The organism is Fibrobacter sp. UBA7003 (genome assembly GCA_002449765.1).
Taxonomy (GTDB): Bacteria; Fibrobacterota; Fibrobacteria; order Fibrobacterales; family Fibrobacteraceae; genus Fibrobacter.
Genome location: DJXN01000007.1, coordinates 97101 through 154771 on the forward strand (window position 1 = coordinate 97101; position 57671 = coordinate 154771).

Below are 57671 nucleotides of genomic sequence, written 5' to 3' on the forward strand. Positions count from 1 at the left end.
CAGCTGCGCGGCCGTTCCGGCCGTCAGGGCGACCCGGGTTCGAGCCAGTACTTCCTCAGCCTCGACGACAACCTGATGCGCATTTTCGGCGGCGACAGCGTGAAGAACCTGATGAGCCGCTTTGGCGTGGGCGAGGACGAGGTGATTACGCACCCCATCGTGAGCCGCTCCATCCGCAGCGCACAGCGCCGCGTCGAGAGCCAGAGCTTCGATATCCGTAAGCACTTGCTCGACTACGATAACGTGATGAACGAGCAGCGCAAGGTGATTTACGGGCTCCGCCGCCGCATCCTGAACGGCGAGGACATCCGCGACGAAATCATGAACCGCATCGAGGATGCCTGCGACATCAAGGTTTCGGGCTACATCCCGGCGAAGAGCTACCCCGAGAACTGGAACCTGGAAGGCCTGCATACCGATCTCCAGCGCACGCTCGGCATGGAATACAGCCTTACGTTCGAGGAAGCGACGAAGCGCACGCCCGAACAGGTGCTCGACGAAATCATCGCGCTCTGCAAGGCCCGCTACGACAAGCTCACGAAGATTATTCCGGATGCGGACTTCCGCAACATCGAACGCCGCTTCCTGCTCATGACCATCGACCAGGTGTGGAAGGAACACCTCTACGCCATGGACCAGCTGAAGGACGCCATCCGCTTCCACGGATACGCCCAGAAGGACCCGCTGATGGTCTACAAGAACGAGGGCTACAAGATGTTCGAGGGCTGCCTCGAGAAGATCGCGACGCTCACGGCGCTCCGTATCTTGAACATCCGCATTACGCTCCCGAACGGCATGACTGTTTCTCCGGACCAGCTGCAGCTCAAGAGCCAGGAACAGATCGACGCCGAGAAGAAGGCCGCCGAGGAAGCTGGGAACGCCGCCGGCGAGTCTACCCAGGAAAACGGCGCCGAACAGCTGAGTGCCGATGGCGCCCAGGCCGCAGGCCTCGCGGGTGCCGCCGCACATTCCGAGAGCAACGCGATTTCGGAAGAGCAGCAGGGTAGCCAGCCGATGCCGCAGTCCGCTTTGCCGGGCACGCGCCCGACGGTGCGCCGTACCTATACGAACCCCGCCGTGCTCGCCGCCGCAAGGAAGCGCGCGCAGCAGCAGGGACCGAAGCTCGGACGCAACGATCCGTGCTGGTGCGGTTCCGGCCTCAAGTACAAGAAGTGCCACGGCAAGGACCTCGAGTAATACGGCTGCCTATGCAGACGGCGAAGCGCTTCTTTAGCCTGGAAGGTATCGACGGGTCCGGAAAGTCGACCCAGATCGACATGCTTATCGCGAGGCTCACGGCGGAAGGCTATTCCGTCGTGAAGTTGCGCGAACCCGGCGGCGCGAAGATATCGGAACGCGTGCGCGAGATTCTCCTGGATGCGTCGTTCAAGGGCGTCATGGGCGACAAGACCGAGCTGCTGCTTTACAATGCGGCGCGTGCCCAGGTAATTCACGAGATTATACAGCCTGCGCTCGATGCGGGGAAGATCGTGATTGCCGACCGTTTCGCGTGGAGCACGTTCGCCTACCAGGGCTATGCCCGCGGGCTCGGCGCCGGCATGGTGCAGAAGCTTACGGAACTGACCTGCGGAAGCTGCTTCCCGGAACTCACCGTGGTGCTCGATTTGACTGTCGAACGGAGCCGCGCGCGCACCGTGAAGCGGGGCGAGGCACCCGACAGGCTCGAACAGGAGAAGGCCGACTTTTTCGAACGGGTGCGCCAGGGGTACCTGGCCGCGGCGCGCGAGTATCCGGAATGTGTCGCCGCCATCGACGCCGACCGCAGCCCCGAAGAAGTATTCGGCGATTTGTACAAACTAATAAAGTCGAGACTCTAGTTTCGGGGCGGAGGGTCGTGCCTTAGATGTCCTTGCCGCTGCGGGCGCAGAATGCGAGCACGATGAACGCGGCTGCGATAATGCCGATCAGGGGAAGGTCCGCCTGGCCGTACAGGAACATTTTAAGGAGCCGCACCAGCTGCGACGACATGAATGCGTAGCCTGCGCTGCATAGCAGTACGAACAACGCAAAACGCCCGAGGAAGGGGAGGCTCTTCGTAATCTTCTTGAAGTAGCCGTTTATGTGGCCGCCGTAAATGATGAGCAGTGTCGCGACGAGGCCGATGGCAATCGAGTTGAGATGGAGTCTCAAGAAATCGGCGAACTGGTGGATGTAGGGTTGCATGCGGAAAATATAGATAGTTTATCTGAGCAGTTCTTCGGGGACGCATTCGGCCATGGCCTCGTACGCCTTGGCGCTCGGGTGCAAGTGATCGCCCGAGTCAAAACCGCTGCTGAAAGCTTTCGGGTTGTCGTGGCCACGAACGGCCGCGTCGAAGTCCACGCAGCCGTCGAAATCGGGTGCGGTGCGGAGCCACTGATTGAACGCCACGCGGATGATATCGCGGTTTTCGTTGTAGGTGCGCCAGCCGTAAATGGGCAGGAGCGTGCCGCTGTAGATTTTGAGCCCAAGCTTGCGTGCGTGCATAATATAGAGCGTGCGCACGCCGTTGATGAGGTCGTCGGCCGTGGGCATGTCGCTCCAAGGGCGGAACTTGTTGACTTCGACACCGACCGGGTGGATGATATCGTTGATGCCGTGCTGCACGATGACAGCGCGTGCGCCTGCCACGTTCATTTCGATGGGGAAACGCGTGGCACCCTTGAGTCCGTATGCCGCGTAGGTGATGCAGCTGTATTCGCGCAAGATGCGCGTGCCGCTTACTGCGCGACGGATAATCGAAACGTTGTTGAAGCCCTCGCGTGCGCAACGCAGCGTGAGGTAGTCGGGCCAGTCCTGCGCCGTGATGGAATCGCCAAAACACACCAGCGCAAAGTTCTTTTCTTCGGTGAAAATGTCGATGGTGTTGAGGAAATAAATCCAGTTCGTTTTGCGCGTTAAGTCGTCTGGCAGCGTTGCAGACTTTGCGAAGTTGCCGTAGCTGTACTTGCCGCCCGAAAGCGGGCCCGTGATTGCCGTGCCGGCGTTCATCTGCGTAAAGTCGGCGAAGTAGAGGCTTACATCAAATGTTTCGCCTGCGGTCACGTCGAATGCGATTTCGTCGCTCAGGATTTCTTCGCCCGCGGGGATTGCGGTGGATGCGCGGCCGCCGAAGGTGATGGGGGTCGGGGAGTATTGCACGTTATCAAGATGCGCGTCGCTTGTAAACTGCGCGGCCTTTGCGACGTACGCCTCGCTAATCGTCACGGGCTCGGTGCCGGTGAGATTCGAAAAATGGAACCGCAGCTTGTTGCCCGAAAAGCACGCGCGTATCGGGTAGCGGAGCGTCAAGTCTTTCGCGTAGGTCGCTTCCTTGCGGTCGGTAATGGAGGTCGCGTTGCCCCAGCAGGCAACCCATTTCGTGAATTTCTCGGGCATGTGCCAAAGATAGATAATTTGCGGTGGCAGCCGCCCCCGCAACGCCCCGGCAGTTGTCAAGTATTCCTTGACAACTACTCATGTGCGGAATACGAACTACACGAAACAAATTCTATTCCCCCTCTCGCAACAGCCTCTCGAACAGTGCACGATACCCCGCGATATCTTCCAGCTGCATGATGGTCGTGATCTTGTTGCCGGCATCCTTACTCGAAGCTCCGCAGTGGAAAAGTTTCTCACTATCGGTCCCGAAATCTAAATAGATGTACCTGTCGTGGAACATGTTCCCCGTGGTGCGAACATCGTCAAGTTCAACGTCCGGGCGGGCGGCCCTGAAGTCCGCCAGCATGCTCTCGGTCAAGCGGGTTCGCCCGTGCTGCTCGCTGAAAATCTTGACAGAAACGTTCTTCGCCACGCACCGCAGCAAGTCGAGCGTCTTTACATCCAGGTAGTCATCTACAATCAGCACCGACTTTTTCGCCATGCCGTAAATCTGCGTGTAGGCGACATCGGCCTCCAGCCGCTGCCCGTTCAGAATCAAAAAGTGCTTGAAAGTGCTCGGATCGACGAAATTTTTCATGACTTTTTGCAGGTCCAGGTTCACCTTTCCGAGGTTTTCACGCATATCATGGACTTCACCAGAAAGTTCCCTAATACCGGCAGAGTGTTTCGCGATATCCCTCGTATTTTGTGCAGTCTGCAATGCGATTTGAGCAAATCCGTCATTTCCTAGCAATTGCTTGTTTTCCGCCGCAATGTAGTCCTTCATCTGCTTGAAAAGACGGATGAGGGCCTTGCTCTGTGCGGTCGCCTGTTCGCCCTTGAGAACCGTCATGAGCATGTAGATGCCTTGCTCGGTAAAGGCGTAAGGCATTTTTCTTGTTCCGCCTCGGTTTGATATCAAAAATTTTGATATCAAACCGGAAAATTCCGTTTGTGTTATCTGAAACCGGAAATCATCGTCAAATTTTTCAATGTTGTTTTTCACCTGCTGATTAAAGGCTCCGGTGCTATACCCGTAAATTTCTGCCAAATCGGCATCGAGCATCACCTTTACCCCGCGGATGGTATATATCCGCGACTTGAGCAAATCCTCGTCTATCAGGGAAAATTCGGGCTTTTTCGGCGCAACGGCCATGTTTTTCGGCATTTTGGGCTCCTTTTGCATAAAAAAAGGACCGCTCCGCCTTTTAAGCGGGAGCGATCCATAATACCACCTTTTCTGGTGCTGGGAGTAATATACAAAAATTTAGGGCAACTTGATATCCGAATTTTGGACATCAAGATTTCTTGCGGTCAAACGCAAAATCGATATAAAAAATATCGAAAATCGGTTTGATTGAACAAAAAAAGGGCGGAGTAAATATTACACGAACTCGACCACGAGCTGCTTGCCGAGGGCGTGTGCCAGCTTGTAGAGCGTTTCGACGGAAGGCGAGCCCTTTGGAGTTTCAAAACGTTGGTACGCTTGCGGGGTGATGTTTGCGCGACGCGCCACCTCGCTTTTCTTTTGACCCCTGCGCGCTTCGAATAGTTTGTATGCAATCTCGATTCGCGGGGAAAGCTCGACCGGGTAGAGCCCCTTGTCGGAATCGGGCATTGTCTTGGGGAGAATCATCGTGTTGCCGAGATCCAGGTCGCATTCCATCGCGCCGTCGAGGGCATCCTTCGCCTGCTTGAGTGCTTCCTCCTGCGTGTCGCCGAACGCGTTCACGTTGGGCAGGTCAGGGAACGAAACCACGAAGCCCATGTCCTTGTCTTTCTCTATTTTCGCTGCGTAATTCATAGGTTTGGAGCCCAGCCTCTTTTCTTTGCGTAATCGCAGATTTCTTTAAACTTCATAGATTAAAATACAATATATTTGTTTATTTATCAATGGATGTGTTTATAAATTCTGGCTTATTTCGGCATTTTGGGCTCCTTTTACATAAAAAAAGGACCGCTCCGCCTTTATGCGGAAACGATCCATAATACCACCTTTTCTGGTGTTGGTGGAACATTTGGATTATTTGTGTATATATTAAAAGCATAAACCTAAGGGAAAAGAATATGTTAGTGTTTGATGAAATTGAAAAAGATGGAACAATCAAGTCTAATGTAGGCAATAAATTCAGAGAATGGCTTAGAGATGCTGTTAGTGTAAAAATAGCTTGTCCATTTATTTCGGAATCATTGAAATTTAAAATTATTGAGGCTTTAGAAGATAAGGACGTTCGACTTGTTTGTGACTTAGAGAATGCTGGCTGTAATCCAATAACAATACAAAAGATTTTGGAAGAAGTTGCTGACGAAAATAATGTACGTTATTTTAGTGGCTTGCATGCCAAAGTCTATATTTTTGATGACAAACGGCTCATTATTACGTCTGCAAACTATTCCAAGAATGGAATGGGTTGCGGAACTCTTGAGGCTGCGAATTTCATTGATACTGTAAATGGAAAGGGTTCTAAGGCTGCAGTAGATAAAGCCGTAGATTGGTTTGATGGCCTATTTGATAAATCACTTCTCGTATCTGAAAAAAGTGATGTTGAATGGGATCGCTTAAAGAGTCGGTTTGAATGGAATAAAAAACGAATTCGGCAAATTGAGAAAGAAGAAATAATCAAGGATAGTGTTGTTGACCTGTTGAAATTAGGAAAGGATGTAAATGATGTTATTTTTGTTTTATGGAGTGAAGATGATGATGGCTATCCAGAGATGCAAGAGTCTATAGAAAAAAATTATGGAATGAAATTCGACTTTTTAACAGAAGTATTGCCTGGTAAAAAGGGTGAACGAAAAAAAGAATTGCATTTTCTTGATACATTATATAAAACGCGAATCCGAGATAAAGATGCAATTATTTGTCAATTAACGCATAATGATGATGCCATAAGGAGTGGATGTATTAAAGTCGGCAAGATGATTGACATGGTTTATCGAAAAGGGAACACTTGTAGTAGGCAAAGTGATGCCGATAGTGTTTGCATGGTGTACAAAAAAATAAGGAAAGGAAAATGGATTTATGAACTCGATTCGTCAAATTGTACTTTACGAGAACTTATTAATTCTCGAATAAGGGATAATCTAGGGAAATGGGAGAAATTGGTTGATGCTAAAAAGGATGGCTATGTCACTTTCGCTGAAATGCAGAAATTTCTTGGCTATAGAAATTAGCTAACATCCAGAGAATGTTTGTCAATTGACCAAATACTTGCAACTCTATCCAATAAACTCCGATTTCTTGCCATAGCTGGTAATGTAGGCGCCTTTTTGTGCGCGGGTCATTGCCACATACAGAAGGCACTTTTCGGATGTAAGCGATTCCTGCTTGCTAATCTCGTCAGTATTCTTTATTGCGGATTTAAGGGGCATTACGCCGTTATTAATTGCCGCCACAAATACATACTTGAATTCCAGACCTTTCACGCGGTGCATTGTTGCGACACGAATGCCGTCGTTTGAACGGTCATCTGATTTGTTCCGCTTGATTGCATACACCTTCATTCCCGCAGCATTCAGCGCATCGCTATACATATCCACATATTTCTGTGTTCTTGCAACAATGCAAATGCTGCTTAGCGTTTCGCCTTCATTATTCAACCGCTTAATTTCATTGATTATGAAATCAAATTCATTGTCAAAGTCTTTGAAATTCTGAATTACAGGGGCGGTTCCGTGAGTTAATGAACGACATTTGTCTCCAACATCAAACGAGTCGTCTAAATCATCAAAGGAAATTCCGTTCAACAAGGCGAATGCGTATTTGCGAATTTCTTCTGTGGTGCGATAGTTTACTTTCAGATAGCTACTGCGTCCACGAATATTGATTCCGCATCTAGAAAGCATGGGCTTGTTCTTGTATATTCGTTGGTGAGAATCACCGACAATAAAAATGTCGTTCTCGCGTTCTTCTCCAGCGAATGAGCGAATCAGTCTGAATGCGTTGTCGCTGAAATCCTGGGCTTCATCGACTATAATATGGGCGTATTTTGCTTTCTTGTTCTTTTGCAAAAGCAAGGAGCATTCGTACATTGCCATGTTGGCATCTCGTACATGGTTTTCTCGCATCAAATTAATGTAGCATTCAAAGACCTTCCAAATGGCTAAACGCTTTTTTCTGTCTAGGCGAGTGCCACGTCCGACTCGGGGCGCCTTTACATATTTTTCTACGGTCAACGCCTCATTGGCAATTGCCACACGGTTCCATTCTTCTTCAAAGAAATCTACATCGAAATCCAGATTTTCGGATGCTTCCGCAACGGCTTCGCTCCAAAGTTTTTGAATGTCTTCACCGTATTTTACAACAGCAGAAAATCCTTGTTCCCTGAGATATTGGCTTACTAGAGCGTCAAAATTGATGACCTCGATGCGTCGCATTTCTTCGACAGAACAAATCTTTCTCAGGTTTTCCTTGATATCATTAGCCAAATTTGCGGTAAAAGTGGTGAACAGGATTCTATCTTTGTCGCCCAGTTTGCTTGCAAGGTATTTTGCCCTATGCATGGCGACAACGGTTTTTCCTGTGCCCGCGCCGCCTAGGACTCTTGCCGGCCCAGAGAAGTTTTTCTGGACCACTTTTCGTTGGGACGGGTGCAAGAATACACGCCATTTTTCAAGCGGCTCGGCCATAATTCTACGAAGTTCATCTTCGCCATCAACAATAACAAAACTCTTCTGGCTTTCGGGTGTTTCCAAGGCTGTTGCAAGGCTATCGGATTTTACGGTGCTTGCAGTGTTTTCTGCCACCATTTCCAGTACTTCGTTGACAGGGAAGCCTTCTACAATCCATGTCAAGTTTTCAAATGCGTCGTGAGGGAAAACCTTCTCGGCATCAAAGAATTGTTCCTTGGTTTCGAGGCTCCTTGCAAAGGGCAACTGGATTTCGGGTAGGCTTAACTTTATTAAATCGGAGTCGCTGACATCTGCAAATAAAAGTTTGACACTTTTTTTGACTTTTTCTTCGACTTGCTGGACGTCGAAAACCTGGACTGCGCCAGTTTGCGGGTTTACTTCGCAACGTTTTCTTTTGGCCCAGGCATAAGCTTCGTCATGATGATCTACCCACAGGAGCAAATAGACGCCCGTTTCCTCTTGGCGGACAACGATTCCGCGATAGGCGTCGTCAATACGGACGGAGTGGATCTTGTCGTCGATACCTCCGAGTTTTTCGTAATTGATTCCTGGAGCCTTTGGGTTATTGCGGAACTTGTTTACAAATTCGGTAACCTTGCCCTGAATTTTCTTGGGCAGCACTGCAAATGCAGAGAGAAAATCCGTAGATATTGCGACTTTTGCGGTATTAGCCATTAGTCATTCCTCCGAATAGGTCCTTGTTGTCCAAAGATTCTATTGAAATTATAATCCAGCCGTCTTTTTCAACGGCGTCTTTATCGGCAAGCTGCTCTTGCGTCATGAAGCATATTTTTTTGCTTGTCCAAGCCAGTTCCAGTGTGGCAATAACGGCTCCATTTTCGTTAACCAAATCGTAGCCGACTTCATCTGCGACGGGGATGTTTTGCGTTTTTGCTTTTTCTGCAAATTGTCTAGCTTCGTCATCAAACAATTCTTCAAGAACAACGTCCCAAGGCGTTTTTTCAATTGTGGTTTCTACTTCTGCCTCTTGTGACGGAATGGGCATGTGCAGATAAACATCCTGGTTAATTCCTGTTGACGATACGGCAATAAACTTTTCTGCAAACTGCATGACATTCATAAAGTGCCATAGTTCGTTCCAGTTTGATTCGTAATCAACTGTAGAACGCAGGATTTCATCATCTCTTAGTACGCAAACGACAGGAACGGATGCGTTCTTATTTGCATCTGCTGTTGAAATCCCTGCATATATATCTAGATCTCGGAAATGTTCTCCGGGATTCCATTTCCCAAACATCGTGTTGCCAAAAGCGAATTCGGCATCGCAGTAGTGGGTCTGCTGGTCAATCCATTCTACCGTAGATTTCCAATCGTCAAACGCCTTGTCATTTTTGAATTTTGACATGTCGAGCAGAGACAAGGAATATGCTCTTGCTTGAGTCGCAAAGAGCTTTTCGGCTTCAGGTAATTCCATGTACTGAATCAAAAGTTCAAATGGAGTCATTGATTCCGGTTTTAGACAGCTTGCGTTTCCTGCATTAATTGTCGGGTTATACATTTTTGTGCCCATCGGCATGTTGTTTGCGACAAGCGATGCCGAAGCGTAGTTGCTTTGTTTGAGTTGTTCTTGCTGAACATCCTTATAGCTTAGCGACCACACTCGATATTTACCGGAACGGCGTATTGCCTCACGTTTTAACGTATCAGCGGCGGCGATATCCTTATGGAATTGAAATCCATCTGTAAAAATGGCAATTTTCTTTTGTGAACCTGCATGCAAAGGAGTCAAGATGAAATCAGGCTTGCATTTAACATAAACGCCTTCGGTTTCGTCAAGTTCCACTTGGGGTTCTACAGACCATGTGGCCGTATGCTCGGCGGTTCGTATTGTTACGATATAGCCTTTCTTTCCGTTAATCATGTCGTCCGTGACATCGATTTTGCGGGAATCATTGCCCATAGAACGGAATGTTTCGACAAACATTTGTTCCAATTCGCTATCAAACAGTGAATTGACGGAGATGCTGCGGAGTTTGTCGATTTTCTTGATGTTTTCCTTGCCACTCAAAATGGATTTGATTAGGCGGATTGCTGTGCTCCGAGATAGGTTTCCAATCTTTTTGCTGTCGCGGTATGCAAAAAGGCAATGGTAGCAGCCGTCCTTTTGTGGGTCGTTTTTGCAGTTGCATTTTTCAAGAACATCTAGGGCTTTTTCGAAAATGCTTATCAATGCATTTTCATCGTGCATCAATTGCTTAAGGTAACCTGTTCCACCAGGAACCGAATCGTAGATTACCAGATATTGCTTTCGGAAATCCGCATTTTCTACGGGAACATCGCTCACAGTTGCACGTAGGTGGTCCACGTTTCCGAAATATTCCTTCATCCCTAGCATAAAGGCTGCTTTAAAGGAATCTGTACGAGTCTGTGTGGGTTCTGTGGTTGTTGCGGGAATCAACAGTCGCAAAATTTCTGTATCGAATTGGCGATACAGAAATAAGCAATCTTCATAAACGGATTCAGTTTTTGGAATGTCCGATTTTTTGTATTTGCAGGCATAGCTATGCTGGGCAGGGCCTTTTTCGGGCTGGATTTTTCCACAGCATTTGCAAACCTTGAAACCCTTGCGAATGTCTTCTACTCCCGAAATCCTTAATTTATCGCCGAAGTTGTCGCTTTCGCCAAAATTGATTTCGCGGAGGGTCGCTTTTTTCACGAACTCATAACCAAATGGGAACTCGTCATTGTCCATTTGGTATGCACTTTGAATATCGTGGTCTTCGTCGACATCTACAAGCAGCTGCTTACAATAGAATACGTTGGCCCGATCTTCACTTTCGTCGCCAATCATGCTCTTATTGTAATCGGAATTTGAGTAAACCAGTTGAACCTTGAGCATTGAGCGGACTTGATTGTAGTCTGCCCAGCCTACGCAACCGCAGTTTGGACATGCGGCCTTATTTGTCACTTCGGATTCTAACTGGGCGTGCGAACAGTTAGGGCAAAGTCTCCACTTGGCAGATTTTGTTGTCGATAGATCTATCTGGTCTATCGTCAGTTTGCGTCCGCCTGCATAGAAACTGTTCAGCGGAGCGAATTCGCTAATCGCCGATGCAGCGGGTCGGTTGTATTCGTAAACTCGCTTTTCATAACGGCGTTGGGTTCCGTCGCTATCGGTAGATTCTGTTTGCTGGATTTTTCGGCTTAATACGGCCTTTAGGTAAACTCCTGCTTCCGGGAAGGCGTAATTGGGCAGTAGGCCTTCGTCAGAGAAGAAATTGAAAATATCTTTTCGTCCCAATTCACGAAGGACATCGAGCAAAGCGCCGCGTTCTGCTTTCAGTTCGCGGATTTGCTCGTCATATGAACTGTCTTGCGGTTTCGCCTTAAGTTCATCAATCTGTTTTTTCAGGTTCCTGCAATTTGCCTGTAACGATGCTTTCTGTTTCTTTTGAGATTCAAAGGATTCCAAAATTTTCAGATACATCGGGCTTTCAGTGTCGCTGTTTCCCCGTGCGAATAATTCCAATTCACGTACTGTTGCATCGTCCAGCTCATTGGAGAACATTTCCTGGAACGAACGCAACTGCTTGTTGAGCGTATTCTTGACAAAGGCAAGGAAGTTGAACGGGAATGTCGCCGGGTCGCGCTTATCGAGTTTTGTAAGGACCATGCCGATATTGCGGGGGATCGCATCTTCGGGAATGCCCTTGCGAATCCAGGAATCAAGGCAGAACGCCAGGAACTGACGGCTCAGAACTGCGGAGGCTTTCAAGAATACCTTGGGCGGTGCGACAGTTCCCTGGATCATGTCCATCGGATCTGCATAGAAATACAGGTCATGCGGTTTTGCGTTTGCAACAGACAATGTCAAGGCATTCCCGTCGGTACGACCTGCGCGCCCTGTACGTTGCACATATTGTGCTTGTGCGGGTGGAATGCTGCAAAGAACTACTGTTGAAAGGTCGCCGATATCTATACCCATTTCCAGGGTCGGCGTGCAAGAAAGTAGGTTCGGATCCCAAATTTTGTGGGAGTCCTTTTTACGCTTAAAATCGATTTCGACTTTTTCGCGAGTATTACGTTCTAGCAAACCCGTATGCTCGGCTGCGTTTACTCTGGCTAAGTCGCCTCGGCTATAAAGATTTCCGTAGTAATCTTGGGATGCTTTGCCTGTTGTATTTACAATCTTTAGTTTGAACTTGTTTAGGCCATAGGCGATATATCCATCAGGATTTCCCATGGTTTGTAGAATATTCGCCTTGATGAGTTCGTCTGCGATTATATTTGCAATTTGAACTGCACTATCTGAATTTTTCAACAATTCAGTATTTGCTTCTTCGATAAGCCTGGTGTATTTGTTATCGGCAAAGGAATCAAAGTAAGATGATTTAGGCTTTTTAGATTCGACTTTTATAGGAATGTGAGGAACATTCAAATTGCCCTGTTTGCCGGGCATCCAGAGGTGTTTCTCGTTTGTTAACAGGTATTCTGTTCCGGAGACGACAAATCCATAAAGCGATTCGTCGTTAAAAGCGCCGTTTGTGCGCAGCGTATTCGCGAACTTTTTAACAATTTCAAAAACTTTTTCAGGAGAATCAAAACCATGTGAGCCGAGTTCGTTGACAATTCGCTCGCGAACAATTTCTGCGACATGCTGCAGTTCAGAATCATCAAATTCAATGGAAATGCAATGGGATTTTTCGAGTGTGCGACCAATATTAGACTTGATGCCGATTTCTAACATCAACTCGTAACGTAAACGCTTTTCGATCAAGTTGATTAAGTTTTGTGTCTCTGCATTATTGGCGAGGGTGCGCTTTGCAAGCATCTCTTCGTATGCGGGCATCCATACCATATTGGGCGGAATGAAGAAACTTACGAAATCTTCATTGCTCATTTTACCGTGCCAATATTCTACAAAGTCATCTTGGAACGCTGCAAAGTTTTTCCCAGAGCCGCCATCTTGCACATAATGCTGTATTGCCGTTCGCAATCCAAAATTCCATGTACGGGCATTGAAGAATCCTGCCCTGTGGGCGGCGTCTTGTACACTGTCCGAGAAGGCGAGCGTCTTTTTATCGTCGTTGAACCTGGAGGCGAACATTTGCGAAAGAGTCGCACTGATTTCCGTGGTGCTGCGCAAGCCCATCAACGAAAGGCCTCTACGGCTACCACAGAACGGGCAGGCGTACATTTTGCGTTCACGACCGGTAGAAGACGGCTTTAATGGAATTACAACTTGTATAGTATTGGTGCCGCATTTTTCGCATTGTTTGACATTTTCGTTCAATGCAACCTGTAAACAGTGCGGACAAATTGTCGATTTTTGGAATGTCCCCGTTCCCTGAACTTGTTTACCCGGGAATAGCATCGCGATGCGGTCGTCGGCTTTAAAGTAGCGGTTATAGAAAGCGTCTAGGTTTCCGACAGTAGCATTGTTCCGTTCGTTTAAAAGGGATACCCATCCCGTTGCGCCACAATCTCTGCAGTTTACCACAGGCAGATAATGCTTTGCCTGTTCCTTGTTCAGGTCGTTGGCGATAGAATACTGGATATCGTTTTCAGAAACGAGAGCGACTAGACGGCGCAACTCTCGCATCCACAATTGCACCTGAACGTTCAGGAAAGGCCTTGGCTTTTTTTCGGGAGTCCCTGTTCTTGCATGTGATATTAGGGCGAACAGAGCGTTGAGTAAGGCGTCGGGATCGTTGACGGAAGTAAGTTCAGGATGTGTATTTTTTAGCGGCTCGATAATCTGTGCAATTTGAAAAAATGATCCTCCCATGAACTTGATTACATCTTGTAACAAGGCGTGGTGCATCAGCATTGAACCGAGACTGATTCGCCCTTCAGGAGTTGCAAGGTTGTCATTAAATTCAGGGAAAAAACATTTGACGGCAAAATTCAAATAGCTAGCTTCGTCGCCCTCGGTTACAAGCCGGTTCAGTTCATCAAGCTGTTCGGAACTTGGTAGCGCGTTGAATGTTCTTTCGCTATGTTCAAAGAATTCTGATGGTGTCAGGCGGTCTTCGGTAATGACACAGTCACTGTCAAATGTTTCTCCGAAAACCTCTTGTGCATATTCGCGAATCTTTTGCGAATTGTCTTTCGACCCCATCGTTGCGGACGTCCCAATGCAGCATAGGAACCCTTTTTGAATAAAGAGACGGGCCTTGAGTCTGCGCAAAAGGCAGGCGAGGTCTGTGCCCTGAGCTCCGTCAAAGGTGTGGAGTTCGTCAACGGCGATATACTTGAGCGTTTCGGGCTTGTTGTCTTCCCAGAGGGGAGCGTCCTTCGGGCGAACCAACAGGTAGTCCAACATCTTGTAGTTAGTCATCAAGATGTCGGGCGGGTTGTTCAATATTGTATCGTGGTCCGTAATGACATCTGTTTCGGTCATTACTAGCGAAGGTTTTTCTTCTTGCCCACCGACGAACATGCCTGCGGTCACGTTGCCCTTGAGTTCCGGGCTATTGAAAATGAGCGAAGCAATGCGCTTTGCCTGGTCGGTCGCCAAGGCATTCATCGGGTAAATCAGCAGAGCCTTGATTCCTTTCTCGCCACGGTGCTTGTAGCAGTATTCCAGAATCGGGTAAAGGAAACATTCCGTTTTTCCGGAACCTGTGCCAGTCGCGATCAGGGAGGAACGTCCGTCATCGCCGCAAAGTCTTTCGAAGGCCTTGGTCTGATGGATGTAAGGGATGTCCTTGGAATGGATCGACTCAAAGGGGTATTCCGCTTTCTCTGTTGTGCGAAATGGCAGCTTTACTGCGATAAAGGGCTCGTGATTTACCGCATTTTGGCCGGCTAGCATTCGTTCCACGGAACCCTTGAACGGTTCGTTTGCCATCGGGAACGTTGTTTTGATGTAGTCGCCCAGACCTTTCTCAATCTGCTTGGCCAGAATACTCGGAATCATAAAAAAATTGCCCTTATGGTTATAAGGACAATATAGTATAGAAAAATGTCATTTATAATGGAGTTTGCGTGTCAATTATGTGGAATTTCTCCGGTCTCATTGCTAGATTCGTTTTCTCTTACAATTTCTTCAAAATATATATGAAAATTTGACCATCGTTCAAGCGAATGTATCCCTTGCGTTATAAAATTCCAAGTTTCATTGTAATCTCCATCTACAGCAAATCCGCTAGAACGGATAAAGTTTAAGAAATCCTGCGGTTTATCGGCATAGGCGTCATCGAAATTTTCCGCCATTTCCATTTTTTGTTCACTTGACAGTTCGCGAATTTCATCGTGAAAAACGTGTTCCATGTTTCTTGAAAAATAAAAGACCTTGTATGGCTTTTTATTGATTTCGCTTTTTCCACGCAGAATACCTACAAGACCTGTTTTCTTCTTATTTCGTTCTTGTATCGCATTAACGTTAGCTGTCTGGATTGTATCTAAAGTATATTCAATATGTGTTGCTTCAGGATTTTTTTGAATTGCAGAATCGGGGATAAACGCGCCATCCGTATCAATAAGATGAACGATGTATTGCAAGTCCGTAGAGCGAAATGCATATTTTTTCATCGCTTCTTTTACTACGGAATTTATGCGCGCAACGACATTGCCTGCATTCACATCATCTTTTGTAGTGATATCTCCTCTTGTTATCTCCAAGTGAACAACATCGCTGTCCAATAAATTCGTAAGAACGCCGCCTAATGCGGTTCTGTCAGTAATGCCTTCAACAATAAAAAGAATGACTTTTTTAGCTTTGGGCATTGTTAATTTTCCCCGCATGTCTGAAAGCACTATCAATCTTAAAACGATTGGTCTTTTGGTAGATTTCCTCTTTCTGTCCACCTAAACTAATACTACGTAAATATACACTACGGGGATTATTGTTTGCTTGAATTCCCGAAAGGCGAATATATCTGTTTGCCGCATTAGTTGTCGTGTACATCAATGATTCCTTCTTGATCATTTCAAGAGGGCGCAAGTTATGGGAGGTGAATAACAAACGACCTTTAGCTTTTTCATCAATAATGTCTAAAATCTCACCCAACAAAAATTCAAAGACGCCAGCATCCAATTCGTCAACAGCAAGGAAAGTCGTAGGGTCGTTATAGACAGAAATAAGAATGCTTAGAATAGAGATAATTTTCTTTACACCTTCGGATTCGTAACGCAAGGGAATTTCTGCTGCATTGCTCTTTTTAGAAAGAAGTTCAAAACGGACTCCTTCTTTTCCATCTTGAGTCTGTTGGGGACCTTCATTTTTGACAATAACATTGAGTCCAGGAATGATTTCTTTAAGGACAATGTTCATTTCTTCAAAAGATTTTTCTATAAGCGCGAAGAGATCTTTGGGAAAGATTGATGGGTTTTGAAGATTAATAGGAAGTGATCCGAAAGAAACGTTTTTATCTTCTTCATGCCTAAAGTTGAAAGGCAGTGCAAAATTGATATTGAAAGGACTTCTTCCGCAACTTTTGATTACAAATAAGAAAACCTGGGCAAATAAACGAATTTTATCAATAGCACTAAGTTTTGCAACAGGACTGTTTTCGGCTTTTTTTACGAATTCTCTAAAATCCTTTGAAAATAGTAAGGAACGATGCTCTCTAGAGGCCATTTCTTTGAGCACTTCAAACTTAATTGTCGATTCTTTGGAAGCGAAAGCAAATTTCCAATCTTCAGAAGGGGTTATCCATGAATTCTCCTGAGATTTGTCGAAGCAGATAATTTGAGAAAACTTTCGTTTGCCGACTTTCTTTTCAAGAATCTGTTCATAAACAATTTCAACGCCTTGCGGGCAACGCTGAAATCTGAAAACATATTCCACAATACTTTCTGCCAATCCATCTTCATTAAAAAAGTCAAAAGACAAGGCACATTCAGCAAAGTCAGAATCACTTTTTATAAAATTTTCGGTAGATGCAGGAAGAGCTTCGCCGTTTGCAACCATCTGGAATATTTCTAGAGCATCCACAAGTGCAGTTTTTCCAGAACCGTTTTGGCCGTAAATACCAAGAATATTGTTCTTGAAATCGACAGAACCAAAACTCACATTCTTAAAATTCGTGAGAGAAAGAGACTTGATTTGGATAAACGGATTCATAATTTTTTAGAAATAGAATAAAAGTATACAAAATGTATAAAAATTTTCTAAAAAAATCAAAAAGTTGCATAAAAATTATCGAAAATTATACAAAATGTATCAAAATTTGACCTATTTTGCGCCATCGACAATGGCGAATCGCCCTAGTTCAGCCACCAATTCCATGGTGTCCTTTTTATAAATGTTCAAACAGACGTTTGACGGTCCTTTGAGTAACAGTCCCACATTTAGAGGTAGCGGGAAGTGTGTGGCGCCGTCTTTCTTTATCTCAAGAGTCATCTCTGGAACAAGGGATTTGCCATTGTCAACTTCATCTTTGACAATGTATAAACCGGCGTCTGTTTCGCGATCGACCTCAAGGGTAGAAAAAATGCTGAGGAAAACGGGGTTAATCCAGCGGGTTTCTGCAGGCAAGTTATTGACAATGGCGTCTGTGCCGAACACGCCAATCAGCATGAACTTTCCCGTGTTTTCTTGACGAACCTGTTCGCAGAGAACAAAAGATTTAACCTTCATTTTATACCTCCAACAAAGCCGGTTGGGCGAAATTGGCCAATCCAGAATTTTCAGTATTTTCAACATTATTCATTGCAACAACTCCGAATGCGGAGAAAGAATCCGTATTCACATAGAAAGACTTTGCTGCAGAACTCATTGCAGCAATCTTATCCAACGTCTTTTTGACAATGGCCTTGCGGGCATATGCTTCATTAAAGCCTGCCTCCGCAGCAAGGGTCAGTTCTGGCAAAATGGACATAAAGCGGGACAGCGCGATAGCAGCTGCTGACAGCTGGACTCCTTGCTTCCAGCGGTTGATGGTATGCGGTGCCAAGTTCAAGGCACGTTCTAGGCGGCTGTCGGAATAGCCACTTTCATTCACCTTTTTCAGCAGGGCGGGGACGCTTTCCTTTGCTCGCTCAAGCATCCTGCTTTGTACGATTTTCTTCGGTTCGGAATCCAGCAGAATGTCCGACAGGCAGTCCTTGCAATGGCATACGGAGATTTCTTGCAGAACAGATTCCGCGAAAGGGACTGACAGTTTTCTGTAGTCCTTTTTAATCTCGATATTTTCAGAATCGCAAACAGGGCATTTTGTAGTCATAAGAACCTCTATAGTGTCGGGAAACGGTTATCCATCTTTAATGATTTAATGAACATTATCGTGATAATCTTTTCATCCTTTTGGTTGATCTTTTCGCATAAAGCTAGGTAGTAGTGTTGATCATCGTAGGGAATGCTGTAGGCGTATACCGGAGTTCCGACAACGCCGACTTCAGGTCTGCGTAGGGGTTTGGGTTTGAGACATTCGGGAATTTCCTTGATCTGTAAAAGCCATCGACAAATATCCTCGCGGGGATTGATAATATTCAGTCGGTAGCTCACCTCTTCGGTTGGGGCCTTGGCGTATAACTGAATCCGTGCACGCTTCCTTTTGCAGTAATCCAGCAGTTGCAACCATATTTCGACAGGGTCCTTCGGAGGTGTGGAAAAGGCTACGATTTCGTCGTTTTGCGCTTCCATACGCCTCCTATTTACACATTATGTGTAATAATATACAATTTTGACAACAAAAAGACAACCCCAACGGGCATAAAAACCTCCAAAACAGCATTTTTAGGTGATATAGAGAATGGGGCCGACTTAGGGCAAACAGGGGTACAAGCATATAATTCCTTTCCGCAGACAAGCGTGAAACTGCGGTTTATACTGCACAAATATATACTAAAATAAAAGCTCTGTCAAGCCTTTCCGTTCATTTTTAACAAAAATGCGAAAAAGTGTTCTAGGTTTTGCTCGGCCAAACTAGTACACCGAGAACGTAATAAAAAAGGTAGGAAAAAAGACTTGGGTATTAAACGCTGTTAGAATATATTACAAAGTAATTTATAATTGTAGTTTCAGTCGTATCTGCGACAAAAATTCACCTAGAAAAAAGGATGTCTCCAATGAATCCATACAATCCATATAAAATCACTCCAGAAGAACTCAACGCCTTTGCGCAGACTTTGTATAATTATGGAGTTCAAGACGATCAGAAAAGGCCTCTTAGCTTCAACATTAATAATTTTAGGGTAATGGGAGGTCTAGTTGTAGATCTCGAAGGTGAAGTAGAGCGGGCTATTATAGATAATCTTTACACCCCTATTAAAGAAGGTGTTTTTTACCATTACACTAGTACGGACGCAGCCATAAACATTCTCACTGAAAAGAAAATTCGATTTCATCCCATTATATATCGATTTAATGATAGTGAACTAGAACAAATTGATTCCCTTACTAATGACAAATCATATAGAATTCACCTTGCAAACAAATACTTCTATTTGTCACTTACGGATTCACAAATCAGCGATGCCGAAGAAATCGCATTTTATCAAAAATTTGGTCGTGGTGATGGAACCCGTTTGAAGATTCGTTTAACGTGTGAAAATGACATGTGTCGTAAAATGAACTATGACGTTAATATTTTGAATGTCTTTTCTGCCTTAAATGACTGCGCCAAAAGTTTTGGTTACATGAAAGGCTTTATGGTGAATCAATATTCGCGTTTTCTTGCCTACCTTCTACCAGAAGGCTATCGGGATGAAAAGGAAACTAGAGCATTGTACATAAACAATTTAAACGATGTTCGCGAATATTGGGGACAATTGAACGTTGATATTACGCCAGAACTAGAAAATAAATTCAAGCAAAAAAAAATAGATCCAAATACAAATAAGCAATTTGTTGAATTTGAATTGGGTGTAAGCGATTTTGGTTATAAATTTGAAATTCTTGAAGTGCATGCTCCTTCTAGTGAAATTGACAAAATTCCCACAGGATGCTATAAAATAACATCAAGAATATAAAAGTAAATTGAATATAATTGTGTGCCGAACCTATAAGAAAAGGTTAAATCAAGTTTGGGCCATAGTAAAAGCTACCGGATGATTCGGTAGCTCTTTTTTCTTTAAAAAAGATTTGGCACTTATTTATATTTTTAATGTTGAATTATTTCGGTTGCTTAACTGATGACAGAAAAAATCTAGCGAAGCATTCCAGAATTTATGCACTTTGTCAGTGTCGTCAGGCAATCTTTCCCAATTAGTAGGGATAACGACTTCCTGATGAAAGTGAGGCCCCTCTGGACAAAGGGGATTCGGGGCATCAACAACGGCAACGAGAATCCAGATTTTATTTGCGTCTTGTTCCAAACGAATAGAAATCTCTTCTATCCCAGCAAATGCTTCTTGTCCTGCTAAAGACTTTGCATAATTTCTAGCGTGCGTTTCTGAAACGGCTAGGGCTTTTATACAAAATGTTATTGCTTGGTCATTATCGGGATTATTGAAATCGTATATTCGTTGCCCGTTTATTACGTTAGCAAGCAAGCATATAGAATTTGTGCTTATGCGGATTGCTGCAATAATGACGTTGTCAGAGGTTCGTTTAAACGCCTTGAAATCAGGATTTTGACCCGACAAGGCAATGCATCTACATTGGGAAAATAAATTTTCTAAATCAGTTAAAGTCATGTTTTTCCTTTTTTTGACTAGATATGTTTTAATATAAATTAAACTAACTCAAATAAATGTAAAATTGTAAATTACAATCTAGTCTCCGATCAATGTCCTGTCAGCAAGGATTTTCTTCATCAGCGCGCCGTGTTTATTAATGGAATCTTCGTTCCATTCCTCATAATCCATCATAAGTCGCTGTTTAATGCTATCGATGGAGGCTTTTTGGCCATCTTTTGGCTTGCTGTAGAAGTCTTTCTTTGCTTTGGGAAGGTGATTACTTAAGCGGGAGTTGTCCCCACCGCTGATTAGACAAAGATTTCCAAAATTGTCCACATTCGATACGGTGTGGTCGGGGTCGTCAATTGGATGGCGCGGATAGTAATGTTCGACGGAACTGTGGTAACCAAATTGATATGCGTTTATTAGGCTGGCACTCGATGTCTTGATTTCTTTTCCTTCTCCAATATACTTGTGTACATATTTGCAATCAGTCCACAATAGATAGTCCATATAGTTGAACACAAAGTTGTCAACATCGACACCTTTGTCTAGTTTCTTCCAATTTAAGTCGCTGTTTATTGAAACACTATTGTTCTGATCTATAATCTGTTCAAAAGACTCTGAATTCGTTGCTACATATCTATCAAAGAAATAGGCCTTGGCAAGATTTTCCAAGAAATTCAAGTATTCCGTTGCTGTTAACGCCTTTTCATCTTTTTCGTAGAAAAATTTTAGTGCGGCGTAGATCCAGTACTTGTAACCCTGAGATGGAACGGACACGTGGAAAACCGAGAGTAACTGTGTTATTCGACTTATTTCTGGGCCGTTTCCTTCAGGAGCAAATGTCGTATCCTTATAGTTGACACGTTTGCTGGGGAAATACAACTTGCTCAACGACCATGCGTCGCCTTCTCTTTTGATTATAAACTTGTCGAAAAGGAACTTGCACCTTAATAAACAGTATCCAAAATCCTTGACGAATTCAACACTGGCGTCTTTGACATATTTTTCGAAAGAATCAATAAGTTGTTTATCGTCCAAAGGAATTGAAGAATCTCCGGTCTTTATACGGAGAACAATTAATAAAAAGTTCGGGAATGTTATTAAAGAATTAAAACGTCTATTTGTATCATCTATGTTGCCTTCTTCTTCTATTGGGCTTAATTCTATTTGCTTCTTTCCGATGATTTGATTTATATTCAGGCCGGCTTTAGGCGATCCATCTGAGTTTGGCGCTTTTAGTGCTTCATATACAGCTTCTAAAGGCTGAAGAAAATTCCATTTATTTTCATCATCGTTGTTAAATCCGAAAATTTTAGAGCGAATATCTTTTTCAGACTCCTTGGAATTTGTTGTAAAAAGCATCTGAATGTAACGATCCAAATTAGAGCATTTTTCCCAGATTTCGCTAAATGCATATTGGGCGTCTTTGTCCGTTTCTAGACACTTGATGAAGTAACTCTTGAGGATTTCATGCTTTTCAAGTTGCTCACCACGATTGTTCATTATTTCAAAATAATGATTTAAGTCGGTATCTTCTGGAACCTGTACGCGGAAGATGATGACTTTTTGCAACAAGTAATCCTTAAATTCTTCAAAAGATAATTCTTCGTCGGAAAGAATCAATCCCAACGCTTTTATCGCATTGTCGTAGCCTTCGCATATTTCGGTTGCGTAATCTTCTTTATTGTCTAAAGGCTTTGAATACAGCATTCGTAATGCGTCGGAAGAATCCTTTCTACTATCGAAATCTAGGATGTCATTGAAAGTAAAAGAAACTTTTTTATCATGTTTCAATGCATCTAATAGTAGAGATAAGGTTGTCAGTCGCTGTTGTCCATCAATTACCTCAAAAAGATAATCATCTCTTTGGAATGTAATTAGCGTTCCGATATAATAGTTTTTGTCCGGACTTTTCTTCTTATAGTCAACGACATCCCTGATTAATTGGCTTATATGCGTATATTTCCAGGCGTATTTTCGCTGGTAAATGGGAATGATGTATTTATCGCTGTTTTCGCAAAAAATCTTATTCAAGGAGAGCTCTTCAACATGATCATTCATAACACTTGCGCTCCTTAAATAAATTGATAATAGTATCCACTTTTGTCGGTTTGGATTTTTCTTTTATGTTTGCTGAAATTATAATGCCTTGACGCATATTTAAAATTTCGTATGGCGATACCGCTTCTCGAATTTTTCTGAAAAGCGGCACAACACTATGGCCAGAACCCATGCCATAATTGTCTATAGCGACAGGCTTGATTTCGTGGAGTATTAATCGTAGGCGATATGCCCACAAGAAAATAACGCTTATTGCCTTGTCGAATTCAAAAAAGCCGAATCGGTCCACATAATACAATAAGGCGGTATAGAACATGTTCCGAATATATTTGTCGCCTTTTCTGTCCGCCCCTTCATATGCAAAAATATTTTTTATGACTTTTTCTCCAAACGGGCTGCTATCCCTAAGAGGGATATTGTCATTATATTTTGAGAAAATTTGATTTTTCAAATCTTCATAATGGGAAATCATTTCGAAAAATCTTTTCCCATTGACCACAGGTTGGTCTATTTGAAATGGATATTCCGCAATCTTTCGATTGATTTTACGATAGCAGGATGCATTATATTCATCGGTATAGAAATTTGCAATTCTTAGAGACTCGGTATAGGGGTAGTCTTCGTGAACGTCTGGACTTACGCCTTTGAATATGTTTGCATCCTTTTTCTGAAAAGAAGCTGCGGAATAATTTCGTCCCCAATTCTTTATTCGGAACAGATATTGTGCAAAGAGTTCTTCAAGTTCGTTGTCATCGATTCCTTCCCATTCTTTGACAACGGCTTTCCTTTCGTCTTCACTAAACCCTTTGCTCATTTCCCTCAAATGGAAAGCCTTTAGCAAGTCATGTGGTTTTAGGTCCTCTCCACGGCTGTTTTGTGAATCGAAGAATTGGAATGCTTCCGTGATTTCTGTTAACTGAACAAATACAAATTGGCATTTGTAGAAGAAAAACTTGATCGCCTCTTTGTCGAACTCTGCAATTCTTTGATTGATTAAACGGTAGTTATCGGCAATATTCTTTTGAGAGAGCTCGCTTTGAAATTTGAATTCTGATTGGGGTTTATAGTTGTGTGTTAAAGTCTCGCCAGATGCAAGCAAAAAATCAATGTAGTCGCTTTTGCCCTCAATGAAATCAAGCAGTGCTAATGCTAATAAAGTTACGGTTATCGTTCTTTGTTGACCGTCAACAATGTTGAGTAAACCGCCGTCCTCATGAAAAACGATGGTTCCTAATCGATATGCAGATTTCTTCTTGCTGCAATTTTCTAGAATATCGTCAATCAGTTGATTGACGTTTTCCTCTGTCCATTTGTATGGGCGTTGGTAAGGAGGAATGGAAAGATTCTTCTTGGCAAGAAGTTGTTTAATTGAAATTATGCCGCTGTTGAGACTCATAGATAATTATGGATAGAAAGTAAATCCATTTTTTCCACAAATTTTATATTCATCAATTTTTATGTTTCTCCCTAGGAAACAACAGTCTTTAAAAATTTGTTTTTTTGTACTGCGTCCTAAAGAAGCTACATTTATTTTTTCGCCGTTGTTATGGCCTTCTGCGTGGTATTCACCAAGAAGTTTTGTGAACCCATATTGCTTATTGAACATGGTAATTACGTTTGTTCGTCTCTGTTTCCTGTCGAGTAAGTGAATATGGTAGCCCATATTGTTGTGATTTTCTGGTTTACCCGGTTGTAGACTTATAAAAAAGAGTCTATCGTTACGAGCGAAAAAATCTTCAAAAGATGAGAGTTCTTGTTGGAAACCGATTTCGTAACCAAATGATTTGCCGTTGTTTTCTTTTACAAGAATGTGAACGTGCGATATCATTTTCTTTTGCAGCCTAAATAAATTCTCGAAAATAAAATTCTTTGATATGGGTCTCCAGTACCCTTTCCTGAGCTGGACGTTTCTTAGATAAGGTTCCAGTTCATTGTGACTTCCTAAACAAACGGAGGCACGGACTATGCCATTTGTATAAATGACATGTATTAAATCATTACTTCTTTTAAGGTAGTACCTTGGATGTGGTCTTCGTGCTATATTTTGAAATTCATTGAATTCGGGGCGATTTGGAGTCATTATTTTGTTCCGTATTTTTGGGTGAAGTAGTTCCAGGCGGTTTCGTAGTCGGTTTCGCGGTTGCAGCGGTCGAAGGGGGCGACGTATTCGATGGTGCGTTCTACGGGGCCGCCGGGCATGGTGTCGTCGGTGATGGTGCGGTGGAACTTTTCACCGGCGGGGGCGTTCTTGATTTTTTCCCATTCAGTACGGCTAAAACCAGTATTCGTCAAACTGCGATTTACCGTATAAACAATGCGGCCGTTTACATCATACCAAGTGTCTGCTTCATATTCCTGAAGTAGAGGAAATTGAATTCGATAAATAGTCTTTAACTGGTCTAAATTCATGCCCATGGCCATGGAAACTAAAACATCTATTTCGACCAAAGCCTGACGACGTTCATAATCCGTTCTAAGAGTGGAATTGAAATTCCATTCCTTAGATGCTTGTGAAAATTTATCATTATTTAATCTAGGGTCACTCTTTGACCATTTTTCAGTAGCAAAATCATCCCTCCAGCATTGTTTCCATAAGTCAGTATAATTGGTATTCAGACAATTCAACATTAAACCGCGAATTATTGCAGAATCATCTGTATTTTCTACATAAGGCATCTTTTCTACGGCACTAAACAGCATAGAACTTTTGCCTGTTGCCTTTATATAAAAATCAAACGGCAAAGAACTAAATGTTGTCGCGGAAATTGCAAGATCTCGAGGATTTTTGAAACAAACTCCCGACAGAGACAATATGTGCGATGTTTTGGGAGGAATGATTGCTCCTAAAAGAGTTCTATCGCCACTTTGATTTAGCATACTTCGAGTTACAAGTCTGTATACTTCATTGTATTTTGCTCCCCAAGGGGTTTCTTGTATAGCGGCAGTATATTTACTCAATTCACATGCAGGCTGGTACTTGAATCGCTGCATGTAATTTTCCGGAACGTTTGTCAAATCTATGCTATCGTAATCAGCTTTATTTACGCAAGATCGTCGTGATGTCTTAAACAAAGGATTTGCGACAGCAATGTGGGGGCTAGAATAAACTACGTTAATAAGGTCATTAGGAAAATGTTCTTTTTTTGCAATAAATCCATCCTTCTGTGCACCTGTTTCATCCCACATTCTTGTCCCGTAAATATTATTCTTTAACGATTCATAAGTTTTGGGACATAGAGCAAATTGTTCTAAAACTTCGGTTAATTCTTTTGCATGAATAACAGGCAATTTTGCCTGTTTCCAATTATCACATCCATCAAACAATTGTGCGAAAACAAGAAGATCTTTTTGTTCCACATGAATGATTCTGTTTGGATGTCCGACAATGTTCCACTCATCATTATGGTCTTTTATGCCCATGAGTTCGGTATTTCCTCCATCGGTATAACTCTGATCGATGGTGCTAACTGCGAATAAATTAGCCATTGTATCAAAAGATACTTTTTGAACAGGACCGTAAATATTCAGACTATAAGTGCGTCGATCTCCAACATCAGCAAAAAGCATCAGTTCATTTTGGAATTGGAAATGTTTTCGCAATCGAGGATACAATTTTTCTCGTAATGCTCCACCTTTCGGGTCATCATAAACGCCTTCAGGATGAACAAATGCATTCGTTCCCTTTTCATTAAACATCCATGCCTGTGGCAAAAAACATTTAAATAAGTTTGTTTGTTGATCTTTCAAATCTGGATAATTCTGGAAAGCATTTAAGAAACCTAATAAACCAGAAACGGATGCATATTCCACTAAATAAGCATCATATACATCAGCATGCGTCAATGTTTCATCTCTTTCTTTCGTCACTTCTGGTGCAGTCAAATTTTTTACAGCAAATAAAGGGTTTTTGTCAGAAAGAATGCCTTGTTCACTCCATGTAATTTTCACCCACGGCGGGTTTCCTATCACCAAATCGAAACCGCCCCTGTCGGCAAACAGGTCGGCAAATTCCAGTTCCCAGTGCATAAAGCGGTTCTGTTCGGCAATGTCGCGTACTAGTGCCAATCTCGGGAAGAGTGCGCAAAGGTTGTCCAGGTTCACTTCGCTCTGACCTGGGATAAAGTTCAGCACCTTTTCAATGAGTTGTTCCTTTTCGGTGGGGAACAGCGAGTATTGTCCCTTTTCCCAGGTGCCTTTCGCGGTAGAAATCGCACCGACCAAAATCAGGTTCATCTCGTTCAGGAACTCGCTCCTGCTCGGTAGCATATCAGCCTTGTCTATGGGCCAGAACCAGAGAGCACACCAGTAGTCCATGGCAAACTTTAGTCGCGCATAGGGTCCTGCATTCTGGGCATGTTCTGACTTGTAGAGCTTCTTGTAGATTTTATCCTTGAGTCGGATTGTTGTGTGAGAATCTTCGGCTTGATCTTCGTGGCCGTATATGTTCAGCTTGTCGCGGGTCTCTTCTTCGAGTGTCTTGCGGAGTTTTACCTGGTTGTCCCACAGTTCGTCAATGGCGGCAGAGAGGTCCAGCATCGTGTGGACTTCATCTTCGGTATAGGGGCTGTTGAACTTCTTGTTCCAATCGCCCATCTTCTTGATGTTTTCGGGTTCCAGTTTCTTGATGACCTTGTCATCGTAGCTGCACATGCCCGGGTCGCCCAGCAAAAAGTGGTAAACTTGCGTCTTTGTTCCACGTTTTTCTCCAAGGGGCACGCGTTCGGGCGCGTTTTCGAACCACTTGGCGTTTTTCTGGGTTGCAATGAGGGCGTTCTTGTGGTAGCACTGGCGGCGTGCGCCAATCAGGGAGTTTCCGTTGATTAGCTGGGTGCCGAACCAGGGCACATATCCACCCGCATAGATGGTGTTGAGCCACAGCGAGACTTCGGCCAGTTCTACGGCGACGGGGTTCAGGTCAATGCCATACACATTGCGGTCGGCAATGTACATCTTGACTTTCTGCAGTTCCTGCGGACGGGTCTCGTAACTGATGGAATCGCCAAGTTCCTTCTGCTTTTTGTCCAGGTAGGCTTCGGCAAGCTGGTTGATAGCCTCGTTCAAGAACGCGGCGCTCCCCATGGCGGGTTCGCAAACCGTAAGCCCCAAAATGTCATCGGCGCTTTTGTCTTTCAGGAGTTCCTTGAGGGCGTATTTTACCAGGCACTTGGTCAGGCATTCGGGAGTATAGTAGCTGGCGGACTTTTCGCGTTCACGGCCTGCCAGGCGGTAAATGAAGGTTCCCTTGCGGTACATGCGCAGTTCGCCCTTCTTGTGGCCCATGTCGTCGTCGCGCTCGTAACGCACTCGTTCGTCTTCGGTGTATTGCGAGAGATCGCTTTCGGGAACAAAGTAGCCTACGTCCAGTTCGTTGAAGCTGTCGCCTGCGCGCTTGACTTCGTAAAGGTCCTGTTCGGCGATAAAGCCGCGGTAGCTGAGCAGGGCTTCGTAAACGGCACCCATCTGGTTGATGCCTAGGTTCGCGTAACTGATGCGGCCACGGCGTGCGTTTTTGTGGCCCGTTTCGCGTGTCACGCTCATTAAATCTACAATGCGCAACATGACGCTATTGCGAATAGAGGCGGCGGTCACCATGGCGGTGTAATCGGGGTCGAAAATGTGCGCCTTGAGGGGTGCGACCACGAACATGTCGTGGAGTCCCTGTTCCTTGGAATACTTTAGCAGGTCTTCTTCTTTTTCGGGGTAGCCGGAATAGATGAGGTCGTATAGCTTGGAAAGGGTTTCGCAGAGGAAGGTGCCTTCGCCTACGTTCTGGATGTCTTCACGGACGTGTTCGGCAATGTCGCGCAGGCTTTCGAGGGAATAGGCGCTGTAGTAGCTCTGGCTCTTGATGGGGGCGTAACCGAGTTCGGGGCGGCTTTCGATAAAGAGTACAAAGAGCATGCGGTACATGTAGCGCAGGCATTCGAGCGTCAGCTGACCCGCATCGACCGGGTCGGCGTTCAGGTCGCGGCCCTTGTTTTGGGCCATGTCGTAAAGGACTTCGTTGCCCAGGAGCTCAATGCATTCGCGGAGTGCATACTTGAGGTCCTGAGAGACGCCGCTTGCGTTTTTTTGGCTGTTTTCATCAAGGGCGTCGAGCAAAACCTTGCCATCGTCGGGGCACAGGCTTTCTTTGTGGAGCAAGACGCTCAATGCCTGGAATGTCGATTCTTCGCGACGGGCAAAAATTTCATCCAGTTCGAATTGCAGGTAACGCTTCTCGTTCCACTTGTTTCTGTCAATCAGGGCGATTTGTGTGCCGCTTACGAACAGTAAAAAGCGGGGCGGTTCTGCAAGGTTGTAGAGAATCTTGTTGGCCAGGTCCTGGTTGGTGAGCTGTGTAAGTTGTTCTGCGGAACTTTCTTCAATGCAACTGAATGCGTTCCCGTTAAGGATGTCTTCTTCGGAGTCCTTGTTTACGGCGAGAATCGCCCAGAGCAACGGGGCTCCGCTGGGTTTCTTGATTTCTACATAGACGGGGGCGAAAACATTGTCTTCAATCTCGATGTTCTCGGGGGCTGGTTCCGGGTAACCCAACGCTTTCAGGTAGCTTTCGGCTAGTTCCTGAATCAAGTCCAGCTTTGTGGTTCCAGCGCCGTTACGTTTCAGGCGTTCGCTTGCGGCGTAAAAGGCGCGGGAATTTTCGCGGAACCTGGACCAAGGTGTCTTTATCGTTTCGGAGCTGTCGCCCTTGTTTTTCCATGCGGTAATGGTTTCACCGGCGTTTTCGGCGAAGATTGTTGAAAAGTAGTGGTTGGTGAAGTATTCGTTCTGGTTCTTGATTCCGGTCAGGTCAAAATTCATGTTACACCCCCATGAATACGGAAAGTACGCGGATGTAAGGGTTGTTTTCGATGGTCATGGAGTCCTTTACCCATTTGGTAAAGTTTTCGAAGAGCGCGTCTACGCGGCGTTCGGCTTCACTTTTCTTGCGTTCGGTCTCGAAAAGAGAAAGCTGGTAGTCCTTGTGCTTCTTTTCTAGGGCTGCAAGCTTATCGACTTCTTCGTCGAGCATAGGGTTAATTTTTTGCTGGTAGGCGTTGTAGAATGTTTCGAGGTATTCCTTGGCGTGGCTCACGGCGTCTGCAAGCAAGCTTGTCGCCTTAGCGAGTTCTGCTTCACCGATGCGACCTATGTTGGGGAGGTCTTTTTTGAGGCCTATCGCCTGCATTATCTTTGACATGGGTAACGTTTCTACAAATGTTCCGTCGCGATAGACCAGGCCAAACATTTCATCGACAAGCGGGGTTGACTTTCGGTTTGGCATACTGCCTGTCATTACGAAAATCATTTCGTTTGGCTGGATTGAGCCTGTTATTGCAATTAGCGGGGCCTTGTCGCGGTCGTAGAAAAGACCGGCCTTGTCGTTGACCCAACTGAAAATGGGGTGCAGTGGCCACAGGTATTGAGTCTTGGGCCATGCAGTTTCATCCATGTTGCTTTGCATGCTGCGCTGCATTTCTTCCATGCAGAATGCCCTGTCATCGCTTAGTCGGAGGATTTTGCCTGCGGGCATCGCTTCTTCGGGCACGAGGGCTTTTAGGCGGCGCTCCATTTCATCGTTCATGGTGATGTCTAGGCCAGATACCGTGGCGAGATCCGAAACGGGCAATTTCTGGTCCTTGTTCAAATAGCCCAGTGCCGACTTTAGGTAATCGAGATCGCTGAAAAGCGTTTCGTCATCGATTGTCTTGGGAGCGTCTTCCGGTGAAGTCTCTTTTTCGGCTGCCGCCGCTTCGGCCATCAAGATTTCGAAGGGGTTGAATTCCTTTTCGTCGGAGTCAAGTGCGTTTGCGAAGTCCGTGTCGCTCGTGCCTTTTTCGATTGCTGTCGATACGACCAGTTCTTCGTCTTCGACAGAGAATTTACCCATGAGCATCGCGGGATCGCCAATATTTTTGAGTGCTTGGTCCTCTTTTTGAATGAGGATTTCCATAATGCGCATGTCTCCCTTGATTCGCTTGTTGTCGCTTTCGATGAACATGTAGCGGATGTCGGGGCGCTTTTGTTGGCCATAACGGTCGATACGGCCATTGCGCTGTTGGAACACCATCAATGACCACGGAATGTCGAAGTGAATCAGGCGGTGGCTGAGGTAATGCAAGTTTAAGCCTTCGGAAGCCACGTCCGATGCGACAAGGATTCGCATGGGCGATTCCATGCGGCCAAAACTTTCGACAATTTCTTGCTGTTCCACATCGCTCATGGCGCCCGAAATTTCTTGGACAGCATTCTTGGGGAGTTTAAGGTCCTTTATCAAATGCTCGGCCAAGAATCTCATGGTCTCGATGCGTTCGGTGAATATAACCACGCGGTCATCGGCTGCGTTCTTGCTCCAACCGTATTCGGAGCTGTTGAGCAGACCCAAGAGTTGCTGGTAGCGGGTAAACTGCTCGGGAGAAATGTTTTCGAGTGCTGCCTTGAGTTGCTCAAGTTTTGCGATGTCGTTGATTTCGTTTTCGCCGTATTTTTTGCGCAACTTGGAAAGGCGTGCATCAATACTCTTGATACAGGCGACGGGGCTGGAGAAAAGTGACTTTTCGAGGCTTGTCTTGAAAAGCTGACCCGGCGTTTGCTTTTTTTCGTGTTCCAGGTCCATGTCCAACTGCATGTCGGTAAAGACCTGGAAGGCATATTCTTCGTTCACGCTTGCCTTGCAACGGACAAGGTCAATTTTACGTTCCAGGAATGTTCCGCTGACTTGATCCTTGACGTCTTTTTTGAAACGGCGGATGCACAGGCCCTTGATATCTTCGGGCGTGTATTTTTCGGGGTTTGCAATCGCTGTCGGGTCTAGCATGTTCATCAGCGAAGCGAAACTCTTGGCGCGGCCATCGTGCGGGGTGGCCGAAAGCATGATCATGGTGTCGCTGCGGTCTGCAAGCAACTTGGCAAGTTTGGAACGTAGAGCCTGCTTGTCGCCGCGTTCGGCAACATTCTGTGCTTCATCGACTACGATGATGTCCCAGTAGGCATTTTCAAGATGCACGCGGTATTCGCTGTCGCGTTTGAGCGTGTCGATGGAAATAATCGTCTTGTCGTAATAGAAGAACGGATTGTAGTTAGACGGCAACTTGGCTCGGATACTCTGGATTCTATTGGAATCAAGGCGAACCAGCGGAATGGTGAAACGGTTCCACATTTCTTTCTGGAACTGCGTCATCATACTCTTGACGGTCACAACAAGAATACGCTTACCCTTGCCGCGCTTGATGAGTTCGCTCATCAGGATTCCGGCTTCGAGTGTTTTACCAAGACCAACCGTATCGGCAATCAAGATGCGCTGGCGAGGACGTTTTAACGAAAGCTTTGTCGGGTCAAGCTGGTAAGGCATCATATCCATTGCCGCGCGATGCCCGATGTGCAGGTTCGTGTCTGTCGGAATCAATTGCCGCCACTGGCTTTCGAGATAAAGCTTGGTGCGGTTGTAATGCAGGGAGTCGTCGGTGCAAAGCGTAATCTTTGCCGGGTCGACAACGGTAATCCATTCGAGGTCTGTCAGGAAGATAGACTCCCTGTCTTTCACGAGGGGCGAGACTCCAACGCAATGCAAGGCCTTGTTGCCAAGGTTGTTGATTTCGATCTTTTTCACCATCCATTCTTCGTCGCGGATGATGACGCGCATGCCGGGGGCAAATTCAATGTTGTCGGGAGTCTGGTCCATGCTGGAAAAATAATAAAACGAGATGGAATTGAAGGGGAAAATTTAACTGACCTTATTTAGAATGGATAAATGTTAAAATCCTTGTCTATTTCTTCCTCAACTTCCCGCCAGCGATAACCACCAGCAGCGCGCCTGCGGCCACGCCGCCGACCTTCTTGAGGTCGCTCCAGAATTGCCGCCGTTTGGCCTTGCATTGCTCGCAGAGCTTTTCGGTGTCTTCGGGCTTGTCGCAGCCGCACTTTTTGCATTTGTTCCAGAGTTTTTGAGTCATTGCGTGTCTCCTTGACAGCTAGATTCTAATATACACTTTTTGCGTTAGGGATGGCTTGCCTTGTGAAATTTATTCTACTTTTCTTTCTACCACCCCTCACAAGGAGTACCCCATGAAAAACCGTTTCGCGCTCACGCTTATGGCAATGCTCATCTGCAGTACGCTTGCCATGGCGCAGCTCCAAAAACTCCCCGCTCCGGCAAAGACTGGCGGCAAGCCTGTGATGGAGGCGCTCTGGGACAGGGCTTCTGGCACGGAGTTCAGTGACAAGATGCTCAGTGACCAGGATCTTTCGAATTTGCTTTTTGCGGCTATCGGCGTGAACCGCCCTGCCGACGGCAAGCTCACGTCGCCGACTGCTCGCAACTTCCAGGAAATCCGCGTGTTCGTGTTCACGAGCAAGGGCGTCTCGGAATACCTCAACAAGGAAAACGCCCTGAAGCAGGTGGCGAAGGGTGACCACAGGGGGCTCGTGGCCGACCGTCAGGATTGGGCGAAGGTGGCCCCGGTCAGCATCCTCATCGTTGCAGACGAGACCAAGTTCGGCAGCAGCGACGCCCGCGCGAAGGTGACGATGGGGACCGACGCAGGAATCGTGAGCGAGAATATTAATTTGTTCTGTGCCGGCATGGGCCTGGTGACCCGTCCGCGCATGACGATGGATGTTCCCGCCATCAAGAAACTTCTCAAGCTTTCGGACTCGCAGGTGCCCTTGCTGAACAACCCCGTCGGCTATGCGAAGTAATCAAAAATCGTGTAACCTATCTTCCCACTTTCACTTCGTAATTCGCTTTTCTCCTGCCAATCAAGCTTCCGTCAACGCGGTATGCCTTGGCGGGTGTCACGTTTAGGCGGTCCTGCCGATGCATCCAGATGCGTTCGGTGCCGCTGGAGTCGCGGGCGGTTGTGTCCGGTGCGCCCGCCTTTACCGCGATGGAATCCGTTGATACGGTGAAGTTGTCGTAGCGGATAAAGCAGTCGTGGGTGGGGGCCCATTCGGCGCTGCTTCCGCCGTGGAATGTGGAGAGGTAGAACTTGTCGACTTTCACGGTGTCGTAGTCGCGGAGCCTGAGGGTATCTACATCCAGCGCGAGTTCTCCGTCAAACCAAGTCTGCACGCGACCGTTCTTGTCGCCGTTGCCGGGAGAGGCAATGGTGTTCATGCTTACTTTGTTTACAATGCGGTGCCAGGTACCGGTGGTGAACTGTTTTTGCGGGATGGTGCCGTTCAAGTCCCACTTGAAATCGTCGCCGTATACGGACTCTTGCCCCATGAAGTAGATGAGCTGCACGGCGTTGCCGTCTTTGCGCCACATGATGCGTGCGCTCCAGCCGTCACCTGTAGGGGGCATGGCGTTGCCGGTGTAGCACTTGCCGCCGCATAGGCCGGGGAGCTTGCCGCCCAGCTGGAACTCGAATCCGTCTTCGAAGAATATGTCGTAGGCGCTCCACATGGTGTCGGCGGTTTTCACGAGCGGCTGTATGATTTGCGCGGCGCAGGCGGGCGTGTCGTTGTCGTTCGGGCCCACGCAACCCTTGGGGTATTTGAGCTGCAGTACGTTGCCGTGTTCTTCGCCGTCGTACACGATCTTGGAGTTTTCGCCATTGTTCTTGTCCATGGCGTACCACCAGCTTTTGTCGTAATCGTTGCGCTTGAAGTCTTCCTTGGCTTCAGCGTTGCCGTACACGCCGACGCTGCGGTTTTCGAAGTTCACGAACGAGACGGTGTCGGATGCCGTCTGTGCGTAGCCTGCCGGTGCGGAAGAAATTGCCGCCGCGGCAGTGAACACTGCTGCAGAAAGGATGTACTGAATTTTTGCGCTCATGCTTTTAAAATAATCTTTTTTGGCTGGCATTAAACTATCTTTTTAATGTATGGCCGATTCACTTGATGAAAAGCACATTGAAGAGCGTCGCGCAGAGGAACGCAAGGCCCGCATCAAGAAGATGCGCGGGTGGCTTTCGCCACGTGATTCCGTAGCCGACGACTTTGGCCCCGAAGATGCCGCCCTCTATTACGGCGAAGGGCATTCCGGCTGGAACCGGTAAAAACCGAGAATTAAATGAAAAAAGATACGTTGCGCGCCGAGCTGTGGGACAATATGCACTATTTGTTCCGCGATATCAATGACCGTGTTGTCCATGTTTCGCTCACTTACGATTTTAAACTGGATCCTTCGATATTGAAGCAGACGCTAGGCGTTGCCTTTCGCGATGTCCCTATTCTTCATGCGTCGTTCAGGCCCGGATTCTTTCATGCCCGCTGGATTGTCGAGCCTTACCGCATCGAAGACGTGGTTGCCTTTAAGGAAATCGACCCTGCAGAACTTGATTGCGAACAAGATAATTTCCTGACGACTTACATAGAACCTACCGGACCTTTGCAGATGAAGGTCGCTGTCTTCTATCATGGTACGCGGACCACGCTGTGCATGGTGGTGAACCACATGTGTATGGATGCGGGGTCCCTCAAGTATTTTCTGCCCCGGTTTTGCGATGTCTACGATTGCATCGCGAGCGGGAAAACCGGCGCGATGCCGAGTTTCCGCATGGGTGACCGCTCCTACACTGCCGTCTACGCGTGTCTTCCTTCTTCTGCAAGGAAGGTCGCAAGGCGGCTTTTCAAGAATATCAACCAGAAGGATGACAGCTATTTCCCTTTCACGCCGGATTCCGGCGATGACCGCGTCCAGCTTATACGCCGCAGGTTTTCGCCCGACATGCTTGCGCAGGTCTGCTCCGCTAGCAAGATGGCCGGAGTGACGGTGAACGATTTCCTCTTGGCCTGTTATTTCCAGGCGCTGTACGACATCGCGCAATTCCCCGAGAGCAAGAAAACTTCCATATCCTGCGCAATAGACTTGCGCCGTCACCTGGAAGGTGCCGCAAAGGAAAGCGTCACCAATCACACGGCGTGGATGCAGAGCAGCGTGCCCCAAAAGGGACGCACGATGTTGGAAACGTTGTCGTCTGTCAGCCGGTCGGTAGCCTCCTTCAAAAGCGACCCTTACATGGGCCTTCACGGGCTTCCGCTTGTCGCTACGATTTTCAACGTCTTCCCGCGGGCTGTTGCCGAGTTCCTTATATTCAAGGTCTATTCCAACCCGCCCTGTTCCATGAGCAATATCGGCCGTCTCGATAGCCGGGCGCTCGGCTTGCAGGGGCGCGAACCTGTCGACGGATTCATTACGGGCGCGATAAAGTACAAGCCCTACACGCTGCTTTCCGTGTCGACGCTCGGCGACGACTTGACGGTTGCGATGTGCATTCGCGGGAATGACCGTGACCATGACAATGTCGAACGCTTCTTTGACGCCTTTATGGATTGCGCGGCCACCCTTGTCAAGGAAATTCAAGGCGATAAAGGCTGAGCATACCCTTTAAATCAGGTAAGTTTTTTCCACTTGAAAAACAGGGCCTTCAGTTTCTGGGCGTAGAGCCTGGTCTCTTCCAGATTTACGAAGAATGTCGCGGCGCAAACCACGTTGAACGAGCTAAAAATCATGCCGAGAACTGCACCCCATACATAATATGTGCCGAACATGTTTTCGCGGACATAATCCCAGGTGCTCCATGAAATATAGACGAACGCTATTATGGAATAGATTTTCAAGACTAGCGTGTTCTTCTTGACGAGGGCGAATGTTCCCGCTGCGATGGGAATGAGAATCATGAAGATGATGTCTGTGGAGGGAGAAAAATTCAATATCGTTTCGAGCAGGTTATTTGCTGCATTGACCAAAAAGTATGCGGTGCAGAACCAGAGCAGGCCCATGTTGATTTTTTGATCGGTATCGATGGTCTCTTTTTTTGACGATGTGATAAAAAATGCGGCAATATAGACGACTAGAGACGGATTCACGAAAATGTCGGAGAGCGCTTCAAGGAGGTGATGGTATCCCATGCCTAAAGGTAAAAGATATTTGTAGAAGTGAACGGCATAAAAAATAGCGCCAATAGGAATCATGATTATTGCAACAACCGCAAAGATTTTTAAAAGTCGCGGACTCTTTTTTACGAGCGCGATTGCCACTGCAATAATGCAAATACTACTTAATAGAATTTGTGGTCCATAGTTGGAAAAGAACGGCTCTTCTGCTTCTAGGGTGAACGATTGCAGCAATGTTCCTGCGATGTTCTTCAATCCATTCGCAATCAACATAATGGCGCAAATTCTGAGCAAGGCGAGATTCATGATATAATACAAGATAAAAAAATATATATTAGGAATAGCCGCTTGTTCTTTCCCCTGCAACGATGCGAGATTTTTGTGAGAAGTAAAATGACGGACCGGATTCTTTTTGCCTTTGCCCTTGCGGTGTCGCTTTGCTTTGACTACGGTCACTGCTGGGAGCCGGATCTGATGTTTTCCCTTGGCATAAACGACGACCATCTTGTTATCGGCGCTCGTGGCGGATTTGACCCGAAGGTGTATTATAGGGTTCTCGATTATCCGTATACGGCCCGCTATGCGGCAATCGAGAAGGATTTCGAAGAGGATCCGGGGCGTGTCCTTTGGGCGGTCCATTATCCGTTCCCCCGTTATTTGTATTCGGCCATGGTCGCAGCACCGGACAGCGTCTATGTTGATGGCAAGGGTGATTTTCTCAGCATGGAGGGGGAGGGCGACTTGGGCATGATTCCGCCGAGGGGCTTGAAATTGCCTGCCGAAGGGGATTCGCTTGCCACACTTTCCCCGAATTCTATGCGAAGGGTTTGGCGGGGAGATGCCGCTATCGCTCCGCTTTCTGCATTTGATGTTATTGTCAGAACCTTGATTCGTTATCGCAAGTGGTATGCTGACAGGTGGGATGTTGACAGAATTTCTTTATACATTGATGGCAGTTTCTTTAGACAGAACAAGTTCCATGAATTGACCCCCTTGATAATTGCGTTGAAGGAAATAGGGTTCAGGTATGTCAGGGTCGATGTCGATGACTCGGATGATGCTTTCCGCTTTCGTTCGATGGAAATGGCCCATCGGGAAATTTACCGGTTGACCGGTTTGGCGCCTCAAATGGATAATCCCCGCAGTTTTCGAAGGCTGGTTGCGCCCAGTTTGAAGATGGAACAGGCGACCTTGCACGCGATGAAATTTTTGGAAAAATTCAACAATGATATCGACCGAATTCTTGGGGAAGTAACTGGTTTGTCGAAAGCCGGCAGTGACACGCCATCCGGCAAAGTCTTTATTCCGTGGCGGGCCGATGATATCAAGGTGCGCGGCTCCCGTTCCGCCAAAGATGTCCTGGAAATCATGGACCAGCGAAAGCCGGGATTGCGTCATGTTTACAATAAGTTTTTGAAGAAGAAACCCGGATTCGAAGGCCGCGTTGTCCTGAGACTTGAGATTGCCTCGAGTGGTGAAGTTCTCCGTACGGCCGTCGCGTATTCCTCGACCGGCTATGAGGAATTCGATAATGCGGTCAGTGACTATGTCGGTGGGATACCGTTTGGTGAGGTGGAGTCCGGAAGCGCGAAGGTGGTTGTCCCGCTTACGTTTTACCAGTGAAAAAACATCCCCCGGCGAGTGCCGAGGGATTTTAAGTTCGATTGCCTTGGATCCTATCGGGTTCTGCGAACCCTCCAGGATGACAAATCAGGGATTAGTACCTGTAGTGATCCGCCTTGTACGGGCCTTCCACGGGCACGCCGATGTAGTCGGCCTGGGCCTTGGTGAGGGTCGTCAGGTGGACGCCGAGCTTTTCGAGGTGGAGGCGTGCGACCTTTTCGTCGAGGATCTTCGGGAGCGTATAGACGACACCGCTTTCGTACTTGATGCCGGCGACGGTAGCCTTCCCTTGGGCGTTGAGCCAGAGGTCGATCTGGGCGATGGTCTGGTTCGTGAAGCTTGCGCTCATCACGAAGCTCGGGTGGCCGGTAGCGCAGCCGAGGTTCAGCAGGCGACCTTCGGCGAGCACGAGGATGCTGTGGCCGTCGGGGAAAATCCATTCGTCGTACTGCGGCTTGATTTCGTTCCTCTTGATGCCCGGAATCTTCTTGAGGCCGGCCATGTCGATTTCGTTGTCGAAGTGGCCGATGTTACCGACGATGGCGCGGTGCTTCATCTTGCTCATCTGAGCGGCGCTGATGATGCCGGTGTTGCCGGTGGTGGTCACGAAGATGTCGGCCATGCTCACGACTTCGTCGAGAGTCTTGACTTCGTAGCCTTCCATGGCGGCCTGCAGAGCGCAAATCGGGTCGATTTCGGTGATGATCACGCGGGCGCCCTGACCGCGGAGGGACTGAGCGCAGCCCTTACCCACGTCGCCGTAGCCGCACACGACTGCAATCTTGCCTGCCATCATCACGTCGGTGGCGCGGTTGATGCCGTCGATGAGGGAGTGGCGGCAGCCGTAGAGGTTGTCGAACTTGGACTTGGTCACGGAATCGTTCACGTTGATTGCCGGGAACTTCAGGCGGCCGGCCTGGGCCATCTGGTACAGGCGATGCACGCCGGTCGTGGTTTCTTCGGAAACGCCGCGGAGAGCTTCGCGGGCGCGGGTCCACTGCTTCGGATCCTTCTCGAAAATCTTCTTGCAGGTGGCGAGGAATACGCCCCATTCTTCGCTGTCGGTAGCGGGGTTGAATTCGGGCACCTTGCCGGCGTCTTCGAATTCGGCGCCGCAGGTCACGAGCATGGTAGCATCGCCACCGTCATCCACGATGAGGTCGGCGGTCTTGCCGTCGGGCCACACGAGGGCGCGGGCGGTATTTTCCCAGTATTCTTCGAGCGTTTCGCCCTTCCAGGCGAACACGGGCACGCCCTGCGGGTTTTCTACGGTGCCCTTCTTGCCGACCACGACGGCGGCGGCAGCGTTGTCCTGCGTACTGAAGATGTTGCAGCTCACCCAGCGCACGTCGGCACCAAGGTCCACCAGCGTTTCGATGAGGATGGCGGTCTGCACGGTCATGTGGAGGCTACCCATGATGCGGGCACCCGCGAGCGGCTTCTTGCCGGCGTATTCCTTACGGAGAGCCATGAGGCCAGGCATTTCGGTTTCGGCGAGGTCGAGTTCCTTGCGGCCTTCCACTGCAAGGTTGATATCCTTAATTTTGTATTCCATGGTTATGTTCCTTGTTTATGCATAAATATAGTTATACGCATAAAAAAGGTCAAGCGCTATTCCATGAATATGATGCCCTTGATTTTAAAATTAAGGATCGTGTCGCCGTCGACGATTTTGCGGTCGAGGTGGACCATCTCCTTGAAAATCCTGGCATTGTCGGTTGCTTCGATTATATCGCCTCTAAAGGTCATGTCCCAGCAACGGACATCTTTTTCGTTGAAGTTCTCGCCCATTCGCTTTCTTGAACTTTCGATTTGCTCCGGCGTGCAGGGAACCTCGGGTGCCCGCGCCTTGTAGGGAAATGCGAAGTGGAAAGCCTTTTCGCTTTTCATGGGCGTAATCTGGAAGAATATCGTGTCGTTCCGCAATTCGAATTCGTCCTTGCTGAATTTTTTGTCGATATGTTCCATTCGTGTGGCGTATGGGGGAATGTCGTAAGTCTTGTTCGTGGAGTAACTGCCATGCAGCAGTGTTTTCGGCTTATTCTTGTCCGCGTCTTTTGGGGGTGTTGAGAGGATTGCGTTGTAGTCCGTATAGATGCTGTCAGTCTCGAAAAATTCGGCCAGTTCTTTTTTAGACCTGTCTTGGAGAATATGCACTCGCGAATAAACGATGGGGGACTTGTCATCGATGGTATTGAGGAATGATTTTGTGTCTTGCGCGTTCAGGGGGAACTTCGTGTAGCCTTCTTCGGCAAGCGTTGCCTTGATGCTGTCTATCCAGATGCCGCGCGTAATCTTTGTCGCGTTGAACGGTCCGGTCATCAGTACAAACAACATTGCGCAGAAGACGATGGCGAGGTACCTGAACTTGCACTTGATTTTATTGATGAGCAGAATTGCTATGATGATGTAGAAATAGATGTTGATGGCGAAAACATAGATGCGGTCTTCGGAAATCCCGTAATCGGATATTCTGCGGATGATTCCGAAAGTCATTAAAATGACTAGGGGAATGCATGCCGCTGGGAATATTTTCAGGAGCCTCTTTTCAATTTTCTTTATCGGGTTCAGTTGCGCCGGATACATCTCCGTTACGAGCAGGAACATGATGAGCATGGATGCGGAAACGAGGTACGATACCATTCCCTTCGGCAGATCCCATTGGACAAGTATCTTTGCGATGTAGGCATACAGGAGTGCTACGTATAGCGTGAACACGGCAATGAATAGCTTGCAGACTCCGCTTGTGAACTTGCTCGATGTCGGCGTTTCGTCGAGGCGTTCGTCGATGGAGGGGAGCCCTGCCAAATAGAGCATCGGCAAAATGGTATTACGGCAGAAAAAGAAAACATACAGGTAGGGCTTTCCTGAAATTTTGCCCAGGTCGAACAACGAGACTGAACCATAGATAAGACCTTCGATAGCGAGCGTCAGGACTCCGGTGATGCCGATAGCGATGAATAATGCCTTTAGGTTTTTGTGCAGGAAAATCCAAAACTGGTTTTCGTTATTTTGTCTGAAAAATGGCGCGACGAACAGGCCCAGGATGAGTGTTGCGTAAATCGAATAGATTGCGCCAAAAAGATAGGCGTGCCTGTAGTAATCGGGTTCTTCGGGATAATAGAGAATCAGGGCTATGGAGATGGCAAACCAGGCAATGCCTGTGGCAATTTGGGGAACCTTGCTTGTATTTTTACGGGCTTCCTGCACAAGCGTCGTTATGATGGAAAGGAGCATCGCTCCGACGGGATAGAAAACGAGCCAGAAGAAAAAACTGTGTCCCTCTTGTTCAATGCGCGAGGGTGCGATTTCGTTTGAAAAGATGAACGCGAGGGTCGAGAATACGGCGAGCGCCGATGCGACGGGGAACCGCCTGAAAGCGCTCGAAATCTGGCTCGGGTATTTTTTGAATGTGTCAAGTACCATGGTTTTCCTCTTTAAATTCTTCGGCGCGCGTCAACTATTCCGTAAACAATATTCCCTTAATTCGTAGCGTCCTGCTGCGTTTCGATTCTTCTTCCGCGTGCAGGTAGCTTATTGCGATTGCAGCCCCGTCGGTCTTGATTTGCCTTGTGGAGTCCTGCTTGAGCGCTTGCCTGTCGATGGTGAAGCTGTAGACGGTCCTGGTTGCGCTTTCGCCTGCCGGGCCTGCGGTGCTGTCGGGGCATGCGTCACTCTCGTCGCTGTTGCAACTGCAGCCACTGTCTTCTTTCAGCGAAATCCGGAAGGTGAGCGTGTCGCCCGCGAATTCGAATTCGTCGTTGTTGAAGTAATGGTCTATGGCGACGGCGCCCTTTGTGCCGGGAGGCACCTGGAGCATCGCCTTGTCGGGGTACTCTATGCTGACCTCGAACTGGTCGAACAGTTCTTCGCCGGTGCTGTCCGAACCCTCCCCGCAACACACGTTTTCGGTGAAGTCGTTGGTGAATGCATAGTCGTATCCTGTGATGGGGAGATATCCGGTGAATTCCGGGTTGTGTGCTTCGGCAAGCTCGAGCATTCGCGAAACAAGTAGCTTCGAGTTTTCGTCGTCTTTTTTCCGCAGGTCGATAACGAATTTCCGGGCGTCATCCTTGCTGAGCGGGAACTCCGTGTAGCCCGCTTCGGCAAGGGCTCCCCTGATGCTCCTCATCCAGATGTCGTTCGAGATTTTCGATGCCCTTAGCGGGCTGTCGGTGACGATGAACAGCAGTGCGCAGAAGACGATGGCGATGTAGCGCGACTTGCACTTGATTTTGTCGACGAGGAAGACCGCGATGATGACGTAGAAGTATATATTGATGGTCACGGCGAAGATGCGTTCCATCGAGATGCCGTAGTCGCTGATTCTGCGGATAAGGCCGACGGACATCATGGCCACGAGGGGGATGCATGCGGCGGGGAAAACCTTGAGGAGTTTCTTTTCGAAGGTGCTGCCGGGGGCGAGTCGCGTGGGGTACAGGATGGTGACGAGCGCGAGCATGTACAGCATGAATCCCGAAACGAAGTACGATACCATTCCTTGCGGCATGTCCCACAGCACGACGAACTTGACGATGTAGGCGTAGAATAGGAGTATGGCGAGCGAAAGCACCGGCACGAAGAGGAACCGGATGGTGCTTGTCGCGAACTTGTTCAGCGTGGGTGTTTCGCTGTGGCATTCCTCGATGGAAGGGATGCCGCTGAAGTAGAGTATGGGGAAGACGGTGCTCGCGCAGAAGTAGAAAATGTAGAAATACACCTTCTCATCGAATTCATGTTCGAAAAGTGCACCAGAACAGAAGACGAGCGCTTCTACGGATGCGAGCAGGAGCGTTGCGATGAGCGCGCCGACAACCAGCGCCTTGAGGTTCCTGAACAGGAAAATCCAGAATGCGTTTTCGTCTTTATTTTTCCAGAACGGCGCGATGAACAGGGCGAGCGTGGCGGTCACGTACACGACAAGAACGGTGCTGAATATGAATTCGGCGCTGAAAAAATTGAAGTCTTTTTGCTGTTCGTTGAAAACGCAAAAGAAAAGCCATCCTGAGAGGATGAACCAGGCGATGTTTGCGACAATCTGGGGAACCTTGCTGCTTGTTTTGAGGGATTCCTGGACGAGCGAGGTCGTGAGGGAAATGAGCATCGCCGCTACGGGAAAGGTGCCCAGCCACAATATGAACTGGAGGAGCATGTGTTCGATGTAGGAATTGTCCCTGGAAAAGTCCGTGATGATTCCTGTGAGCTCTGTGCAGGCGACGTATGCGAAGAATGTGAAGAAGGCGAGCGCCGATGCGACGGGGAACCGCCTGAACGCGCTCGAAATCTGGCTCGGGTATTTCTTGAAAGCGTCAAGTACCATGATTTTCCTCTTTGAACTCCCTACACGGTTAAAAAGATACAAAAACATGAAAACAAAAAATTTAATTTTTTTCCCATGGTCTTTTTCCTTTTGCTTCTGTTGTCGGGACTTGTCCTGATTTGTATCAACGTGAGTCCGGTCCTGCCGGGCAGGAGGGGCAAGCTGCTTGCGCTCGGCGTGCTTGTCTCGATTTTTGCAGGCATGTCGGCGCGGGGCACGTTTGTCGGAAGTCTCGCTGTAGCGTTCCTTTCGGTGTGGCTATGCCAGGCGCTGCTGCTTTATATACCCTGGGGTGTATTCAGGGGAGTGCGAAGGGTTGTGACGCGTCGTGCACTTGACGGGCACGCGGTGATGCTCGCTAGCCGCGGTCTGCTCGTGGCGACAGTCGCGATGACGCTTGGGCTGTGCGCCTACGGTGTCCCACACAATGCGAAATACGTTTTGCATGAGACTACGGTGAATCTGCCTGCCGGCGGCTTTACGGCGGTGTTCTTCAGCGATATCCACGTGGATCCGCTATTCGACCGTGCAAAGCTCGAGCGCATGATTGCCGATGTGGATTCCATCGCTCCCGACTACCTGCTGTTCGGTGGCGACCTCGCCGATGTGCCGTCTGCGACTCTCGACGAGTGGGGCTACGATACTTTGTTCAAGAAACTCACGGCGGGGGCGAAAGTCGCTGCGGTAGCGGTGAACGGGAACCACGAAGGAATGCAGGAGTTTCCCGGTTCGAATCCCAACGACTGGATGCGCAAGGTGGGCTTTGTCGTGCTGGACGATTCCTCGGCGTGTATCGGGCAGGCGTGTTTCACGGGGCGTATCGATTTTCAGGTGGCGCGTGGCCGTGGCGTGGAGCGTAGGCCGCTTGCAGAGCTTGTGCCTGTCGAGGTTCCGGCCGATTCCGGTAGCGTGCAAACCGTGCGGCCGTGGATCCTGCTTGACCACCAGCCCAAGGGAATCGAGTCCGGATATTCGGGACGTCTTCCGGATTTCGCGCTTTCGGGGCACACGCACAACGGACAGTTTTTCCCGGGTAATTTCGTCATCAATCTCGTGTGGCGCCTTGCCTATGGCGAGGGCGTGCTCGATGGCGTCCGCTGGCTCGTGAGCGCGGGTGTCGATTGCTGGGGTCCGCCGGTGCGCGTAGGGACCGACGCCGACATGTGGATAATCCGTTTCGAAGCGGAAGGGAATAATTTATAACTTTAAAGAGGTTTTTCCGGTTTACTGAGGGATAAAAATGAAAAGAATATTCTTGATGATGGGTGCGTGCCTTGCTTTGACCCTTACGGCGTGCGAGGATACTGAAAATGAGGGCAAGAAAGCCTTGTCCGAATCTCTAAAGAAGGCTGCCGCGGCCTTGGATGCTTCTATGGCGGAGCAGTACAAGACTGTCGATATCGCGGGGCAGACCTGGATGGCCGAGAACCTCAATATCGAGACGGCGAACAGCTACTGCAACCAGCCGGATAATTGCAAGGTGAGCGGTCGTCTCTACACCTGGGATGCCGCACAGACGGTATGCCCTGCGGGTTGGCACCTGCCCAGCGAAAGCGAGGCTAGGGCCATGCTTGCAGGAGTTTCCGACTTCAGGACTGCATTCAATGCGAAGGCGACCGGTTTTAGGAAGGACAATGGCGAATTCCTGTTCGGGGACCTGTACGAATACTTCTGGACCAGCGACGGGAAGAAGGACAAGGCTTCCTACTGGTATTGGATTGCGAAGGATAACAGCGTCAAGTGGTTGAAGGGCATGAAAAGTTCCGCCCTTTCTGTACGCTGCGTGAAGGGCGACGCTCCGTCGGCCCCGCCGGCCCCGCAGATGGCCAATGTCGCCGGAAAGAATTGGATGACCCGCATGTTGCAGAAGTCGAACGGTTCGTACGTCTATAGTCAGGAAGAGGCGTTGAAGGCCTGCCCGTCAGGATGGCGCCTGCCGACCCCGAAGGATTACAGGAACCTGCTGAATTCTCTTTCGGGTAAGAAATGCCAAAAGGATGCGTGCTCGTGGAAAAACGCGTATCCCGCCTTGAAAGCGAATGGTTTTGACCTGAAGAGCATCGCCTATACGGAAGCGACTATGCTTGGAGAAGACGTTCAGCATGGAATCATTGTATGGGCCAACTTTGGTTGCGAAGACGGGGTCTGTTATGAGTACAGGGCTTTGAACGTACAAGGGAACGACGTTTTGCTTTCCGGATGTTCTAGTGATGGCGCCGGCTGTTACGGTGCGCGTGAAGCGGGCGTCCTCTGTATCCAGAAATAGATGGATTCGCGCCCTGATCTGGGCATCTAGCGCTTGCGGATAATTTTCTTGTAGGAATCAATCTGCCGTTCGACAATCTTGTCCCAGCTGAAGCATTCGGCGATGCGCTTCTGTGCGCCCGCGAGCAGCTGCTTCACGAGTTCGGGCTCGGCGGCGAGGCGCCGGTAGGCGCCGGCGAGGGCTTCCGGGTCTTTTTCGGGGACGAGTATGCCCGAAACGCCGTCCACGACCACGTCGGGGATGCCGCCCACGTTGCTTGCGACGACGGGAAGCCCGAGCTCCATCGCCTCGATGAGCACGACGCCGAGCCCTTCGGTGTCGCCCTTGCTGTCGACGATGGCGGGGAGCGTGAATACGTTCGCGGTCCTGTATTCGTTCGCGAGTTCTTCGGGCGAAAGCTTCCCGGTAAAGATGATTTCTGCTGCGTCTGCGATTTCCGCGGCCTGCGCTTTTAGTTTATCCGTAATGTCGCCGACTCCCACGATGCGGATTTCGAACTGGTCGCGCGGTAGGTGCTTTGCCGCTTCGATGAGGTAGCAGATTCCCTTGCGTTCGATGTGGCGGCCCACGAAGAGTATCTTGAATTTGCCGTTTACCGGGTGTGGTACGATTGCCGATGTCCCGCCATTGCCTGCGGAAGTTGATCCGGATTCGAGCGTCGTCCCGTAGGGGCTCCATTCCACGTCTACGTTCCGGAGCGCCTTGATTTTGCCTGCGGTAAAGCTCGAGTTGGCGAATACGGCTTGCGCCTGCCCGATGGCAAATTTCAGGAGCGGCTTCACCCATTTCTTTTTGCGGATGAGCAGGAGTTCCGCCCCGTGGAAGTTGAGTACGAGCGGTATTTTGAACAACTTAGCGGCGCCGAGCGCGATGTAGGCATGCGGGAACGGCCAGTGCGCATGTATCACGTCCGGCCTGAACTTGCGGCAGATGCCGATGCACTTGAAGAACCCGCTGATGATGTAGGGGATGGCGAGCAGCTGGAGCCACGGCTTGCTTGCCATCTTGGAAGGGGCCCCTTCTTCGTGCGTGAGGATTTCCCAGCTTGCGGGCGCGTAGCGGAAGCGGTTTACTTTCACGCCATCGATTTCGTGGGTCCTGAGTCCCTTGTATGCAGGTGCGAGAACCTGGATGCCGAGTCCCGCCTTCTTGAGGTGCGCAATGGAGGTCCGTAGCCAGGGAACCTCGGCGTCTTCGTGAAAACGCGGATAGACGGAACCGATGACGAGGACTTTCATTTTAGATTGCGGCTGCCGGTTCTGCGCTGCCGGCTCCGGGTGTCACGAGTTCTTGCGATACGGATTCGATGGCTTTCAGGTCTTGCGCATCGTTGATGCATGCGGGGTAGACGATGGGGCGCACGGTCGCCGAGATGAGGCTTGCTGCCGAGTTGAATCCCATGCTGGCCGCGGTCTGCAGGATTCTGCCCCTCACGCGGATCCAGCCCTCGATCTTGGAGTCGAGCAGCAGCATGCCGAGTCCGGCCTCGTTCTCGAGGAACCCGATGATGTCGCTTCCGCGGTTGTTCTTGTTCAGGGCGGTGAGGAACACTTCCCAGAACTGGATGTTCGCACTTTCGTCCTGGAGGATCTTGCGTATGGCCTCGAAGTCGAATTCGAGGTAGACGAAGGAACTTTGGTCCTCGTCGCTGCGGATAATTTCTTCCTGGCAGCGTCTTTCGAATATTTCTTCCGTGTAGATAGAAATATTAAAGTGGTGCTTTCTAATCAGTTTGAAGAGTTCTTGCTTCATCGCTCCTCAAAATTAGTCTATTTTTTGGGTATGCAACGATTGCTCAAACTCAAAAAAGTGCTGAAGAACAGCGTATTGGCTTCCCTGGCTGAAGGCTTCAAGGCGGCCAAGGCCACGGGTGGAAAGTTTCGCCCCCTGAATGCCGACGAGATTGCCGCATTGGAAAAGAACGGCAACCGTTGCGAGGACTGGAATCGCATCCTCGTCGAACCGAATTTTACTCCCGACCGCATCCACAACTCCGTGTTCATGGGCGATGTCCGCCTGCCTGCCTTTTATGGGACCCTCCTCCTGCCGGGCGACGTGTCTTTCCCGACGGGGATATATGACAGTCTCGTCCACAACTGCATTGTCGAGAACGCGCTCGTGTGCAAGGTGGCGATGCTTTCGAACGTGCTGGTCCGCAGCAGTGCCGTGGTGCACAACGTGGGTTCGCTGGTGAGCAGCGGCAAGATTAACTACATGATCGGCTCGACCGTCACGGTGGGTAACGAGATGGGTGCGCGCCAGGTGCGCGTGTTCCCCGACATCACGACAGATCTTGTGGACGTGCAGCTGTTCCACAAGGGTGAACCCGATGTCGAAGCCGCGTTCGACGAGCAACTGCGGCAGTTCCGCGAGGAGACCGCGCTTCCGTTCGCCGTGGTGGGGAAGGGTGCCGTGGTGAGCAATACGAACATCGTTCGCAACAGCTGGATCGGCGCGCATGCGCGTATCGAGGGCGCCTCGAAGGTGCGCAATTCCGTCATCCTCAGTTCGCTCGAGGAATCGACGCACGTGTACGATTCCGTGATTCTTGAAAATTCGAATTTGCAGATGGGCGTGAAGGTGCATACCGGTGCCGAGGTGCAGGGCAGCGTGCTCATGGGCCGCGTGAAGGTGGGGAGCAAGGCAATCGTAAAGTCGTCGATTGTTGCGCCCTGCTGCCATATTGAGGAAGGCGAGGTCAACAGCTCGTACATGGGCCCGCTCACGCAGATGCACCACCATTCGCTTTTGATTGCGGCGCTTTGGCCCGAAGGTTGCGGCAATATCGGCTACGGTGCAAATGTGGGCAGCAACCATACCGGCCGCATGCCCGACCAGGAAGTGATGCCCGGCCAGGGAATGTTCTTTGGCCTCGGCGTGAATGTCAAGTTCCCGGCGAACTACCGCGAGTCCCCGTTCACGATTGTCGCAAGCGGAGTGACGACGCTTCCGCAGCGTCTCAAGTTCCCGTTCTCGCTGATCCGTCCGGGCGACCCGCAGCTCATGGGAGTTCCTGCACGCCTGAACGAGATTGTTCCCGGCTGGAACTATTCGCGCAATGCCTACGCGCTCGACCGCAACCTCTACAAGTATTCCTCGCGTGGCAAGGGGCTCGTGCCTTGCTCGTTCTTCGGCATATTCAGCGTGGAGACGGTGCGTCAGGTTTTTGATGCCCGCAGCCGCCTGCAGGTGGAACAGGTGCGCGACGTGTACACGCAGGAACATATCGACGGGCTTGGCGAAAACTTCATGCGCGAACGTGTGCGCCAGAGTGCGATTGCCGCGTACGAGGAATACTTGGAACGCTACATCCTCGACCAGATGATTTTGCTTGTGGAAAGCGACCCGGCTTTTAAATTGCAGTCTCCCCGCGAAATCCGCAAGCTCCTGACGGGAGACCTGAACAAGGAAATTTCGAGGATGGTCCGCATGCCCGAAACGCTGGACGAATTGGTCAAGCGTTTCCGCCAGCTCGAAAAGGACTGGTTCGAGAACGTGTTCCACGGCCTTGACCGCGACAACGAACGCGGCCGCAAGATTTTCGATGACTACGACAGCGCGCACCCTGTAGACAAGGGATTCCTGGAGTGGGAACGTACCCGTTTCGAGGAATCCGTGAAGCGGCTCAACAACGTCCTCAAGAATATCGACTAGGTGCCGCTTGCTGCTCTACGCATTACTTTGTATTGAAATTGTCGCACGCGTCGTTCTCGAAGTGCGCGAGTGCAGGCTGACGGGTTGCCGGTTCGGCTTTTTTGCCGTGTTGCGCCTGCTCCCGCTCGTGAACGATATCGTGCCCCTGCCCGAGAGCCGCGCGGAGGTGCCGCAATCGCGGTTTGTGAATTTTCACGAGGAAGCGCACAGGGCCCTGCATCATGCGGTCCTCCGTAACCTGGTGAAGATTGTTTTTTTGATGTGCGCCGTATGGTTCCTCGCGTCACTCCTGGTGCGCATGCAGATGCCGATTTGGCAGGCGATCCTGTGGCTGCATCTAGCGGCTATCCCGTTCCGCACTTTTTTCCATTACTACTGCTGGAACCAGGAATGCGAAGCTGACAGGTATGCGCTTTCCAAGACCGACCGCAAGATGGCGAAGGCGGCCATGCGCGACCTCTCGCTGTGTGAAATTCCCCGCACGCTGCTGTTTGCGCTAATCTACAGGGAACACCCGCCGGTGGCATTGCGCCGCAAGCGCCTCCTGAACAAGTAGGACAAGGATTTCGAAGCCTGAATTTTCCGCGTGTTGGCCGCTAGAACGTCCAGAGCGAAACTCCCGCCATCAGGGACCAGTTCCCGCCGTTGAAATCTACGAGCAGGTTCGTGATTCCGAGCTGGAATTCTATCGTGTCCGAATACCAGTACGATATGAGGAAGTTGTTCGTGAACACGTACGGGGTCGCGAAGCTGATTTCCGGAATCGGGTCGTTGATGACGATGGACTTGTTAGGCCTGTAGACGTTGCCGTTGTAGCTGAGCGTCACGCTCTTGATGAACAGGCTTGCATAGGCACCCGCGCCGTATTGGAACACGAGCTTGTCGTTGTTATTGGTGTTCTCTATTTTTTCGAGGCTTTCGTCCTCTGTTTTTTCGTAGGCATGGTAGTTGAAGGATTCGTAGGTGAACCTCTGGAACGATTGCACGCCGAGCTCGAAATACTTCGTGTTGATTCCGAAACCGGTGGAGGCGTAGATGCCGTGATAGATTCCGAACCCGATGTTCATGGTAAAGAGCTTGCCCTTGACAAACTTGTCGATGGATCCCCACACGGGGAGATACTTTATCTTGTAGCGCGCATCGACCTCGACACTGTCCCAGTCGCCTTTATTGTAGACGCTGTCGAGCCCGATTTTTTCGGATGCCCCGATGGCGACACCGCCGCGCAGGCGCGACCCGATGGTGTTTTCGGGGAGGTGGCGGCTGATTCCCTGCATGCTCGGGCCGGGGTAGATGTCGATGGTTGCCGATTCCGCATATTCCATCTTGGTGCTCGCGCAGGCGCTCAGAGCGATTGCCGCACTTGTGACGGACAGAATCATCAGAAGCTTTTTCAAAAATCCCATGTTGGAAAGATACTTTTTTTGTCCGGTCCGTTTATTTCTTGATGCGCCCGATGGCAAGGAATGCTGCATTTACGATGAAAGCGGCGATCATCAGGAAGTCGCCCGTGTGCGTGCCGAGCGTACCGGGCAGAGGAGGGCAGAGCTTGCCTGCGAGTGCGAGCGCGCCGCCCGCGACGATTGCCGCGGCGACGAACTTCGGTTTTGCCTTGAGCCCGAGAAGCCCCCACAGCACGGGGACGGTGAAGGCGCCCGCGTAGACGGCAAGTGCAAGCAACAGCGTGCCGATGATGTCGGTGAACACGAGCGCGAGCAGCAGGGCCACGATGCCGTTCAGGAAAATGATGATGCGCGCCTTGAGGAGCGCCTTGTTTGCAGACCCTGCGGCGGCTTGCGGTTCGCCGCCTATATTGAACAGTCTGCAGATGATGACCGAGCTGCTCAGCAATGTGGTGTCGGCGCTGCTGAGCACTACGCTCAGGAGCGCAAGTGCCACCAGCGGGACGAGCGGCGGTGGCAAGACTGCATTCGCAATGGCCGTGATTCGGGCTCCCTGTATATCACCGAGGCTTGTGCCGAATAGAGCGAGGATCCCGATGACGAATGCGACGGGGATGAGCACGCAGGCGGCAACCGCTATGGCCTTTTTCGCGCTATGTACGTCCTTCGCGCAGAACACGCGGCTGAAGATGTCGGGGCCGGCCGTGTACGTTGTTCCGTAGGTGAGGATGAGCAGGAAGAGGTCGAAGGGCGAAAAACCTTCGTTGAACGGGAAAGGAAGGTCTCTACTCGGGAGCACGCCCGCATCGCCCGCGCCGTTAACGAGCGCGAAGCCCGCGACAAGCACGAGCCCCGCGACAATCAGGCATGCCTGGAAAAAGTCCGTGCGCAAAATCGAAAGCTGCCCGCCCGCGAGCGTGTAGCCCGTGAACACTGCTGCCGATACGATTGCGGCCGTGGTGTATTCCATCGGGGTGAACGTCATCAGGAGTTTCGCCGCCGCGATAATCTGCGCCGCGACGATTCCTGTCCATGCAATGGGAATCACGATGGAGGCGACAGTCCGCGGCCCCTTTCCGTACAGATTCTCCACCAGGTCGGGGAGCGTGTATTTCCCGTGCTTGTAGGCGCGTGCTGCAAACGGGATGAGCGCGAATAGCCCGATCGCTCCCGTAAGCATGAACCAGCTCGCGGCAGCGCCGAGTTTCATCCCGGAATCGATGGCGCCGATAACGGCCGATCCGCCGAGAATCGTTGCTACCAGGCTCCCGGCGACCGCCAATGCGGAGGCACCCTTGCGGGCAACGAAAAAGTCGGGAATGTCCTTGACCTTGCGCGCGCTGCGGGCCGCAATAAGCACGAGGATGACGAGGTAGATGACGAGGGCGGTGGTCATGTCGCAGGCAAAGATAGATTTTTGCTTCGGCGCCTTGCCCCTGTCGATTGTTCTACGATTTCCATTTTTTGTATATTCTTCGCCATAGAGGTTTATATGTTGCGACTTTATAGTTCCTTCGTTTCCGTTATAGCTATTCTCGCATTATGTTCCGTTCCGTCTTTCGCCTTCGATGTGAGCGTCAAGGCGAACGTCGATAACGCCCAAGTGTTCGTGGGTGACATGTTCAATTACGAAATCCAGGTCACGGCGCCGGAGAATGCCATCGTGGATTTGCCTAGCTTTGTCGGGAACCTTGGCAGCTTCGAAGTCAAGGAGATGAAGAACGAGAAGGTGACCGAGGGCATGCCCAAGGGCACCGCGAAGTTCGTATGGCTCGCGACGCTCAACACCTTCGTGAGCGGTGACTTCTTGATTGCGCCGCAGCAGGTGAACGCCGTGGTGGGTAGCGATACCGTGAAGGTGAATACCGACCCGGTGGCCGTGAAGGTTTCCATGCGCACTACGGGCGAGGAGACGGATATCCTGGAAGCGGAAGACCCGCTCGATGACCCGCGCCTGCCGCAGTGGCTCTACATCGTGCTGATTGTATTGGGTGTGGTGCTGCTCGTGTTCCTCGGGTGGTTCCTGCACAAGAAATTCGCGAAGAAGGGCGAGGCTCCGCGACTCCCGCCGTACGAGGAGGCGGTACTCGCTCTCAAGGAACTTCGCCAGAAGAACTACCTCGCCGAAGGCAACCAGGGCGACTACTTCATGGCGCTCGGGTTCATTGCCCGCCGTTACATCGAACGCCGTTTCGACGTGGATATCCTGGATGCGACCGTCGCCGAGCTCAAACAGCGCATGTCGCATGTTGCGGGCCTCCCGCAGGCCTACAAGGAATCGGTCGTGACGCTCGCCGTCGAGACCGAGCCGGTCAAGTTCGCGAAGATGAAGCTCGAGGGCGAACGCTGCCGCTTCTGGGATGAATGGGCCGATAAGCTACTCGAAGATACCAAGCCTACGCCGGAAGAGGAACAGGCCAAGAAGGAAGAGCTCAAAGCTGCTGTGGACGCCGTTCGCGCTCAGCGCAAGTAGGGCAATCCGGAAAGCGCAGCGAAAAAATAGCGCGCCATGCCGGGCATCCGCCGCTCCTAAATCTCTACCGTCATTCCGGTGTGCATTTGCTCTGCACGCTCGCCGAGAACTTCCCGCAATATTCCGTAGGCGCGGTCGCCGGTGCAGTGCCCTGTGTAAATCTTCTGCACGTCGAGTTCGCGTAGCCTTTCGGCGAAGGCGCGCACGCGTGCATCCGGGTAACGGAAAAGATGTAACCCGCCGAGCAGCGCGTAAATCCTTTTCCCTGGGAAGGCGGTTTCGATTTCTTTCACGATATTGTCGGCGCCCGCGTGACTGCAGCTGTTCATGACGAATAGCCCCTGCGGGGTATCGAATACCAGGCTCTGCTCGTGCGCGAAACTGTCGTAGCGGTATTTGCCGTTTTCTTTCACGCTCAGGTGCGCCATCTCGCCGATGCGTTCGAGCCCCGTGGTAGAATGCGGCACGAGCGTTATTCCCGGCGCAATTTCGGCATTGCCTTCCGCATAGCGGATGCGGCCCGCGAATCGCTCGAGCCATCCTTTGTGAATGCCGATGTATTCGTGGTAGCTAAATCGCCCAAAAAGCTTGTGCGTGTGGTAGCAGTTTTCGCCTGCGCCCTTCCGCAGGTAGAAGGGTGCGGTCTTATTGAGCGCAAAGAATTTCGCCATGCCGTTTGCATGGTCGTAATGCGCGTGGCTCAGCACGCCGATATCCACCTGCGAGAGGTCGATGCCCATCACTTTCGCGTTTTTTGCAAACAGGTGCGATGCGCCCGTGTCGAGCAGCACCTTGTGGCCGTCATATTCCACGTACACGGAAAGTCCCCACTCGCCAAAAAGCTTGCGCGGGCCGCACATTCCCGCGATGTTATCGATGAGAATCTGGACCTTCATTGCCGTTTGCGCCCTATTCGCAGTCGAGGCAGGTCCATTCCACCGTGCCCGAGCCGTAGTTGTTGAAGCGGGCGCGCGTGTAGCTCTCGATGTCGATGAGGAACCCGACCTTGCCCGCATTCTTGGTGCAGCAACCGTCACAGTCGCTGTCGGCGCACATGTCGTAGACGACGGCGTCGATGGTGTAGCCGTTCTTGCGCAGCCTGAATGTCTTGAGCTTGTAGATGTCCCAGTCCTTCTCGTGGATGGCGATGATGTTGTGCTCGCTGACCCATTCCTCTGTCTGCTGGTCTTCGAGACCTGCGAACCAGCCCGCCCACGTACATCCGTTGTAGTCCTCGCATTCCTCGCTGCCGGGCTCCGGCCACGAGGTGTACCACGTGAGGTTTGCCTTGTTCCATACGGTATCGCCAGGAACCGCTGCCGCCGAGGAGCTCGATGCGAGCAAGGCCGCGTTGCTGGATTCCGGAACGGGCCCGCTTTCGCTGGATTCCGGCAGAAGCGCGTCGCTCGATTCGATGGCTGCGCTGGAACTTTCCGGTGTGGGGGAACTGCTGGAACTGTCGTCACCGCAGGCGGCGAACATGCCCGCGAGCAAGCCCGCAAGCGCGAAACCCGTAAAAGCGGCAGGGTTCATGCCGTGCAGAAACTTCTTCACAAGCACTCCCGCCTCCTTAAAGCGTCTTCCCGTCGCTGAAGGCGTTCCCGACGCGGCGTTCCATCACGTAGTAGCCGTGGCCTGCGGAATCGTAGCAAACAGGCGCGAGTTTTTCTACGGAAAGCTTGCCGTCGGCGTCCAGCACGGATTCGTCGGCGGTCACGTTCACGATTTCGCCGAGCAGGAGTTCCGAATCGTCGTCGTAGCTCACCATCTTGCATTCGAGCGCGAGCGGGAGTTCCGCGATGAGCGGGGCGTCAACCTTATCGCTCCTGACCGCGGTGAGTCCCGACTTTGCGAACTTGTCGGCAACCTTGTTCCCGCTGGTTATGCCCAGGTAGTCGATGGCCTTGATGTCTTTCGCGGTCGCCATGCTCACGGTGAATGCCTTGCGGGCCTTGATGTTCGGCACGGTCTTGTGCGATGCAGCCACGTAGATGGCCACCTGGTTCGAGTCGCTCACCGAGCCCCATGCGGCGACCATCGCGTTCGGCGAGCCGTCTTCGTTGTAGGTGCCGATGACGAGCGTGGGTTGCGGGTACAGGTAGGTTTTTACTCCGAGATCTTTGCGCATTTGAAAACTCCTTTTTTTTACAAGATATAAAACTATCTGCGAAAAAATTATATACTTTTTTCTTAAAACGATTTTCAAAGGAGTTCTTATGACTATCGGAATTGTCATCGCCGTTGTCGTGGTCATTCTCGTCGTGTGTTTCATCTCCATGTACAATGGCCTGGTGAAGCTCCGCAACAACCGCGAGAATGCCTTCGCGAATATTGATGTGCAGCTCAAGCAGCGCTTTGACCTGGTGCCGCAACTCGTGAATACCGTGAAGGGCTATGCCACCCACGAGAAGGAAACTCTCGATAAGGTGACATCCGCCCGTGCCGCCGCGATGGGTGCCACCACGGTCGACGAGAAGGTTGCCGCCGACAAGGCCCTTACCGGTGCGCTTGCCGGGCTCCGCGTCTCCCTCGAGGCATACCCGGAACTCAAGGCGAACCAGAATTTCTTGCAGTTGCAGACGGAGCTTTCCGATATCGAGAACAAGCTCTCTGCCGCACGCCGCTTCTTCAACTCCGCTACCCGCGAGTTCAACAATGCCTGCGAGGTGTTCCCGAGCAATATCATCGCTGGTATGTTCAACTTCAGGCGCGCTCCCATGTACGAGGCGTCCGAAGGCCGCGAGACCCTCAACAAGGCTCCCGAGGTGAAGTTCTAGTCTTCGTAAATGAAATACGTCGGTATCCAGACCCAGATTTGGCGGAATAACCGCAATACGGTTATCCTGCTTTTCATGTTCCCGCTGCTCCTCTTGGGAATGGTCTTTGCGACCATCATGGCGCTCGACTGGTTCGGGTTTTTCTGCTGGAACGGCGTTTGCCTGGAGGGCCTGCCGGCGACAGAGTTTCACTGGGATGTCATCTGGCAGTATTTCCTCGATGCGGTGCCGTACACGCTTGCGATGACGGGAACGTGGTTTGTTATCGCGTATTTCACGAACACCTTCATTATCCGGCATGCGACGCATGCGCGCCCGCTGGAACGCAAGGAGAACGTGCGCGTCTACAACATCGTGGAAAACCTCTGCATCGCGGGTGGCATCGAGATGCCGCGAATAAACATCGTCGAGGATTCGAGCCTCAACGCGTTTGCGAGCGGTATCGATATAAAGTCGTATACCATCACGCTGACCACGGGCATCATAGACAAGCTGGACGATGCGGAACTCTCGGCGGTCGTGGGGCACGAGCTCACGCACATCAAGAATCGCGATACGCGCCTGATGGTGGTGTGCATTGTTTTCGTGGGCATTTTCTCGATGCTCATGAATGTCTCCCTGCGGCTCCTGAGCAGTGCCATGCGCGCCCCGCGTAGCAGGAGTAGTCGCAAGAATGGCGGGGGAGGCATTATTATCGTTTTGCTTGTCGTCCTGGTGTGGTCGGTTATAGGCTATTTTTTCAGCACCATGACGCGCCTTGCCATCTCGCGCAAGCGTGAGTACGTCGCCGATGCGGGTGGCGCCGAACTTTGTGGCGACCCGCTCGCGCTCGCTTCTGCCCTAAGGAAGATTTCTGCGGATCCGGGCCTTGCCGATGTAAAACGCGACGATATCGCGCAGCTCTACGTGATTCACCCGGACGAGGAATTCGACAACGAGATGGGCCTCAAGGGTCTCGTCGCGAAGGCGAACATATTGTTCTGCACGCACCCCGACACTCCGGAGCGCATCAAGCTTCTGGAACAGTTCTAGTGCTGCTGTCGGGATGGCTAAAAAATTTTTTGGGTTATCTCTAAAATTGTCATTTTCTGACACATAATAAATGTATCTTTCTTTGTGTGAAAAGAGAGGTTCATTATGTTTAAAGAAAAAAAGTTGACCGATGGTATTTTCCGTGTCGCACTGATTGCGCTTGCGTCGTTCGTCTTCATTGCCGCGAATGTCGCTTTCGAGAGTGCGATTTTCGGCATCCTCGCGAGCGCATTCTACGTGTACGAGGTCGCCCGCATCTGACCCGGGGCTTAGCGCTTCTTGACTTGCCTTATCGCGGGTGTGAACCGCTTCGGTTTGGCATTTAGCTTTCGGCCCTGCACGTCGAACCGGCAGGCATCTTGCTGTTCCAAACCCTGCGCATCTTGCCCCGCGAAATCGCGCGCATCCTGTTCCCGAGAACTGCCGGCACTCCGCACGAATCCCTTCCCGCGAATAGCCGTTGTGGAATCGCTTGTCTCGGGCACCTTCAAGATGCCTTCCTTTATAATCCTCGCGAGTTCTTTCGCGCCGGTCGCGTTCGGGTGTACGCTGTCGGCGAGGAACCATTCGGGCGTATTGAATTGCGAATGCAGGTCGATAATCTCCACGCCCTTCCGCGTCGCGACTGCCTGGATGATGGGGTTTATCTGGTTCACGATCGCTGTGTCCATGATTCCCCAGCCGCAGTTGTTGGAATAGGGCTGCAGCGTGG

At 49.6% G+C, this 57671-nt stretch carries 47 protein-coding genes (1 of these 47 only partly in view); 16 read left to right on the forward strand and 31 right to left on the reverse strand.

Annotated elements, in window-relative coordinates; translation table 11 throughout:
• Positions 1-1197 (forward strand): SEC-C metal-binding domain-containing protein (locus B2952_RS05370; RefSeq protein ID WP_290781525.1); only part of this gene is annotated, 1197 nt, incomplete at its 5' end.
• An 11-nt stretch (positions 1198-1208) separates the two neighbouring features.
• Positions 1209-1838, forward strand: a complete 630-nt coding sequence (gene tmk / locus B2952_RS05375) for a dTMP kinase (protein WP_290734031.1) — start codon at positions 1209-1211, stop codon at positions 1836-1838.
• Between the two features lie 22 nt (positions 1839-1860).
• Here the strand turns inward: tmk and B2952_RS05380 are convergent, their stop codons facing one another.
• From B2952_RS05380 to B2952_RS05395, 4 genes are all read right to left on the reverse strand, one after another.
• A complete protein-coding gene (locus B2952_RS05380; protein WP_290734033.1) occupies positions 1861-2184 on the reverse strand; it encodes a DUF3392 family protein in 324 nt (107 codons plus the stop codon).
• Positions 2185-2202: 18 nt separating this feature from the next.
• On the reverse strand, positions 2203-3378 hold the full coding sequence (locus B2952_RS05385) for a GDSL-type esterase/lipase family protein (protein ID WP_290734035.1): 1176 nt from the start codon (positions 3376-3378) through the stop codon (positions 2203-2205).
• 112 nt (positions 3379-3490) lie between these two features.
• Positions 3491-4528 carry an ORF6N domain-containing protein gene (locus B2952_RS05390; RefSeq protein ID WP_290734037.1) on the reverse strand — a complete coding sequence of 346 codons (1038 nt, stop codon included), beginning with the start codon at positions 4526-4528 and terminating at the stop codon, positions 3491-3493.
• A gap of 216 nt (positions 4529-4744) precedes the next feature.
• Positions 4745-5164: a type II toxin-antitoxin system HicB family antitoxin gene (locus tag B2952_RS05395; RefSeq protein WP_290731662.1), complete on the reverse strand. Its 420-nt coding sequence runs from the start codon at positions 5162-5164 to the stop codon at positions 4745-4747.
• A 263-nt stretch (positions 5165-5427) separates the two neighbouring features.
• On the opposite strand from B2952_RS05395, the gene B2952_RS05400 reads away from it, so the two are divergent.
• A complete protein-coding gene (locus tag B2952_RS05400; protein WP_290734039.1) occupies positions 5428-6534 on the forward strand; it encodes a phospholipase D family protein in 1107 nt (368 codons plus the stop codon).
• A 45-nt stretch (positions 6535-6579) separates the two neighbouring features.
• Here B2952_RS05400 and B2952_RS05405 read toward each other — a convergent pair whose 3' ends face one another.
• From B2952_RS05405 to B2952_RS05435, 7 genes are all read right to left on the reverse strand, one after another.
• Positions 6580-8667 carry a UvrD-helicase domain-containing protein gene (locus B2952_RS05405; protein WP_290734041.1) on the reverse strand — a complete coding sequence of 696 codons (2088 nt, stop codon included), beginning with the start codon at positions 8665-8667 and terminating at the stop codon, positions 6580-6582.
• Positions 8660-14875 carry a DEAD/DEAH box helicase gene (locus B2952_RS05410; RefSeq protein WP_290734043.1) on the reverse strand — a complete coding sequence of 2072 codons (6216 nt, stop codon included), beginning with the start codon at positions 14873-14875 and terminating at the stop codon, positions 8660-8662. Before B2952_RS05410 ends, B2952_RS05405 begins: the two co-directional genes overlap by 8 nt.
• Before the next feature lie 71 nt (positions 14876-14946).
• Positions 14947-15684, reverse strand: coding sequence for a hypothetical protein (locus tag B2952_RS05415; RefSeq protein WP_290734045.1), 738 nt, complete (start codon positions 15682-15684; stop codon positions 14947-14949).
• On the reverse strand, positions 15671-17023 hold the full coding sequence (locus B2952_RS05420) for an AAA family ATPase (RefSeq protein ID WP_290734047.1): 1353 nt from the start codon (positions 17021-17023) through the stop codon (positions 15671-15673). The genes B2952_RS05415 and B2952_RS05420 overlap by 14 nt, the downstream gene beginning before the upstream one ends.
• Positions 17024-17134: 111 nt before the next feature.
• Complete coding sequence (locus B2952_RS05425) at positions 17135-17539, reverse strand: hypothetical protein (RefSeq protein WP_290734049.1); 405 nt, start codon at positions 17537-17539, stop codon at positions 17135-17137.
• 1 nt (position 17540) lies between these two features.
• Positions 17541-18125, reverse strand: a complete 585-nt coding sequence (locus tag B2952_RS05430; RefSeq protein ID WP_290734051.1) for a hypothetical protein — start codon at positions 18123-18125, stop codon at positions 17541-17543.
• A gap of 8 nt (positions 18126-18133) precedes the next feature.
• Positions 18134-18544 carry a hypothetical protein gene (locus tag B2952_RS05435; protein ID WP_290734052.1) on the reverse strand — a complete coding sequence of 137 codons (411 nt, stop codon included), beginning with the start codon at positions 18542-18544 and terminating at the stop codon, positions 18134-18136.
• 425 nt (positions 18545-18969) lie between these two features.
• On the opposite strand from B2952_RS05435, the gene B2952_RS05440 reads away from it, so the two are divergent.
• Complete coding sequence (locus tag B2952_RS05440) at positions 18970-19872, forward strand: hypothetical protein (protein ID WP_290734054.1); 903 nt, start codon at positions 18970-18972, stop codon at positions 19870-19872.
• A gap of 123 nt (positions 19873-19995) precedes the next feature.
• Here the strand turns inward: B2952_RS05440 and B2952_RS05445 are convergent, their stop codons facing one another.
• From B2952_RS05445 to B2952_RS05475, 7 genes are all read right to left on the reverse strand, one after another.
• Positions 19996-20538: a hypothetical protein gene (locus B2952_RS05445; RefSeq protein WP_290734056.1), complete on the reverse strand. Its 543-nt coding sequence runs from the start codon at positions 20536-20538 to the stop codon at positions 19996-19998.
• Between the two features lie 78 nt (positions 20539-20616).
• Complete coding sequence (locus B2952_RS05450) at positions 20617-22587, reverse strand: DUF262 domain-containing protein (RefSeq protein ID WP_290734058.1); 1971 nt, start codon at positions 22585-22587, stop codon at positions 20617-20619.
• Positions 22580-23983 (reverse strand): DUF262 domain-containing protein, encoded by a 1404-nt coding sequence (locus B2952_RS05455; protein WP_290734060.1) that lies wholly within the window; start codon positions 23981-23983, stop codon positions 22580-22582. The genes B2952_RS05450 and B2952_RS05455 overlap by 8 nt, the downstream gene beginning before the upstream one ends.
• A gap of 6 nt (positions 23984-23989) precedes the next feature.
• Entirely contained in the window at positions 23990-24667 is a 678-nt protein-coding gene (locus B2952_RS05460) for a hypothetical protein (RefSeq protein ID WP_290734062.1), read from the reverse strand.
• Positions 24667-29391, reverse strand: a complete 4725-nt coding sequence (locus tag B2952_RS05465) for an Eco57I restriction-modification methylase domain-containing protein (RefSeq protein WP_290734064.1) — start codon at positions 29389-29391, stop codon at positions 24667-24669. The genes B2952_RS05460 and B2952_RS05465 overlap by 1 nt, the downstream gene beginning before the upstream one ends.
• Before the next feature lies 1 nt (position 29392).
• Entirely contained in the window at positions 29393-32251 is a 2859-nt protein-coding gene (locus tag B2952_RS05470; RefSeq protein ID WP_290734066.1) for a DEAD/DEAH box helicase, read from the reverse strand.
• 85 nt (positions 32252-32336) lie between these two features.
• Positions 32337-32522 carry a hypothetical protein gene (locus B2952_RS05475; RefSeq protein ID WP_290734068.1) on the reverse strand — a complete coding sequence of 62 codons (186 nt, stop codon included), beginning with the start codon at positions 32520-32522 and terminating at the stop codon, positions 32337-32339.
• Between the two features lie 112 nt (positions 32523-32634).
• On the opposite strand from B2952_RS05475, the gene B2952_RS05480 reads away from it, so the two are divergent.
• Positions 32635-33267, forward strand: coding sequence for a nitroreductase family protein (locus B2952_RS05480; protein ID WP_290734070.1), 633 nt, complete (start codon positions 32635-32637; stop codon positions 33265-33267).
• A 16-nt stretch (positions 33268-33283) separates the two neighbouring features.
• Here B2952_RS05480 and B2952_RS05485 read toward each other — a convergent pair whose 3' ends face one another.
• Positions 33284-34348 carry a polysaccharide lyase gene (locus B2952_RS05485; protein WP_290734072.1) on the reverse strand — a complete coding sequence of 355 codons (1065 nt, stop codon included), beginning with the start codon at positions 34346-34348 and terminating at the stop codon, positions 33284-33286.
• A 49-nt stretch (positions 34349-34397) separates the two neighbouring features.
• Between B2952_RS05485 and B2952_RS05490 the strand changes: the two genes are divergently transcribed.
• Both B2952_RS05490 and B2952_RS05495 read left to right on the forward strand, forming a co-directional pair.
• Positions 34398-34571, forward strand: a complete 174-nt coding sequence (locus tag B2952_RS05490) for a hypothetical protein (RefSeq protein ID WP_290734074.1) — start codon at positions 34398-34400, stop codon at positions 34569-34571.
• A gap of 14 nt (positions 34572-34585) precedes the next feature.
• A complete protein-coding gene (locus B2952_RS05495; RefSeq protein ID WP_290734076.1) occupies positions 34586-35893 on the forward strand; it encodes a hypothetical protein in 1308 nt (435 codons plus the stop codon).
• Positions 35894-35907: 14 nt separating this feature from the next.
• Here the strand turns inward: B2952_RS05495 and B2952_RS05500 are convergent, their stop codons facing one another.
• Entirely contained in the window at positions 35908-36426 is a 519-nt protein-coding gene (locus B2952_RS05500; protein WP_290734078.1) for a hypothetical protein, read from the reverse strand.
• Between the two features lie 333 nt (positions 36427-36759).
• On the opposite strand from B2952_RS05500, the gene B2952_RS05505 reads away from it, so the two are divergent.
• Positions 36760-38034, forward strand: a complete 1275-nt coding sequence (locus B2952_RS05505) for an AgmX/PglI C-terminal domain-containing protein (protein ID WP_290734079.1) — start codon at positions 36760-36762, stop codon at positions 38032-38034.
• 94 nt (positions 38035-38128) lie between these two features.
• On the opposite strand, the gene ahcY is transcribed toward B2952_RS05505, so the two are convergent.
• Genes ahcY through B2952_RS05520 form a run of 3 tightly spaced genes read right to left on the reverse strand, consistent with a single transcriptional unit; the run spans position 38129 to position 43354 of the window.
• Positions 38129-39589, reverse strand: a complete 1461-nt coding sequence (ahcY, locus tag B2952_RS05510) for an adenosylhomocysteinase (protein ID WP_290734081.1) — start codon at positions 39587-39589, stop codon at positions 38129-38131.
• A 56-nt stretch (positions 39590-39645) separates the two neighbouring features.
• Positions 39646-41460, reverse strand: coding sequence for a DUF4153 domain-containing protein (locus B2952_RS05515; protein ID WP_290734083.1), 1815 nt, complete (start codon positions 41458-41460; stop codon positions 39646-39648).
• A gap of 34 nt (positions 41461-41494) precedes the next feature.
• On the reverse strand, positions 41495-43354 hold the full coding sequence (locus B2952_RS05520; RefSeq protein WP_290734085.1) for a DUF4153 domain-containing protein: 1860 nt from the start codon (positions 43352-43354) through the stop codon (positions 41495-41497).
• Positions 43355-43429: 75 nt separating this feature from the next.
• On the opposite strand from B2952_RS05520, the gene B2952_RS05525 reads away from it, so the two are divergent.
• Both B2952_RS05525 and B2952_RS05530 read left to right on the forward strand, forming a co-directional pair.
• On the forward strand, positions 43430-44557 hold the full coding sequence (locus B2952_RS05525; RefSeq protein WP_290734087.1) for a metallophosphoesterase: 1128 nt from the start codon (positions 43430-43432) through the stop codon (positions 44555-44557).
• A 37-nt stretch (positions 44558-44594) separates the two neighbouring features.
• The gene (locus tag B2952_RS05530; RefSeq protein ID WP_290734089.1) at positions 44595-45620 is read left to right on the forward strand and encodes an FISUMP domain-containing protein; all 1026 of its coding nucleotides are present in this window, start codon (positions 44595-44597) and stop codon (positions 45618-45620) included.
• A gap of 26 nt (positions 45621-45646) precedes the next feature.
• Here the strand turns inward: B2952_RS05530 and B2952_RS05535 are convergent, their stop codons facing one another.
• Both B2952_RS05535 and B2952_RS05540 read right to left on the reverse strand, forming a co-directional pair.
• Complete coding sequence (locus B2952_RS05535; RefSeq protein ID WP_290734091.1) at positions 45647-46858, reverse strand: glycosyltransferase; 1212 nt, start codon at positions 46856-46858, stop codon at positions 45647-45649.
• Between the two features lies 1 nt (position 46859).
• Positions 46860-47372 (reverse strand): hypothetical protein, encoded by a 513-nt coding sequence (locus B2952_RS05540; protein ID WP_290734093.1) that lies wholly within the window; start codon positions 47370-47372, stop codon positions 46860-46862.
• A gap of 30 nt (positions 47373-47402) precedes the next feature.
• Between B2952_RS05540 and B2952_RS05545 the strand changes: the two genes are divergently transcribed.
• A complete protein-coding gene (locus B2952_RS05545) occupies positions 47403-49274 on the forward strand; it encodes a DUF4954 family protein (protein ID WP_290734095.1) in 1872 nt (623 codons plus the stop codon).
• 7 nt (positions 49275-49281) lie between these two features.
• Positions 49282-49830, forward strand: coding sequence for a M48 family metalloprotease (locus tag B2952_RS05550; protein WP_290726466.1), 549 nt, complete (start codon positions 49282-49284; stop codon positions 49828-49830).
• Positions 49831-49870: 40 nt separating this feature from the next.
• On the opposite strand, the gene B2952_RS05555 is transcribed toward B2952_RS05550, so the two are convergent.
• Entirely contained in the window at positions 49871-50680 is an 810-nt protein-coding gene (locus B2952_RS05555) for a hypothetical protein (RefSeq protein WP_290734097.1), read from the reverse strand.
• A gap of 31 nt (positions 50681-50711) precedes the next feature.
• On the reverse strand, positions 50712-52073 hold the full coding sequence (locus B2952_RS05560) for a sodium:solute symporter family protein (RefSeq protein WP_290734099.1): 1362 nt from the start codon (positions 52071-52073) through the stop codon (positions 50712-50714).
• A 96-nt stretch (positions 52074-52169) separates the two neighbouring features.
• Between B2952_RS05560 and B2952_RS05565 the strand changes: the two genes are divergently transcribed.
• Entirely contained in the window at positions 52170-53150 is a 981-nt protein-coding gene (locus B2952_RS05565) for a hypothetical protein (protein ID WP_290734101.1), read from the forward strand.
• Positions 53151-53206: 56 nt separating this feature from the next.
• Here B2952_RS05565 and B2952_RS05570 read toward each other — a convergent pair whose 3' ends face one another.
• The 3 genes from B2952_RS05570 to B2952_RS05580 are packed head-to-tail and all read right to left on the reverse strand — an operon-like array spanning position 53207 to position 55278.
• Positions 53207-54046 (reverse strand): MBL fold metallo-hydrolase, encoded by an 840-nt coding sequence (locus tag B2952_RS05570; RefSeq protein ID WP_290734103.1) that lies wholly within the window; start codon positions 54044-54046, stop codon positions 53207-53209.
• A gap of 13 nt (positions 54047-54059) precedes the next feature.
• Positions 54060-54704 carry a hypothetical protein gene (locus tag B2952_RS05575; protein ID WP_290734105.1) on the reverse strand — a complete coding sequence of 215 codons (645 nt, stop codon included), beginning with the start codon at positions 54702-54704 and terminating at the stop codon, positions 54060-54062.
• A gap of 16 nt (positions 54705-54720) precedes the next feature.
• The gene (locus B2952_RS05580) at positions 54721-55278 is read right to left on the reverse strand and encodes a flavin reductase family protein (protein ID WP_290734107.1); all 558 of its coding nucleotides are present in this window, start codon (positions 55276-55278) and stop codon (positions 54721-54723) included.
• 88 nt (positions 55279-55366) lie between these two features.
• Here B2952_RS05580 and B2952_RS05585 point away from each other — a divergent pair, with 88 nt between their 5' ends.
• The 3 genes from B2952_RS05585 (at position 55367) to B2952_RS05595 (ending at position 57220) form a co-directional block, all read left to right on the forward strand.
• Positions 55367-55927, forward strand: a complete 561-nt coding sequence (locus tag B2952_RS05585) for a LemA family protein (protein ID WP_072811537.1) — start codon at positions 55367-55369, stop codon at positions 55925-55927.
• A 9-nt stretch (positions 55928-55936) separates the two neighbouring features.
• Positions 55937-56959 carry a M48 family metallopeptidase gene (locus B2952_RS05590; protein WP_290734109.1) on the forward strand — a complete coding sequence of 341 codons (1023 nt, stop codon included), beginning with the start codon at positions 55937-55939 and terminating at the stop codon, positions 56957-56959.
• 105 nt (positions 56960-57064) lie between these two features.
• A complete protein-coding gene (locus tag B2952_RS05595; protein ID WP_173366476.1) occupies positions 57065-57220 on the forward strand; it encodes a hypothetical protein in 156 nt (51 codons plus the stop codon).
• Between the two features lie 8 nt (positions 57221-57228).
• On the opposite strand, the gene B2952_RS05600 is transcribed toward B2952_RS05595, so the two are convergent.
• Positions 57229-57671, reverse strand: partial view of a GDSL-type esterase/lipase family protein gene (locus tag B2952_RS05600; protein ID WP_290734111.1) — the final stretch only. Its footprint extends 466 nt past the window's final position; 443 of the gene's 909 nt are visible here — the last part of the coding sequence; its start codon lies beyond the right edge, outside the window; the stop codon is at positions 57229-57231.

Coding starts and splice junctions, on each gene's coding strand:
- B2952_RS05450 (WP_290734058.1), bottom strand. CDS start 22,587: ATGAATGATCATGTTGAAGAGCTCTCCTTGAATAAGATTTTTTGCGAA.
- B2952_RS05410 (WP_290734043.1), bottom strand. CDS start 14,875: ATGATTCCGAGTATTCTGGCCAAGCAGATTGAGAAAGGTCTGGGCGAC.
- B2952_RS05400 (WP_290734039.1), top strand. CDS start 5,428: ATGTTAGTGTTTGATGAAATTGAAAAAGATGGAACAATCAAGTCTAAT.
- B2952_RS05435 (WP_290734052.1), bottom strand. CDS start 18,544: ATGGAAGCGCAAAACGACGAAATCGTAGCCTTTTCCACACCTCCGAAG.
- B2952_RS05420 (WP_290734047.1), bottom strand. CDS start 17,023: ATGAATCCGTTTATCCAAATCAAGTCTCTTTCTCTCACGAATTTTAAG.
- B2952_RS05380 (WP_290734033.1), bottom strand. CDS start 2,184: ATGCAACCCTACATCCACCAGTTCGCCGATTTCTTGAGACTCCATCTC.
- B2952_RS05540 (WP_290734093.1), bottom strand. CDS start 47,372: ATGAAGCAAGAACTCTTCAAACTGATTAGAAAGCACCACTTTAATATT.
- B2952_RS05460 (WP_290734062.1), bottom strand. CDS start 24,667: ATGACTCCAAATCGCCCCGAATTCAATGAATTTCAAAATATAGCACGA.
- tmk (WP_290734031.1), top strand. CDS start 1,209: ATGCAGACGGCGAAGCGCTTCTTTAGCCTGGAAGGTATCGACGGGTCC.
- B2952_RS05570 (WP_290734103.1), bottom strand. CDS start 54,046: ATGAAGGTCCAGATTCTCATCGATAACATCGCGGGAATGTGCGGCCCG.
- B2952_RS05585 (WP_072811537.1), top strand. CDS start 55,367: ATGACTATCGGAATTGTCATCGCCGTTGTCGTGGTCATTCTCGTCGTG.
- B2952_RS05470 (WP_290734066.1), bottom strand. CDS start 32,251: ATGGACCAGACTCCCGACAACATTGAATTTGCCCCCGGCATGCGCGTC.
- B2952_RS05475 (WP_290734068.1), bottom strand. CDS start 32,522: ATGACTCAAAAACTCTGGAACAAATGCAAAAAGTGCGGCTGCGACAAG.
- B2952_RS05480 (WP_290734070.1), top strand. CDS start 32,635: ATGAAAAACCGTTTCGCGCTCACGCTTATGGCAATGCTCATCTGCAGT.
- B2952_RS05485 (WP_290734072.1), bottom strand. CDS start 34,348: ATGAGCGCAAAAATTCAGTACATCCTTTCTGCAGCAGTGTTCACTGCC.
- B2952_RS05445 (WP_290734056.1), bottom strand. CDS start 20,538: ATGACTTTAACTGATTTAGAAAATTTATTTTCCCAATGTAGATGCATT.
- B2952_RS05515 (WP_290734083.1), bottom strand. CDS start 41,460: ATGGTACTTGACACATTCAAAAAATACCCGAGCCAGATTTCGAGCGCT.
- B2952_RS05555 (WP_290734097.1), bottom strand. CDS start 50,680: ATGGGATTTTTGAAAAAGCTTCTGATGATTCTGTCCGTCACAAGTGCG.
- B2952_RS05520 (WP_290734085.1), bottom strand. CDS start 43,354: ATGGTACTTGACGCTTTCAAGAAATACCCGAGCCAGATTTCGAGCGCG.
- B2952_RS05465 (WP_290734064.1), bottom strand. CDS start 29,391: ATGAATTTTGACCTGACCGGAATCAAGAACCAGAACGAATACTTCACC.
- B2952_RS05525 (WP_290734087.1), top strand. CDS start 43,430: ATGGTCTTTTTCCTTTTGCTTCTGTTGTCGGGACTTGTCCTGATTTGT.
- ahcY (WP_290734081.1), bottom strand. CDS start 39,589: ATGGAATACAAAATTAAGGATATCAACCTTGCAGTGGAAGGCCGCAAG.
- B2952_RS05580 (WP_290734107.1), bottom strand. CDS start 55,278: ATGCGCAAAGATCTCGGAGTAAAAACCTACCTGTACCCGCAACCCACG.
- B2952_RS05590 (WP_290734109.1), top strand. CDS start 55,937: ATGAAATACGTCGGTATCCAGACCCAGATTTGGCGGAATAACCGCAAT.
- B2952_RS05490 (WP_290734074.1), top strand. CDS start 34,398: ATGGCCGATTCACTTGATGAAAAGCACATTGAAGAGCGTCGCGCAGAG.
- B2952_RS05415 (WP_290734045.1), bottom strand. CDS start 15,684: ATGCCCAAAGCTAAAAAAGTCATTCTTTTTATTGTTGAAGGCATTACT.
- B2952_RS05385 (WP_290734035.1), bottom strand. CDS start 3,378: ATGCCCGAGAAATTCACGAAATGGGTTGCCTGCTGGGGCAACGCGACC.
- B2952_RS05455 (WP_290734060.1), bottom strand. CDS start 23,983: ATGAGTCTCAACAGCGGCATAATTTCAATTAAACAACTTCTTGCCAAG.
- B2952_RS05565 (WP_290734101.1), top strand. CDS start 52,170: ATGTTGCGACTTTATAGTTCCTTCGTTTCCGTTATAGCTATTCTCGCA.
- B2952_RS05495 (WP_290734076.1), top strand. CDS start 34,586: ATGAAAAAAGATACGTTGCGCGCCGAGCTGTGGGACAATATGCACTAT.
- B2952_RS05535 (WP_290734091.1), bottom strand. CDS start 46,858: ATGAAAGTCCTCGTCATCGGTTCCGTCTATCCGCGTTTTCACGAAGAC.
- B2952_RS05430 (WP_290734051.1), bottom strand. CDS start 18,125: ATGACTACAAAATGCCCTGTTTGCGATTCTGAAAATATCGAGATTAAA.
- B2952_RS05500 (WP_290734078.1), bottom strand. CDS start 36,426: ATGGGATACCATCACCTCCTTGAAGCGCTCTCCGACATTTTCGTGAAT.
- B2952_RS05440 (WP_290734054.1), top strand. CDS start 18,970: ATGAATCCATACAATCCATATAAAATCACTCCAGAAGAACTCAACGCC.
- B2952_RS05545 (WP_290734095.1), top strand. CDS start 47,403: ATGCAACGATTGCTCAAACTCAAAAAAGTGCTGAAGAACAGCGTATTG.
- B2952_RS05390 (WP_290734037.1), bottom strand. CDS start 4,528: ATGCCGAAAAACATGGCCGTTGCGCCGAAAAAGCCCGAATTTTCCCTG.
- B2952_RS05560 (WP_290734099.1), bottom strand. CDS start 52,073: ATGACCACCGCCCTCGTCATCTACCTCGTCATCCTCGTGCTTATTGCG.
- B2952_RS05395 (WP_290731662.1), bottom strand. CDS start 5,164: ATGAATTACGCAGCGAAAATAGAGAAAGACAAGGACATGGGCTTCGTG.
- B2952_RS05405 (WP_290734041.1), bottom strand. CDS start 8,667: ATGGCTAATACCGCAAAAGTCGCAATATCTACGGATTTTCTCTCTGCA.
- B2952_RS05425 (WP_290734049.1), bottom strand. CDS start 17,539: ATGAAGGTTAAATCTTTTGTTCTCTGCGAACAGGTTCGTCAAGAAAAC.
- B2952_RS05595 (WP_173366476.1), top strand. CDS start 57,065: ATGTTTAAAGAAAAAAAGTTGACCGATGGTATTTTCCGTGTCGCACTG.
- B2952_RS05530 (WP_290734089.1), top strand. CDS start 44,595: ATGAAAAGAATATTCTTGATGATGGGTGCGTGCCTTGCTTTGACCCTT.